50 protein-coding genes (1 of these 50 running past the window's edge) are annotated in these 57,671 nt (G+C 47.5%); 20 read left to right on the forward strand and 30 right to left on the reverse strand.

Annotated elements, in window-relative coordinates; translation table 11 throughout:
* Positions 1-257 precede the first annotated feature (257 nt).
* The 14 genes from M3629_RS21970 to M3629_RS22035 all read right to left on the reverse strand — a co-directional run bounded on the left by M3629_RS21970 (position 258) and on the right by M3629_RS22035 (position 12,536).
* A complete protein-coding gene (locus M3629_RS21970; protein WP_154984465.1) occupies positions 258-1,088 on the reverse strand; it encodes a uroporphyrinogen-III synthase in 831 nt (276 codons plus the stop codon).
* 130 nt (positions 1,089-1,218) lie between these two features.
* Positions 1,219-2,487 (reverse strand): GerAB/ArcD/ProY family transporter, encoded by a 1,269-nt coding sequence (locus tag M3629_RS21975; RefSeq protein ID WP_251510320.1) that lies wholly within the window; start codon positions 2,485-2,487, stop codon positions 1,219-1,221.
* 49 nt (positions 2,488-2,536) lie between these two features.
* Positions 2,537-2,758 (reverse strand): hypothetical protein, encoded by a 222-nt coding sequence (locus tag M3629_RS21980; protein ID WP_154984463.1) that lies wholly within the window; start codon positions 2,756-2,758, stop codon positions 2,537-2,539.
* Positions 2,751-3,950, reverse strand: a complete 1,200-nt coding sequence (locus M3629_RS21985; protein ID WP_186812327.1) for a Ger(x)C family spore germination protein — start codon at positions 3,948-3,950, stop codon at positions 2,751-2,753. The genes M3629_RS21980 and M3629_RS21985 overlap by 8 nt, the downstream gene beginning before the upstream one ends.
* Before the next feature lie 4 nt (positions 3,951-3,954).
* Positions 3,955-5,553, reverse strand: coding sequence for a spore germination protein (locus M3629_RS21990; protein WP_251510322.1), 1,599 nt, complete (start codon positions 5,551-5,553; stop codon positions 3,955-3,957).
* Between the two features lie 213 nt (positions 5,554-5,766).
* Complete coding sequence (locus M3629_RS21995) at positions 5,767-6,105, reverse strand: hypothetical protein (RefSeq protein WP_251510323.1); 339 nt, start codon at positions 6,103-6,105, stop codon at positions 5,767-5,769.
* A 46-nt stretch (positions 6,106-6,151) separates the two neighbouring features.
* Positions 6,152-6,853 carry a pirin family protein gene (locus M3629_RS22000; RefSeq protein WP_251510325.1) on the reverse strand — a complete coding sequence of 234 codons (702 nt, stop codon included), beginning with the start codon at positions 6,851-6,853 and terminating at the stop codon, positions 6,152-6,154.
* 320 nt (positions 6,854-7,173) lie between these two features.
* A complete protein-coding gene (locus tag M3629_RS22005) occupies positions 7,174-7,596 on the reverse strand; it encodes a DoxX family protein (protein WP_154890356.1) in 423 nt (140 codons plus the stop codon).
* 64 nt (positions 7,597-7,660) lie between these two features.
* Positions 7,661-8,521, reverse strand: a complete 861-nt coding sequence (locus tag M3629_RS22010; protein ID WP_251510327.1) for a M56 family metallopeptidase — start codon at positions 8,519-8,521, stop codon at positions 7,661-7,663.
* Between the two features lies 1 nt (position 8,522).
* A complete protein-coding gene (locus M3629_RS22015) occupies positions 8,523-8,939 on the reverse strand; it encodes a BlaI/MecI/CopY family transcriptional regulator (RefSeq protein WP_090924139.1) in 417 nt (138 codons plus the stop codon).
* 251 nt (positions 8,940-9,190) lie between these two features.
* On the reverse strand, positions 9,191-10,642 hold the full coding sequence (locus M3629_RS22020) for a catalase (RefSeq protein ID WP_251510329.1): 1,452 nt from the start codon (positions 10,640-10,642) through the stop codon (positions 9,191-9,193).
* Positions 10,643-10,990: 348 nt separating this feature from the next.
* On the reverse strand, positions 10,991-11,347 hold the full coding sequence (locus M3629_RS22025; protein ID WP_251510331.1) for a hypothetical protein: 357 nt from the start codon (positions 11,345-11,347) through the stop codon (positions 10,991-10,993).
* 5 nt (positions 11,348-11,352) lie between these two features.
* Entirely contained in the window at positions 11,353-12,165 is an 813-nt protein-coding gene (locus tag M3629_RS22030) for a winged helix-turn-helix transcriptional regulator (RefSeq protein ID WP_251510332.1), read from the reverse strand.
* The gene (locus M3629_RS22035) at positions 12,141-12,536 is read right to left on the reverse strand and encodes a Fur family transcriptional regulator (RefSeq protein ID WP_251510334.1); all 396 of its coding nucleotides are present in this window, start codon (positions 12,534-12,536) and stop codon (positions 12,141-12,143) included. The genes M3629_RS22030 and M3629_RS22035 overlap by 25 nt, the downstream gene beginning before the upstream one ends.
* Before the next feature lie 269 nt (positions 12,537-12,805).
* Here M3629_RS22035 and M3629_RS22040 point away from each other — a divergent pair, with 269 nt between their 5' ends.
* Entirely contained in the window at positions 12,806-13,930 is a 1,125-nt protein-coding gene (locus tag M3629_RS22040) for a GGDEF domain-containing protein (protein ID WP_251510335.1), read from the forward strand.
* 124 nt (positions 13,931-14,054) lie between these two features.
* Here M3629_RS22040 and M3629_RS22045 read toward each other — a convergent pair whose 3' ends face one another.
* Positions 14,055-14,993, reverse strand: coding sequence for an aldo/keto reductase family protein (locus M3629_RS22045; RefSeq protein ID WP_251510337.1), 939 nt, complete (start codon positions 14,991-14,993; stop codon positions 14,055-14,057).
* 175 nt (positions 14,994-15,168) lie between these two features.
* Positions 15,169-16,806: a hybrid sensor histidine kinase/response regulator gene (locus tag M3629_RS22050; RefSeq protein WP_251510339.1), complete on the reverse strand. Its 1,638-nt coding sequence runs from the start codon at positions 16,804-16,806 to the stop codon at positions 15,169-15,171.
* A 454-nt stretch (positions 16,807-17,260) separates the two neighbouring features.
* Here M3629_RS22050 and M3629_RS22055 point away from each other — a divergent pair, with 454 nt between their 5' ends.
* A complete protein-coding gene (locus M3629_RS22055) occupies positions 17,261-19,222 on the forward strand; it encodes an anaerobic ribonucleoside triphosphate reductase (protein WP_251510341.1) in 1,962 nt (653 codons plus the stop codon).
* On the forward strand, positions 19,219-19,728 hold the full coding sequence (gene nrdG, locus M3629_RS22060; RefSeq protein ID WP_251510342.1) for an anaerobic ribonucleoside-triphosphate reductase activating protein: 510 nt from the start codon (positions 19,219-19,221) through the stop codon (positions 19,726-19,728). The genes M3629_RS22055 and nrdG overlap by 4 nt, the downstream gene beginning before the upstream one ends.
* A gap of 18 nt (positions 19,729-19,746) precedes the next feature.
* Here the strand turns inward: nrdG and M3629_RS22065 are convergent, their stop codons facing one another.
* Both M3629_RS22065 and M3629_RS22070 read right to left on the reverse strand, forming a co-directional pair.
* Positions 19,747-21,495 (reverse strand): methyl-accepting chemotaxis protein, encoded by a 1,749-nt coding sequence (locus tag M3629_RS22065; RefSeq protein WP_251510344.1) that lies wholly within the window; start codon positions 21,493-21,495, stop codon positions 19,747-19,749.
* A gap of 277 nt (positions 21,496-21,772) precedes the next feature.
* The gene (locus tag M3629_RS22070) at positions 21,773-24,604 is read right to left on the reverse strand and encodes a glycoside hydrolase family 3 protein (protein ID WP_251510346.1); all 2,832 of its coding nucleotides are present in this window, start codon (positions 24,602-24,604) and stop codon (positions 21,773-21,775) included.
* Between the two features lie 371 nt (positions 24,605-24,975).
* On the opposite strand from M3629_RS22070, the gene M3629_RS22075 reads away from it, so the two are divergent.
* The 5 genes from M3629_RS22075 (at position 24,976) to M3629_RS22095 (ending at position 35,559) form a co-directional block, all read left to right on the forward strand.
* Positions 24,976-26,520 (forward strand): FAD-dependent oxidoreductase, encoded by a 1,545-nt coding sequence (locus M3629_RS22075; protein ID WP_251510347.1) that lies wholly within the window; start codon positions 24,976-24,978, stop codon positions 26,518-26,520.
* Positions 26,521-26,809: 289 nt separating this feature from the next.
* A complete protein-coding gene (locus M3629_RS22080; RefSeq protein WP_251510349.1) occupies positions 26,810-27,415 on the forward strand; it encodes a DUF1700 domain-containing protein in 606 nt (201 codons plus the stop codon).
* A complete protein-coding gene (locus M3629_RS22085; RefSeq protein WP_251510350.1) occupies positions 27,412-28,335 on the forward strand; it encodes a DUF4097 family beta strand repeat-containing protein in 924 nt (307 codons plus the stop codon). Before M3629_RS22080 ends, M3629_RS22085 begins: the two co-directional genes overlap by 4 nt.
* A gap of 83 nt (positions 28,336-28,418) precedes the next feature.
* Entirely contained in the window at positions 28,419-29,138 is a 720-nt protein-coding gene (locus M3629_RS22090; RefSeq protein ID WP_090924125.1) for a 3-ketoacyl-ACP reductase, read from the forward strand.
* Positions 29,139-29,553: 415 nt separating this feature from the next.
* Positions 29,554-35,559 carry an S-layer homology domain-containing protein gene (locus M3629_RS22095; RefSeq protein ID WP_251510352.1) on the forward strand — a complete coding sequence of 2,002 codons (6,006 nt, stop codon included), beginning with the start codon at positions 29,554-29,556 and terminating at the stop codon, positions 35,557-35,559.
* 204 nt (positions 35,560-35,763) lie between these two features.
* Here the strand turns inward: M3629_RS22095 and M3629_RS22100 are convergent, their stop codons facing one another.
* On the reverse strand, positions 35,764-36,312 hold the full coding sequence (locus M3629_RS22100; protein ID WP_251510353.1) for a helix-turn-helix domain-containing protein: 549 nt from the start codon (positions 36,310-36,312) through the stop codon (positions 35,764-35,766).
* 41 nt (positions 36,313-36,353) lie between these two features.
* On the reverse strand, positions 36,354-36,719 hold the full coding sequence (locus M3629_RS22105; RefSeq protein WP_435368259.1) for a glyoxalase superfamily protein: 366 nt from the start codon (positions 36,717-36,719) through the stop codon (positions 36,354-36,356).
* 295 nt (positions 36,720-37,014) lie between these two features.
* Between M3629_RS22105 and M3629_RS22110 the strand changes: the two genes are divergently transcribed.
* From M3629_RS22110 to M3629_RS22125, 4 genes are all read left to right on the forward strand, one after another.
* On the forward strand, positions 37,015-37,692 hold the full coding sequence (locus M3629_RS22110) for an alpha/beta hydrolase (RefSeq protein WP_251510355.1): 678 nt from the start codon (positions 37,015-37,017) through the stop codon (positions 37,690-37,692).
* Entirely contained in the window at positions 37,689-38,462 is a 774-nt protein-coding gene (locus M3629_RS22115; protein ID WP_251510356.1) for a DODA-type extradiol aromatic ring-opening family dioxygenase, read from the forward strand. Before M3629_RS22110 ends, M3629_RS22115 begins: the two co-directional genes overlap by 4 nt.
* Positions 38,463-38,755: 293 nt before the next feature.
* Positions 38,756-39,367 (forward strand): SMI1/KNR4 family protein, encoded by a 612-nt coding sequence (locus M3629_RS22120; RefSeq protein WP_251510357.1) that lies wholly within the window; start codon positions 38,756-38,758, stop codon positions 39,365-39,367.
* A gap of 181 nt (positions 39,368-39,548) precedes the next feature.
* Positions 39,549-40,553: a cation diffusion facilitator family transporter gene (locus M3629_RS22125; protein WP_251510358.1), complete on the forward strand. Its 1,005-nt coding sequence runs from the start codon at positions 39,549-39,551 to the stop codon at positions 40,551-40,553.
* A gap of 186 nt (positions 40,554-40,739) precedes the next feature.
* Here the strand turns inward: M3629_RS22125 and M3629_RS22130 are convergent, their stop codons facing one another.
* Positions 40,740-41,327, reverse strand: a complete 588-nt coding sequence (locus tag M3629_RS22130; protein WP_251510359.1) for an NAD(P)H-dependent oxidoreductase — start codon at positions 41,325-41,327, stop codon at positions 40,740-40,742.
* 135 nt (positions 41,328-41,462) lie between these two features.
* On the opposite strand from M3629_RS22130, the gene M3629_RS22135 reads away from it, so the two are divergent.
* Both M3629_RS22135 and M3629_RS22140 read left to right on the forward strand, forming a co-directional pair.
* Positions 41,463-42,497 (forward strand): AraC family transcriptional regulator, encoded by a 1,035-nt coding sequence (locus M3629_RS22135; RefSeq protein WP_251510360.1) that lies wholly within the window; start codon positions 41,463-41,465, stop codon positions 42,495-42,497.
* Between the two features lie 152 nt (positions 42,498-42,649).
* Complete coding sequence (locus M3629_RS22140; RefSeq protein ID WP_251510362.1) at positions 42,650-43,150, forward strand: hypothetical protein; 501 nt, start codon at positions 42,650-42,652, stop codon at positions 43,148-43,150.
* Positions 43,151-43,443: 293 nt separating this feature from the next.
* Here M3629_RS22140 and M3629_RS22145 read toward each other — a convergent pair whose 3' ends face one another.
* The 6 genes from M3629_RS22145 to M3629_RS22170 all read right to left on the reverse strand — a co-directional run bounded on the left by M3629_RS22145 (position 43,444) and on the right by M3629_RS22170 (position 48,280).
* On the reverse strand, positions 43,444-44,178 hold the full coding sequence (locus M3629_RS22145; protein ID WP_251510363.1) for a CPBP family intramembrane glutamic endopeptidase: 735 nt from the start codon (positions 44,176-44,178) through the stop codon (positions 43,444-43,446).
* Entirely contained in the window at positions 44,178-44,393 is a 216-nt protein-coding gene (locus M3629_RS22150; protein WP_251510364.1) for a hypothetical protein, read from the reverse strand. Before M3629_RS22150 ends, M3629_RS22145 begins: the two co-directional genes overlap by 1 nt.
* 100 nt (positions 44,394-44,493) lie before the next feature.
* A complete protein-coding gene (locus tag M3629_RS22155; protein ID WP_251510365.1) occupies positions 44,494-45,567 on the reverse strand; it encodes an ABC transporter substrate-binding protein in 1,074 nt (357 codons plus the stop codon).
* A complete protein-coding gene (locus M3629_RS22160; protein ID WP_110895773.1) occupies positions 45,564-46,373 on the reverse strand; it encodes an ABC transporter permease in 810 nt (269 codons plus the stop codon). The genes M3629_RS22155 and M3629_RS22160 overlap by 4 nt, the downstream gene beginning before the upstream one ends.
* The gene (locus M3629_RS22165) at positions 46,348-47,181 is read right to left on the reverse strand and encodes an ABC transporter permease (RefSeq protein ID WP_090924110.1); all 834 of its coding nucleotides are present in this window, start codon (positions 47,179-47,181) and stop codon (positions 46,348-46,350) included. The genes M3629_RS22160 and M3629_RS22165 overlap by 26 nt, the downstream gene beginning before the upstream one ends.
* Complete coding sequence (locus M3629_RS22170; RefSeq protein WP_090924109.1) at positions 47,171-48,280, reverse strand: ABC transporter ATP-binding protein; 1,110 nt, start codon at positions 48,278-48,280, stop codon at positions 47,171-47,173. The genes M3629_RS22165 and M3629_RS22170 overlap by 11 nt, the downstream gene beginning before the upstream one ends.
* Before the next feature lie 251 nt (positions 48,281-48,531).
* Here M3629_RS22170 and M3629_RS22175 point away from each other — a divergent pair, with 251 nt between their 5' ends.
* The 3 genes from M3629_RS22175 (at position 48,532) to M3629_RS22185 (ending at position 50,505) form a co-directional block, all read left to right on the forward strand.
* Complete coding sequence (locus M3629_RS22175; protein ID WP_251510366.1) at positions 48,532-48,783, forward strand: hypothetical protein; 252 nt, start codon at positions 48,532-48,534, stop codon at positions 48,781-48,783.
* An 85-nt stretch (positions 48,784-48,868) separates the two neighbouring features.
* On the forward strand, positions 48,869-49,063 hold the full coding sequence (locus tag M3629_RS22180; protein ID WP_251510367.1) for a hypothetical protein: 195 nt from the start codon (positions 48,869-48,871) through the stop codon (positions 49,061-49,063).
* A 176-nt stretch (positions 49,064-49,239) separates the two neighbouring features.
* On the forward strand, positions 49,240-50,505 hold the full coding sequence (locus tag M3629_RS22185; RefSeq protein ID WP_251510368.1) for an MFS transporter: 1,266 nt from the start codon (positions 49,240-49,242) through the stop codon (positions 50,503-50,505).
* 37 nt (positions 50,506-50,542) lie between these two features.
* Here M3629_RS22185 and M3629_RS22190 read toward each other — a convergent pair whose 3' ends face one another.
* The 3 genes from M3629_RS22190 to M3629_RS22200 form a co-directional block, all read right to left on the reverse strand.
* Positions 50,543-51,796 (reverse strand): nitric oxide synthase oxygenase, encoded by a 1,254-nt coding sequence (locus M3629_RS22190; protein WP_251510369.1) that lies wholly within the window; start codon positions 51,794-51,796, stop codon positions 50,543-50,545.
* 127 nt (positions 51,797-51,923) lie between these two features.
* Positions 51,924-52,403, reverse strand: coding sequence for a Dps family protein (locus M3629_RS22195; protein ID WP_251510371.1), 480 nt, complete (start codon positions 52,401-52,403; stop codon positions 51,924-51,926).
* Positions 52,404-52,801: 398 nt separating this feature from the next.
* On the reverse strand, positions 52,802-53,542 hold the full coding sequence (locus M3629_RS22200) for an HAD family hydrolase (protein WP_251510372.1): 741 nt from the start codon (positions 53,540-53,542) through the stop codon (positions 52,802-52,804).
* Positions 53,543-53,778: 236 nt separating this feature from the next.
* Here M3629_RS22200 and M3629_RS22205 point away from each other — a divergent pair, with 236 nt between their 5' ends.
* The 3 genes from M3629_RS22205 to M3629_RS22215 form a co-directional block, all read left to right on the forward strand.
* Positions 53,779-54,723, forward strand: coding sequence for a zinc ribbon domain-containing protein (locus M3629_RS22205; protein WP_251510373.1), 945 nt, complete (start codon positions 53,779-53,781; stop codon positions 54,721-54,723).
* A gap of 436 nt (positions 54,724-55,159) precedes the next feature.
* Entirely contained in the window at positions 55,160-55,906 is a 747-nt protein-coding gene (locus M3629_RS22210) for a DUF3105 domain-containing protein (protein ID WP_251510374.1), read from the forward strand.
* A gap of 313 nt (positions 55,907-56,219) precedes the next feature.
* Positions 56,220-57,671 carry the 5' portion of a methyl-accepting chemotaxis protein gene (locus tag M3629_RS22215; RefSeq protein WP_251510375.1) on the forward strand. The gene runs 270 nt beyond the window's last position, so only the first 1,452 of its 1,722 coding nucleotides appear in the window; it begins with the start codon at positions 56,220-56,222; the stop codon falls past the right edge of the window.

Here is a 57,671-nt window from a genome sequence, read left to right on the forward strand (position 1 = left end):
CTCTTGCAATGTAAAGTGTTTTTTTGACATTTGCTTGACCACCGCTCGTTTTTTATTCATTGTACACAAAAAAGACCCTACAAGATGACCTTTTTTAAGTGTCCATCTTATAGGGTACATTTTAATAACGGATCAGAACCTTTATATATCCATCCATATAACTGATGTGATTCCTTCTAAACTTAATACTCCTCTGTATACGAATTGCGTCTGCTATTCTTCATACAGCTACTCTTTCCCTGTGAATGCTCTCTTTATTAATCTTCCCGGACACCCACCGGATTCGCGGCAAAATAACGTCCCAGTTCAACGATGAGCGCTCCCATCTTCTCTTCGTCTGGTACAACCAGCGCTTCAATACCTTCCTCACGCATCGCATTCGCCGTAACTTTACCAACAGAGGCTGGGACTACCCCTTCTTTGAAGGCTGTCAGCATCTCCTCCAGCTTACCTTGAGATGTCGCATATTCCGTCAAAAACCGAACCTGCGGCCCACTTGTAAAGGCCACTGCATCTAACTTATGCTGAATTACTTCGTTCAGCAGTTGCTCCAGCTCTGTCTCTTCTGGCGGTACGTGACGATACGGCAATACCTGCCGCACAACAGCTTCTTGTTCTTCTAACCATCGAACCAGCTTGGGAGCCGTTTCCCCATGCAGCTGTAACATCACCTTTTTGCCTGTAAGATCATGCGAGCCAAATTCACGAATCAGTCCGTCTGTACTGCCGTCATCATCTCGTACCAGAGGTGTTAGCTTCAGCTTTTTTAACGCATTTACCGTTTTGTACCCTCGCGCTGCAATACACGATTCAGCCAAGACATTCCGAAGTTGTCCGGCTACATCCATGTCCTCAGCCATGTCGAACAAAGCATCCAGTCCCATACCCGTCGTAAACACTGCCCAATCCGGCGGATCAGAAATCCAGGAGACCAGTCCATCCCGAATGTTACGATCATCCAGAAACACCGTGCCTTGTGCTGGACGCACAAGCGGGATTCCGCCCATTTTCTCTACCAATAGAGACATCTCTTTGGACTTTCTCGGTCCGGTTAATGCCACACGTACCCCTGCCAAATGTTGAGCCATTCATGTTCCCCCCGTTATTAAGCCGAAAGTTCATCAATCTGACTACAGTATACAGGGTACTTCTGCGGAGGGAAACCATGCTTGCCTGCTTTCCAGGCTCTCAAGCTATAACAATTTTTTATGATTTTCATCAGGAAGGCTGCAGATTACCGCCGCCATGTGATGTTTTACCTTTCTTCTCTATGGACTTTTCCGCTGACTTATCACCAGACTTTTCTTCTGACTTCCCTTCAGTTTGATCTGATTCACCAGATGCCTGCTCCTGCTTCTGTTCACCTTCCTGCTGTTTGCCTCTCGAGGCCCTCTCTCCCGATTCAGAGTTCGGTGCATGCCCAGCCTCCTTTTTGCGCGGACGAAGAAATAGAAAGAATACGATTGGAAACAGCACCTCAAATACAATGGCAACCCATGTCCATTCCCGTGTAAATCGATTCAGTTGGATCGCATTGCGGAAAAACCAGAACGCACATACAAAACCCAGCAACGCAATGGGTCCGGTCAGTACTTTACCAGACACTTTGGGAATCATGCGTTTCAACCCCCAGCACACTAAATACAGGTCAAACGCAATCTTTGTAATAATACAAGGCAAAGTTGCTGCCGCAAGCGCCAGATCGAATCGATCTAGAAAGTCACTAATCTGCAGCTGTCTTGCCAGCTCATACGATGGATATACAAGTCTTGAAGCAATGGGTACACCGATGGAGGTGATCGTTTCTATTACAATAAGCATCATAAGCAGTCCCGTGACGATGTTGCCTGTAACGATGGACTTTACTCGAAAATCACTTCCCCTTACGATAAAGGGCAGAAAAATCATCTCTCCATAAAACGAAAAGAGATACCAGCTCCCCCTGCCCACACCCGCCAGGTCAACATCGAAATAGGGCTTCAGGTTATCCATATTGATCTGCTGAATTAGCATAAACGGCACAATGATGGAGTTTAACAAAAAAAGCGCTACATATAACTCCACCATGCCAATCAGGGAGCCTAGTCCTCCCCGCACGATAAATATAGCCATGACAAGCAGAGAGAGCACGATAATCGAGATCGGAGTTGTTTCCAGCAATGTGATACTCACATAATCCCCTGTTAGCCGAATATCTCTCGCGAATACAAAGAAAAAAAACGCGATGTACATCAATCCGGCCAATCTTCCCAGAAAGGGAAATCGTGTCACTAACGATTCAAATAGATCCTTGTCCGGAAAACGCCGCTGGACACGGCTGAGCATCCACATTGATGCAAACATAATCAGAACCACCGGTATGTAACAAAGATAGGCATGCTGTTCTGCATAATAAATGGCTTGTGCATGAGGTTGCAATAGTGTCCCCGTAATACTAAGCAGCATAAGCATCAAGACCATTTGCCTGTGCGTTACCTTCTGAATCATCCTGTACCTCCTTCCGTCTCTGTTTCTTACATATCAAGATGCCATATCATCAAGGCATGGGCAGTAGACGTTGAATAACATGACTCATCCATACCGATACAAATACGGTTTTGTTCAACGTTGTAACATAGAACCAGATGCCTATTCCAAGCGCTATCATTCCATAAGACAACCAGCGATTAATGGGTGCCGCTTGTTTCAGATGCCTGAAATCCATAATCAGCACCCCGATCACCATTGCCAGATAGGTGTACAGCAGCGGTTTAATCATGTATGATATCCTCCTCTACAACTCCAATCGGTTTATTGACAATACCGACATTCTCAATAATGACATGCGGTTCCACACTTACCTGAACATCCGGATAAAGTACCTCCCAGCGATCTTTAATCTTGTCCCACTCCTTGGGTAACTGCCTATGGATGGAACGGCCGATGCCGAGAATGTCTGCTTTGAATTTCTTCTGAACCAGCCTTACACCTTCCTCAATATCCTCTTTGATCTTCCGGTGCACGGCTTCATTCAGATTTAAAATTTCCTTCTCGCGCCTGTCACCATAATCCGATTCATTGTCCACAAGCACTCCTTTGGCATACATCTGAATGGTCACACTCACTTTGCCATTCACAATCTTGGGATGAAGGGAGGAATTGTTCTCGTTTAACTTGATAAACATATCTCCTTTGCCGCGCGGAGCTTTAATCATGACTTCGGGTTCATTAGCTTCACCCATGGCAAGAATTAATGCATCGGCCGGAGCCTTGTCCATCATGCCCACCAACTTGTCTTTTTTGAAAATAGCCAAGCCGTCCAGTTTGATATTGGTTATGGCGCCCTTCCAATCCTGTGGTACATTGTCTGAAACGGATGCGATAGGTAGAAAAGGGTCCACTCCTTCATCCAGAATCGAGTCTATGAATGTTTTAAGGGATCTTGGATTCCTCATGTTAAGAAAACATAATTCCCGAACCATCTCGGAAGGGAACTTCTCAATGGGTGCATCCGTGTCTATAACTTTATGTGCTTCGCCTCTGGTGACAACAGGCATTGCCGATAATCGGTTTAGCGGGAATCTAGTGAATAGGTCAAGCATCGGGGCAACCCCCTCCCGTGCCAGTTCTTCTCCAATAAGAATGGTGCGGCGATGAGCATAATAAATTCGGCGAGAGAGTGACTTCTGACCCTGAAGCGTTGTCCCACGTAAAGTTCGATCCGTGTTGGAGAGGATAAACCATGGCTTGTCACCGTTTGTGCCGCCCCCACCCCCTTCACTTCCCGAAGCTCCAGATTGTCCAGGAAGGGCAATCTGGAGACTGGAACGGTATTCATCACCTTCTTTATCCACAGCAATACCGATGACAAAGGCGACATCATTAATCTCTTCGCGATCCCAGCAACCTGCAAGCAGAGAAGTGCACAGGATCAATGAAATGACAGCCCTATATTTTATAAGAAACCGCATGGAATCACCATCCTTCCTCTGCTTCGGGTGAACCATTAATATCTCTGGTCATACGTTTACGATCCCGATGCACAGTTGAAGGGCGATTGATCATTTTCCACCAAGGTACCCGGACCAGAATATCTTTGGTATCCTTTTTGTTATATGGACTTACTCCGGATAGATACGGCACACCAAAAGACGTCATCTGTGTCAGATGTACGGAGATGAGCACCAGACCAATCACGATGCCGTATAATCCCAGCATGCCTGCCAGAAGCATGATCGGAAACCGTAACAGCCTTACGGTAATGGCAAAGTTGAAGCGCGGAATGGTGAAGGATGCAATCCCCGTCATCGATACGATAATAACCATTGGGGCAGACACAATACCTGCCTGTACCGCTGCTTGACCAATCACAAGGGCACCGAGAATACTGACCGCTTGCCCCACCGTTTTGGGTAACCTGACCCCTGCCTCCCGTAGCGCTTCAAAGGATAATTCCATAATGAGCGCTTCAATAAGTGCCGGGAAAGGGATGGCTTCACGGGCACCGGCAATGCTGAGAATCAGTGTGGTTGGAAGCATGTCCTGATGAAAGGTCGTAATCGCGATATACAATGCTGGCAGGAACAAAGCAATAAACACAAACAAAAAGCGGATCCAACGAATCAAATTGGTAATGAAGAACCGCTCATAATAATCCTCACTAGCCTGTAACATCTGCCACATCGTCACGGGAGCAATCAATGCAAACGGTGTGCCATCTACCATGATGGAGAACCGACCTTCCAGCAGATTCGCGGCAACTGTATCCGGGCGCTCCGAATAGTGCATCTGTGGAAACGGGGAATTCGGGTTATCCTCGATAAGTTCCTCGATATAACCGCTCTCCAGAATACCGTCGATTTCAATCTTCTCCAGACGTTTTTTGACATCCTGAATCAATTGAGGATCGGCGACTCCCTCCAGATAGACGAGAACAACATCGGTTTTGGTATCGGAGCCCAGTGTCATACTCACCATTTTGAGTGCAGGTGTCTTCAGCTTAAAACGAAGCAAAGCCGTGTTCATACGTAGCGTCTCGGTAAATCCTTCACGCGGCCCCCGGATGACGGACTCCGTCTGCGGCTCCTCTACACCTCTCCGCACTCCGCCTTTTACGTTGAATAACCATGCTTCGGCTTCTCCGTCCATAACCAGTAACGCCGATGAGGCAAGCACACCCTCGGTCGCAGCAGCCCAGGTCTGAACTCGCTTGACCTGTGTTAATTCAATTCGTGTATCATCTATCGGCACATCCGGCTCGTCAGTCCGTTGCTGGATCAGCCCTCGAATAAGCGGGCGTAGCATATGCTCCTGAATATCGGCCGAATTCACAATCCCTTCGACATACACGAGAAGCCCCTGAATCTCCGGTGTGATCATAACGTTGCGGAACACGACATCCGAAGAGTTCGAGAAGATTTCCTTTAACGCCTGAATTTGATTGGTATGAATGGCACTGATCGGTTGTTTCAGAATAGGTGGGGACGGCAGTCCCAAGGGTACATATTTGCTACTGTCAGTCGTTGATGCTGAAGTCTTGGACTTTTCGCTACCTTTTGATGATTTATCTGACATAAGCCGCCCCTCCATTCTTGTTTTTTATACAAGGTAGCTTGTGCCAGAAAGCCGAGAATTATGTGGTCTTTTTTACAAAAAAAAGCCTTCCGTGAAGGAAGACTTAACGATGATCGAAACGATCAACTTGAAAACTGAACCATACGTGTTAAATCAATAACTTACACCATGAACAGAATAACAAGCTTAGATCATACACTTATCTCTGTTCGGTTAGTCAGCAAAATAATCATCAGGTATATATTGAATTTCCGACTTGGCATAGATGGTGAGTGTATGCCGCTCGCTGTCATATTTTACGCGGTCGCCGTCAACATAATACCAGTGCTTTGTCAGAGGACGGTCTTTGCGCTGTACGAAACGGAATACGTTTAATTCCTGTCTCAGCTCAATAATCTTCAAGGCCGTCTGCTCATCAAGTCCCGTTACAGTGAACAGGTAACCTGTTCCTTCCTGCTGAAAGCGATAAGACAAGGCTGCATCCGTCTTGCTGTTCGCCAGCCCACGCCCGGTGACCCCATGTTTTACCATAAACCATTCCTGCTGTGCCATACGTAACGTTCCTCCTTTGATCTTGGAGTGGGAGTTCTTATTCTTATTAAGGCAGATCAATCAACATATAAAACGTATCCTCATGCCCTTCCAGCTTCATGGAAGAAGTCTGCTCCACGCGTGCGGTATCTCCTGTATGGAGCACATGTTCATTCTGCAGGCCAAGCTTGCCCTCAATGGAGAAAATGTACATGCGGCGACCTTCGTTCTGTTCAAAATCAAGCGTCTTGCCCTTGGATAACCGACCAAGGTAAATCGTCATGTCTTGATGAACCGTGGCAACCCGCGGCCCACCATCGGATGATGCTACAGGCACAAGAGCGCCTTCCAGAGCAGTTATATCATACGAAGTCGTTTCGTAGGATGGCTGTAACCCTTTCGTATGTGGCATAAACCACAGCTGGAGAAGTCTTACTTCCTCGGTATCTGAGGCATTATGCTCTGTATGAATGACGCCGCTTCCTGCTGACATGCGCTGAATGCTACCAAAGCCTGTTACGGCAACATTGCCCAAACTATCTTCATGTCTCAGCTTGCCATTCAGCACGATGGATACAATCTCCATATCACTGTGTGGATGTGCCCCAAAGCCGCGACCTGGTGCGATGACATCATCATTGGCTACCCGCATGGGTCCAAAAGCAGTGTTGTCCGGGTCCTGGTACTCCCCAAAGGAAAAGCTGTGACTGCCCCGCAACCAGCCACGGTCAAAGCTGGAACGTGCTTCGGATGGAATAACCTTAATCATATCGCTGAACCTCCTCATAGTGGTTAATATTCGTGTATAATCTCCTTATTTTTTCTTAGTAGCATACTTATTCTCATTATATCAAATGTTAAGGTAATACGTCCAAGCCAAAAAGTGACGCTCCTTCATTCAAACCAAAAAGCTCTTTACCTGTCAGCTCGATCCGGCAACCACCGTTACCTCGTCGGACTGGCAAGCAAAGAGCTTGGCCGCAGGCGTATTCCTGCGCTTTAACACTTTCCGTTACACTTTTCTATGAATCGTTATATTATGCTTTGATTATACTCATCCTGTTATGTCGCTTCCGTCCCTAATGCAGATCAGGCACTCACATTTTGGCTGTTCTGACGTGTAGCTCCTTGCCGGTTAAACAGATAATCCAGCGCCAAAAAGCGGCTGCCAGTCAGGAGAAGAGTCAATGATCCTGCCATCAGCATGTAATCGAACTCTGTTCCCATCAAAAACGGTTGCCCCGCCTTGGCTGTGAACAGTGCGCCGACCATAACCGCGATGAACAGCAAGGCAAATACACGTGTACCCAGACCCAGGATCATGGCCGCACCACCTGCCAGTTCAATGACAGCAACAACAGACGCCATAAAACCGGGAATCCCTATACTTTCAAAGAAACCAACCGTACCGCTTATTCCACCCTCGAATTTACTCCAGCCATGTAATAGAAAAATGAGACCAATCATAATCCTTGAGAAAAAAAGTCCAATTTCAATGGTTTTGTTATTCATCATACATCTCCCCATTTCATTCATAATTTTAGTCCGGATGGATTGCTTGGTTCATGGTCGTTTTCTATCCGATCGACCATACAAACAGAACAGTCAGCAGCAGAAACACCGTTACAGAGATTAGAATGGCATATCGCGGTAAGCGCAGTGTAACATCACGTTCAGGGTCGAGCAGACGGGAAATACGCACATTTACAGACGTATCGGCAAATGAGGACTGAATTGTCATCGCTCTTCCCTCCCCAGATGGTGTGCATGTCCGAAGCATTTTCAAGAGCGCACTGCCAATACCTGCGGCATTCCCCGTACGTTCAATCGCTTCGTTATCTGCTAAAATCTCTCTGACGATGCGATATTGCTGTGACGTATGCTTCAGCACAGGAATATACGGCATCATCGTAGCAAATACCGAGAGCAGCGTTGTTTTCAGTGGATCTCGGTGCCACAAATGGTGAACCTCATGATACACGACAGCCTTCTCTTCATCCGAATCCAGCATACGGAGCAGGCCAGTGGAAAGCACAATACAAGGTCGCCACAGTCCAATGGTAAACGCAACCGGAGAAGGTTTCCCCACAACAAGAAATCGGGGTTTCTTAAGATGTCTGTATCTTGCAGTCAATTCTTCCGACCAAGCGCGAATCTCCATGGAGCGGAGCTTGGTTACTGCGGCACGCGTCTGGATAATTCGTCTAATCATCATCCAGCTTGTACCAGCAAAAGTCAGCAAAACCAGAAGCAACAGGAACTGACCTACAGACATCCACCCCATACGACTCATCCAGTGATTGCATAGCCATAGCAGATTCAACCGGATGTCCCATCCAAATATTTTATACATCGCATACATGAACATCTGCATGAGCACGAGTACCGGAATACCCAACCCGACGGTGAACAAAATCTTGGAACGGGTCTTCCACATCTTAATCGTTATCCTTTTTCCATTGCTTAATCTTCATTTCGAGCCGTTCAATCAAGCCTTCATCGGCTTCATCTAACGCATCCAGCATGTGATTCACTGCCAGTGTCCCGAATTCGTCCACCAATTCCTGGGACAGTTCCTTGGATTGATCGTTCATAAAGTCCTCCCTGCTTTGTACCGGCCGGTACAGCGATGTGCGGCCCTTCTGTGTTTTGCCGAGTAATCCCTTATCCACCAACCGATTCATCACAGTCATAACCGTATTGAAATTTACGTCTTTGTCTTGTTCCAGTGCCGTCTGTACTTCACGGATGCTGCTGCCGGGACGAGCCCACAATACTTCCATAATCTTGGCCTCAAGTGGTCCAAAAAAACGATTCAGTCCTCGCTCGCCCACTTTAAAATTGAGTATTCTCATATTCTGACACCCCTCACACTACCCATTGTAGTGTCCAGAAATGAGAAGTCAACCTCTATGTCAGGTATTTTATGTAAATGATTTGTAAAAATGTTTTTCATTTGTGTATAAAAGTACATAAGAAAACCGGGCAATTCTGCAAAATTGCAGTCATACCCGGTTCGTATCATGACCTTTCCAAGCTGGCATAAAGACCAGCTATTCGCTTGTGCGAGATGCGGGAAGTTCCCGCGTCGACAGATAATCTCACTTTATTTTGGCATATGCCCAGAGATATCTACACCCAAGCCATGAGCCAGTCGTCCACCCAGCTGTCCGTCAGCCCGGAAGAAGTGGCATAATGCTCTCATCTGGATATCTGCCGGTACGGATTTGAGATCATTCGTCAAGTTATCCAGCAGATGTTTCTGTTCTTCAGGTGTGAAGGAACGGAACAGTTCCCCTGCCTGCGTGTAATCATCTGTTTTTTCAATCTTTTCTCGTGTGACATGCCCCTGTAATGGAACCTGAGTTTCCCGATAAGCCGGATCTTCCTGTGGACTGTTACCTGAGCTGCTAGGCTCATAGTTTACGGGAGATGGGTCTTGATTTACGTTCATGAGCCCATCACGCTGATGATTGCGGACAGGTGCATACGGGCAGTTCACTGGAATTTGGAGATAATTAGTTCCAAGACGGTGCCGCTGTGTATCCGGGTAAGAAAAGAGACGACCCTGCAACAATTTATCCTCAGAGGGCTCAATGCCTGGCACAACGGCACTTGGTGAAAATGCGGCCTGTTCCACTTCCGCGAAGAAATTCTGAGGATTACGATTCAATGTCATGGTCCCTACCGTCTGGAACGGCAGTACATCCTCAGGCCATGTTTTCGTTGGGTCGAGCGGATCAAAAGAGAAATCATCCATCTGCTCCGGCTTCAGCAACTGTACTTGCAGCTTCCACTGGGGAAAATCACCATTCTTGATATGCTCATGCAGATCACGTGTTGCATGGTTGAAATCCTGACCCTGAACTTCAGCAGCTTCCTGACGTGAGAAAGCACGAACCCCTTGAACCGATTCCCATTTGTATTTTACATAGTGAACTTTGCCTTGGGCATTAATCCATTTAAATGCGTGTACCCCGAAACCATCCATCTCCCGGTAACTCGCAGGCGTTCCCAGATCAGAGAACAGCCAAGTCATCATATGAGTTGATTCCGGAGAGAGGGTCATAAAATCCCAATATCGAGCCGGATCTTGAATGTTGGTATCTGGAGCCGGTTTGAGAGAATGCACCATATCCGGAAATTTAATGGCATCACGAATAAAGAAAACAGGCAGATGGTTACCCACAATGTCGTAGTTTCCTTCACGTGTATAAAATTTAACAGCGAACCCGCGAGGGTCACGCGCGGTCTCCGGAGAACCTGTACCATGAATAACGGTAGAAAACCGTACAAGCACATCGGTTTCTGTGCCTGGCTCTTGCAGGAAATCAGCTGCCGTATATGCCTTCATGCTCTGCTCCAGCTTGAACACCCCGTGTGCCCCTGCACCTCTTGCATGCACAACCCGTTCTGGGATACGCTCACGGTCAAAATGGGCAATTTTTTCGATCAGGTGGTAATCCTCCAACAAGGTTGGTCCTCTTCTACCTGCCGTGCGCGAATTCTGGTTATCTCCTACCGGTGCTCCCTGGTTTGTTGTCAAACGATCTGTCATCCTGTCGTCCTCCTTATAATAGGTCTCATGTCTGCTGTATCTATCTACTAATTCCAATCATATTCGTTGTTCGCTAAAATATACATTTAGACTTGATCTAACTTTTAAAATCATTCTAACATGTCCCATCTATCTACTGCATGAGGTTCGTATGAGGTTCAGATGAGGTTGTTACGCTAAAGATGAACCAATTATGAAGAGAGCGAAACAGGCTTCATATATCAACGAAACATAAAAAAGCGCAGACCGTTTATTCAACGATCCACGCCATATTTCATCTTAATTAGCATAATCAGCATCTCAGTGATGACCGCTCATCTAGCTCATTTTACTGAACTCATTATGTCTTTAGATCATCAGTCCTGTAAGATCCTCATACCCCATGCGGGATAATAAGCCATTACCATCTAACTCCTGAACGTTCTTCCCGCTCTTATTTAATTCCATCTCAAGTATGCACTGCAGAACTTCGGCGACAAACTTGGGCTGGTTCAAATTAACAGCGTATGTTACACCCTCTTTCTTCATCCGTAATCCTTCATTTAAAGGACTGCCGGAAATGGGTGTATCTCTGGTTACAAATTTAATGATATATTTTTTGTCTTTATTTTCCGTAATAATCGTCAGCTTGGATCTGCAGTAGATGTCTCTAGCCGTTCTGTAGCTCCACCAATAAGTGCTCCCATCGACCACTATTTTTCTCATATTATCTAATCCGCCAATCGATAGCCCACGCCTCTTACCGTAACGATATATTGCGGCGAAGAGGCATTATCGCCCAATTTTTTGCGCAAGCTTTTGATATGCACATCCACCACATTGCTTCCACCTGTAAAATCAGTCTCCCAGATATCACTAAGCATCTCTTCGCGCGAGATGACCGCACCTTTGGCATCAATCAGCTTGAGCAGCAGATCATACTCCGTCTTGGTCAAGTGAATGCGATCCTGATCACGTTGAACGCTCATGCGTTCCCGATCCAGCACCAAGTCTTTGAATCCGATTCGCTGTCCCTCTTCAGGTAAAAAAGCTCGCTTGGGCATCACAGGACTGCTGCCAATCATGCGTTGTACCCGGTATAGCGCCTCCTGCGGGCGTGCAGGCCATACAAGCAATTCCTCCTGAAGCATCGGTCCGCTTGCACTTCCAATCATCTTCTCGCCGACCAGGTAGAGACAAGGTGTCGTATGTTCGGCCTCGCGGTTCAACCGGCTGTGGATTCCCGTAAATGCATCAATCGTTCCGGCAACCGAGAGATCATAGATCAGTAGATCAAAAACAAGGCGTTCATGGAGATCCGGTTCCCAGCGGTGGAACACAAGTACGTCAAAACAGCTATCTGTGAGAGCCTTCACCAGTTCATGCACTTGACCCGGCATCGGGCTGATCAGAATGACACGTCTAGTTATCGGGCAGTTGTCCACGAGAGGCGCCGTCGCTGAATTTGCCAGCGCCGGTTTGACCCGAAGCGGCAAACGCCGGCCCGACCATTTCACTTTTACTTGACCCGTTTGGTTTTGCATTCCCCGCAGACACCTCCAAATACCACATGTGCATGATCTATTGTATAACCGGTTTCTGCCGCTACCTGCTTCATCCATTGTGGAGGAACTTCTGTCATCACCTCGTCCACTTTACCGCATACTTCACACATAATATGCTGGTGATCATCCATCCGGGCGTCATATCGGCTTGCTGTTTCGCCAAGTTTTAGCTCCCTGATGAGCTCTTTGTCTGTTAGATAGCGAAGAGAATTGTATACAGTGCCATAAGCCAGATTGTACCCCTGTTCTACAAGCCGATTCATTACATCGGCAGCCGTAGGGTGGTCTTCTGATTTACGTACGACATCATACACCGCTTGCCGTTGTATTGTCAGATTTAACGTTTTCACAACCAAGTCCCCTTTTTATACTGTTTCTCAAGTGTATATACATCTCGAACATATTTGTTCGCTTTAGCATTTTCATATCAAAAGAATTTTGATTTAGATTAAGTATAAATCTTAATGCATAGGGAAGTCAACATTGTCCCGTACGGCTACGTTTTAGAATTTTATAGCGCATTAAAACCAAACCCTTCAAACATTTGGGATTATATGGTTCGCCCCCACACCGATTTTCAGATAAAATAGAGGGATGTGCGTAAAAGGGGGGATGCTGGTTGTTAAGCACGTTTTTTGTCAATCTCTGTGTGATCATTTCCTTTCTGTACCTGTCAGGAATCATCGCCAAATACTACAGCATTCGTTTGCCTTTTCCCTCGCTTCGCGTTCAGCTAGTCGGTGGCTTTTTATTCGGTCTATACGGTACAGTGCTTATGAATTATTCTTTCCATATCAATGACACTACCATTGTGGATCTGCGGCATTTGGCTGTCGTAACTGCAGCCGTATATCTTGGCGGGCTCGCTTCTGTCATCACCGGAATCATCATTGCGATCCTTCGTATCGTTATGTTTGGTGTCACCTCAGCAGCCATTGATGCAGCATTTATTATGATCCTACTCGGGCTGGCTGGTGTGTATTTCGCCTATGCTTCGTGGTCGAGATTAACCAAGATTATTACCATGAACCTCTTAGGCATGACCATGATATTTATCGTACTACTGATGAACACGCCCAGCATGAATACATTGATGAAAGTATATCCCATACAGATGACTATAGCCTTTGCTGGTGGCCTTTTCATATATTTCATCGCGGAATTTATCAATAGATCCAACGAGATGTTATTTCTGCTGGAACGACGAGCCTCCACAGACCATCTGACGGATCTGAGCAATCGACGACAATTCGAACAGTCTCTCCAGTCTGAGCTTCAGCATGCTAGGCAGTATCACCAGAAGCTTTCCTTGCTGGTTATTGATATCGATCGATTCAAAAAGGTAAACGATACGTTTGGCCACTCTGCCGGAGATGCGGTATTGAAGCAGCTTGGGCAATTGCTTGTAGAACATGCGCGTTCCACGGATCTTGTATCCCGTAACGGTGGAGAAGAATTTGCAATTCTATTGCTCGATTGTGGATACCATCAATCCATGGCTATTGCAGAATCCGTGCGGAAAGCCGTGGCCCGATCTCTTTTCATCCTGCCAGACGGGCAGAACGTAAAGCTCACGATCTCCATTGGAGTAGCCGTTTACCCTGATCACTGTGACGACCATGATGACAACGATCTGTTTGACCAGGCTGACCGTGCGCTGTATGAAGCTAAAAATACGGGACGCAACAGGGTATGTTCTCTACCACCCCGTAACATCACGGTTGTGGATAACGATCCATTTTGACATGTCGCAAAATCTTAAAGACGAAACGAAAGGGATGTCCCACCTGCCTCAACCAAGGCAAGCGGGACATCCCTTTCCCATACATTAAACAAATCACATTCTTAAGGTTACTCTACACAACGAGTCAGGCCAGAATTTGTTCAATCTCTGCAATAACAGCAGCATCCAGCTTAACTCCAGAAGCTGCAGCATTTTCCTTAACCTGTTCCGGACGGCTCGCTCCGACCAGAGCGCTGGAAACATTATTTTGCCGCAAAATCCAGGCCAGTGCCAGTTGTCCCACCTTCAGGTTCAGCTTGTCTGCAACTTCAACTAATTGACGTACTTTGCCAATGCGATCTGCGTTAATTTTCCCTTCATCCCAGCCAAGCTTGGCTGCCCGGCTATTCTCCGGAATATCGGAGACAGATGTATATTTCCCTGTCAGCAAACCTTGTGCAAGTGGTGAATAAACAACCTGTCCGATACCTTTACGTTCACCCAAAGGAATGATCTCGCTCTCAATATACCGATCAAACATATTATATACCGGTTGATTCACGACAATACGATCCAGCAACAGGCGATCTGCTGTACCGAGCGCAGCTTCCATCTGAGCCGCTGTCCACTGGCTCACACCTACATACAGCACTTTACCATGACGAACCAGATCGTCCAGTGCACGAAGGGTCTCCTCTATCGGGGTCTCCTGATGATAACGATGACAATAGTAGATATCGACATAATCGGTGCCAAGGCGTCTCAAGCTGGCCTCGCACTGCTCCATAATATGTTTGCGGGACAAGCCGTGATCGTTAGGGCCATCACCCATTTTGTTAAACACCTTGGTTGCGAGAACATAAGAGCTTCGTGAGTACGCTTTCAATGTTTGACCCAGCAATACTTCTGCGGCTCCCCGCTCATAGGCGTTGGCTGTATCGAAAAAGTTGATCCCTTCATCAAATGCCGTTTCAATTGATTTCACCGCATTTTCACGTTCCACATATCCTCCGTACGTCAACCAGCTACCTAAGCTGATTTCGCTTACTTTCAGTCCGCTTCCACCTAACCTGCGATAATCCATGAATGCATGTCCTCCTCAGAATGTAGAAATGATGAAGTTAAGTTCCATATCCTATTGTAACCCAACCTGAACAAATGGAAAAACATATAAGTAGAAACTCAGGAAAAACAGCAAAAAAAGCACACCGCGAGTGATGTGCCTTCTGTAACCTTGGTAGAGAAATTCATCTTCTCTTTTATGGCAAAATAATACTCAGTGCATTTAAAAGCTCCGTCTGTCTAACTGGCTTTGTCAGCACGGCATCAAAAACCTCCGTCTGCTGAATATCCATATGCATCCCATATGGAACGAGCACAATGACAGGCAGGCCTTCAATCTGCTGTTTCAGCGCAATGACGAAATCGACTGTAATGCCCTCACGCAAGCCCAGATCTACAACAGCCACATCCGGCTTATAACCTTCCTTGATCCATTCATATGCAGAGGCTGAACCCGAAGTCATGCGCACATCCATCTCCCAATTCCGCATCAGGGAGGATACGCCCTGCAAAATATCAGGATCTTTGGCGAGTAGCACTTTTTTAGCCTTCAAACGTTGTTGCACACTTGTGATTTGCGGCAAGTCCCAATACCTGCGTAATGGCAATGAAATCCGGAACTCGGTTTCGTCACCTTGCAGACTGTTCACCTGAATACGACCATGCATCAGAATGGCCAGATTCTGGCTGACTGCCAGTCCCAGATTGCTACCAATCAGTTTTTCCGTACTGATCGCTTCCGGTTTGGCAGTCGAAACTCGCAAACGGTTGTCGGATAACATCTGTCCTGTGTATCTAACCCGTAGCAAAAGCAGGCTTGTATCCTCTACTTCATCTCCCCTCATCTCTGCTGTTACCAGTACAGCACCTTCCCGAGTGGAATCCATGGCGTATTGCATCACATGGCCCAACATCTGGCCAATCTTGATCTCATCACCAATGAATACCTGCGATACGTTCAGATTCAGGTTTAACCCCAGTTCTATCTTTTTGCTCGCAGCTGTTCCGGCATAGAGATAGACAGTGTTCTCAATGGTGCTGACCAAATCAAAGGGATCATCATGAATAACCGTTTTTCCTGCCTCATTGATATTAAAATTCATCATATTGTTGAGCAGTGAAAGCAGAATATTACCGCTCGTTTCAATCATGTTCACATACTCAGCTTGTTCCTCCGACATGTCGGGTGTCCGCATCAGATCCGTCAATCCCAAAATGCCGTTCAGCGGATTACGGATCTCATGACTCATCAGTTTGAGCATTTGTGTCTTGGTCATGGCCTCGGATTCGGCACGTTCCTTCTCTGCCTGTAATTTTTCTTGCAATTGTTCTGAATCGCTGAGTCTCTGCTCCTGAACGTGCAGCGCACTCTCCAGGTCAACAACGTATCCCAGAAAAACAGCCATAGCTTTCAGCGTCTTCATATCGGTTTCACTGATGTTATACCCTGGATCATCCATTATGCATATCGTTCCGAAGGCTTCACCTGTTCTACGTACAATAGGTACTCCCACGAAAAATCGATTACCCAATCCACCCGTGACATTCATTGATCGTGTTACAGAATGCTCGGTGGTATCCGAAATGGTAACGACACTGTTATTGTCTCTCAAGACCAGACTACAGTAAGATTCCGTAAAAGGAAGCGTAGTCCCTTTGACTATTAGTTCTTCCTTGCGGTTGAAGGCTTCCAGAATGACATTAGTCACTCCGTCATTCGTGGCTACGAAGATAGTATTCACTCTTAATATGCCACTTAATACGTCCACAATATGGGCCGCTGCTTCTTCAATATTTTCATAGAAGCCTTGGTTAACGCCTTCTACCGTCCCCATGATCCAACCCCTCTTTGTTTGTCTTGGCTGCTATATTAAGTTCACCGATCAGAATGTTGATTCACATGCAGGGGTCTGCCGGGGAATCCGAACGATTGTCACAAACTATACTTATATGTTTAACACCACAGAAGTACTAGAGAATCATCCTGGTGCCTGTAACCTCTTCTTTCATTGAACAGATCTGAAAAAATGCTTCGATCCATGGTATCTAACTTATAAGTTTATACTTGCAGGGTAAATAGAAATTATACGCTTCTGTTTGAATTTTGGGAACCTTAAACCCGCGCCAAATCCCGGAAGATGCTCTCCACCTCACAGGGGGTGTGATCATAATCACACCCAAAAACCCACATATAGTTTATAAATGGATAATACAAATCTACATGTAGTATATAACTCATATATTAATCAAATTATAATCTATTAAAAAATCATTTAGGAGGCACGTTACATGACTATGCTTGAGCATGCCGCACCACCGGCAACCGATCTGTTATCTGACCTGGGAAGACGTATTATTGGCGCAGAAGACGCTGATACGCTGAGGGAGAATGCAAATCTGAATGGAGATTCCTTCAGCGGCAAGATGAGCAGGCTCGGATCGGAGACAGCCAAATGGCATGCCATGCGTCATGTATTGCCAGAGGTGCTTGCCGATGCGGTGGAGAATGGCGATCTGTATGTGCACGATCTGGATCAGTATGCCCTTGGAACAACGAACTGCATTTTTATTCCATTCGATCGATTGCTTGCTTCTGGCTTCAATACAGGGAACGGATCGGTTCGGACACCACAGACCATCATGTCTGCGATGGCTCTGGTCGCGATCATCTTCCAGTCACAGCAAAACAGTCAGTACGGCGGCGTATCTGCCAACAAAATCGACTGGGATCTGGCGCCTTACGTACAACGCTCTTTCATCAAGCATTTCCGCAAAGGTCAACGGCTTTTTAATGAACAAGCCTTGATCACGGATGAGCAGCTTCATCTGAACAGTGCTGAAGCGAAGCAACAGTGCCCGCGGGCATTTGCTTTTGCAAGTGAGGAAACAGAACTGGAAACAGGACAAGCCGCCGAATCTCTTATACATAACCTCAATACGATGAGTAGCCGAGCGGGCGGACAGATTCCTTTTACATCGCTAAACTATGGTATGTGTACATCAGCGGAGGGTCGTCTGGTGTCCCGCTCCCTGCTCGAAGCAACGATTCGTGGCCTCGGACATGGGGAAACGCCTGTATTTCCACAGCATATTTTCCAGTGTAAGCAAGGGGTTAACCAAGCTCAGGGCGACCCGAACTATGACTTATTCCGCCTCGCGGTAACCTGTTCTTCACGGCGCATGTACCCTAACTTTGTCAACGTGGACGCATCATTTAATCTACCTTACTATCACCCGGAAGACCCGGATACGATCATTGCAACTATGGGATGCCGCACACGCACCCTTGCGGATCGGTTTGGACGAAATCGGCAAAGTGGTAAAGGTAATCTGTCCTTCAATACAGTCAATCTGGTGAAGCTGGGAATTCGGTTTGGCATCTGCCAGAACAGTCGGGCTGTTGCGGATCGGGAAGGATTCTATGTGGCCCTGGATAAAATCATGCACAATGCCGTGGAGGGTTTACTTCATCGGTATGCCATTCAGAAAAAACAGCCTGCCAAATCATCGGACTTCATGATGCGTGAAGGGGTATGGGAAGGCGGAGAGAAATTGGAACCGGATGAGCCGGTTGCCGATCTGTTGAAACACGGCACGTTGTCTCTTGGATTTATCGGGCTCGCCGAATGTATGACTGCTATGTATGGACGCCATCACGGACAAGATATGCATGTGTATCGCGAGGCGCTGAATGTCATCCGTACGATGAGAGAGTTCTGTGATCGGATGAGTGAGCTGCATAACCTGAACGTTACGCTCTTTGCTACACCTGCTGAAGGTTTATCCGGCAAATTCACCAAAATAGACCGAGCCTGTTACGGCCCGATCTCTGGTGTGAATGAACGTGAATACTATACGAATTCATTCCATATTCCGGTCTATCATAACCTTCCCGCCTACCGTAAGATTGAACTGGAAGCTCCATTCCATGCTCTATGTAATGCCGGAGCCATCTCTTATGTCGAACTTGACGGCAATGTGCGGGCAAATACATCAGCCTTTATGCGCATCGTACAGTACGCGCTGGCACAGGATATCGGTTACTTCTCGATTAACCATCCGATTGATCGTTGCCCTGAATGCGGGTATGAGGGGGTCATCGGTGATACCTGTCCGGGATGTGAAGTTCACGAAGATGAGGTTCACTTCCAGCGCTTGCGCCGTGTAACCGGTTATCTGACGGGAGATTACAAGGTACGCTTCAATGCTGCGAAGCAGGCCGAAGTGCGGGATCGGGTGAAACACCGGTGAATCTGTTTGGTTACATTCCCGAATCGGTCAATGAAGGAACCGGCCTTCGTGCTGTGCTGTTTATCAGCGGATGCCGCCACGCATGTCCTGGCTGCTTCAGCCCGGATTCGTGGAATTTTCGTGCAGGTGAACCCTTTACAGAAGAGCGGCAGCAACAGATTTTGCATGAGGTCACGAACCATCCGTTGCTGGATGGCGTGACGTTATGCGGGGGTGACCCCTTTTTCTCAGCAGCAGCATGCACTCGTTGGGTACGTCAGTTTCGAGATGCAAGGCCAGATATGACCGTGTGGGCCTACACCGGATTCGAATATGAGGAACTCATCACCGACCCGGAAAGAGCAGAGCTTGCACAGCTATGTGACGTGATTATCGACGGGCGTTACCTTGCAGCAGAGCGTGATGTGTCTCTGCCCTTCCGTGGAAGTCGTAATCAGCGCTTGATTGACGTGCGTGCAACACAAGCATCTGGAAACATCGTTACATTGCATCTTGGTGCAGTGTAACGATGTTTTTTTCTCCTTTTACACCTGAAACCTTTGGATGACCTGATTCAGTTCGTAAGCCAAACTTCTCAGCTCGTGAGAGAGACTCGATACTTCTTCCATCAGCGCCAGTTGTTCTTCCGAAGAAGCACGAGCCTTGTTCGCGTTACCGGATGAATCCGAAGCCACAACACCCAATTGCTCCAGAGAAGCAGCAATCTGATCACTGCTGGCTGACATTTGCTCAGAGGCGGCAGACACTTCATAGACTTGTCCCGATACCTTTTGAATAGATTCGACGATCTGGCGGAAGGTTTCTGCCGTTACAACGGATGTCTCTGCTCCTCGTTTAGCGACATCCACTGACTCTTCAATGGAAGTTACGGCCTTCTCCGTATGATTAAGGATACCTTGAAGAATCTGGTCGATCTGATCAGAAGACTCTTTGGAGCGATTCGAAAGCTTCTGAATCTCCTGTGCAACCACAGCAAAGCCTCTTCCTGTCTCCCCTGCTCTAGCTGCCTCAATGGAAGCATTCAGCGCAAGCAGGCTCGTCTGATCCGCAATATCCCGAATCATGGACATGATTCCACCGATGCTGCTGTTCAGTTGTTGAAGATCATGAAGAACTACAACCGTGCCTGACATGTTAAGTTCAATCTTCTGCATCTGATCGACCATCGTTGTAATATCTGTCTCACCTCGGCTAGCGAGATCCGTTGTATCCGAAGCCAGTTCAGCAACCACCTGAGATGAGTCAGCAATTCGTTTGATGCCAATGACCATCTCGCCGATGGACTCCTGGCATTCATTCGTGGATTGTCGTTGCTGCTCTGCCCCGGAGGACACCTGCAACATCGATTCGGTAATCTCTTGTGAAGCTTCAGTGGTACGTTCCGAACTCATCTGCAGATCCGCAGCTGAACGGGTCACACTCGCAGAAGTGGACTGAATGCCTGTAATCAGTTGCTGTAGCCCCCCAAGCATATGATTAAATGCGTTGGCCGTTTGGCCGATCTCATTGTTATTGCGTACATCCAGACTGACTGTCAGATTGCCGCCTGCTGCCTGCTTCGATACATCTGCGAGTTTCTGTAATGGTCGAAGTACAATTCGAGCCAGAATGACCATAACTATAATCATAATGACCGCAATGACAAATCCACTCCCCAGACTATACAAAAACATCCACATCTGATCCTGCTTCACTTGGGCTGCGTCCAAATCCAGACCAAAAATAGCAATCGTCTTACCCGTATCATCTTTGATCGTGCTTAGATAGGTCACCCATGTTCCTGCAGTATCCGTGTATGATTCTGTAAAAGCGGTTCCGTTCTGGAATACATGATCATATGTATCTTGAACTACTTCTGGAATTTCGTATTCGACACCGGGGACCATCTCCAGATCATAGAGTGCCTGATTGACTTGCACCCCCGTTAAGATCTGTTTCCCATCCCGTTCGATAATATCCGATTTGAATATATAAGCATTGGCAATAGAGGCAACACCAGTCATCGCATCAAGTTGTTCTTTCAATGACGTGAGTTCGGGAGATGTTGGCTTAGGTGAAGCCTCCAGTTGCTGATTCGCCTGTTCTACCCACTTATGGTTGAGCTGAAGCTGATTGGACAGCGCCTTACCTACCTGATTGATTTCTTCGTAGTAAGCCTGCTGACTTTGTTTGAAATTCAACACACTCATCAGGATGATCATTACAAACAAAATGATGGCAATCAGGACAGAACTGGTGAAAATTAAACTTCGATTGCGGAAGTAGCGTAACATTGCAGATTCCCCTTTTCCCTTACTTTTCTAGCTTACATATCCGTCCTGATAAAAAATGAGTTCGGATTCGACTCCTTTCTCCACCTTTGCCTTCAGCAAATGATATGACACTATATAATATATATCGTGATATAATTGCTTTTTTTGAATGGGGATCATGTAAAAATAAAAAAAGGCCAACCGTTAGAAACAGGTTGACCTCGCATAATAGAGAATAGGAAAAAGATGGTCAGCGATCTCTTCTATTCCGCTCTCTATCGTTTACATTTTCTATATGTTAACGCACCTCAAAATGACGAACACGGACGCCCGCAGGTAATATTAGATAGATATCCTGCACTCCTGATGCGCCTGTCAGTTCAACCTCTACCGTAGACCACTGCTGGGCACCGCTTTGTGCCAGCTCTACACGTCCTGCAAGGGCACCGTCCGGGGTACCCAATCTCACTTCCAGCAGACCCCCTTGCTGTTCTGCAGATAGGCGAGCTTCAAATGTGGTGGCCCCGTTGCCAAGGTCAGCATCCCTAAAGGCAATCCACCCTTGTTCTCCTATGACACGAACTGCTGTACCACCCTCTTTGCACTCATCCAGTTCCACACCCCGATAAGCATCATAATTCTCGGCACGTGTAGTCACGCTCAAGTCACGTGCAGGTATGATCTCTCCATCTATTTTTAGATCTGCGACCAACTGCACATCGGAGGAAGATTTGGCTGCCATAATCGAATAGATGCCATCCTCGACCACATAACGATCACGAGTAACATCCCAGATGGCCAATTCCGAAACAGGCAGATCAAAATGAACAGTCGCTGTCGCTCCAGCTTCAATATGCAGACGTCGGAAAGCTTTTAGCGTTTTGAGTGGACGTTTCACTCGTGACTTTCCTGCACGCACATACAACTGCACGACCTCATCGCTGGCGATTGAACTGGTATTCGTCACATCCACTCGAATGGTCACGCGGTCGTCTTTTCCTGCTTGCGCAGGGCTAATCTCCAGATTGCTGTATTTAAATGAAGCATAGGTCAGACCATGTCCGAACGGATATAACACATTTCCTTCAAAATATTGATACGTGCGGCCCGCTTGGATAATATCATAATCCCGGATATCAGGCAGTTGATCTTCCGATTGTACCCATGTCATGTTCAGACGGCCTGCAGGTGCATAGTCTCCGTACAATACGTCAGCGACTGCGTTCCCCAGCTCCTGTCCGGCGTGTGACGTATACAGGACCGCTGGAATATTCTCTTGAACCCAGTTGCAGGTAAATGGATAACTCCCTACAATCACCACTACGGTGTTCGGGTTAGCTTCATGCACAGCCTTTACCAGCTGAAGCTGTGATTCAGCCAGCTCCAGACTTGGACGGTCCACTTCTTCTTTACCGTTAACAAGCGGGTTGTTACCGACAAATACAATCGCTGTCTCGGCTGCTTGGGCTACAGCAACAGCCTCGTCGACCCCATTCGTTACGACATTTTGCTCGAATAGCTCTGCATCACCGAATGTTGTCAACTCTTCGGCCACCTTGAGTGCATCATGGCCATCATTCGATGTCGTCACGATTCTACCATTCCATGTGGTAAGCCCCACACGACCCTCCGCCTGTGGCAACAGATGAAACACTTCTTTGACAAACCAGCCATACACTTCATTAGCCGAGGCAGTGACCGACTCTTCATCTGTAGTCAGGTATTTGCGGTTACTCTCTGCCTCCAACGTGTAACTACCGAACCCCCAATCCGTCACTCGGAATGTCTCGGCTTCTTCTGAGGCTCTCACTGCCATCTCAGATGAGCCCTCCACTCTCACAAGGCCCAGCTTTTTGCCGCTTGCTGCGGATTTGAGTGTGATGCGATTATCACCGTCTTGGAATGTAACGTTATCACTGCCCACTTTGCCGCGAATCGCTTCCAGTGGCGTGATGCTGTAGGGTAGCGTACCAGCATACCAATCCCGATAGACCGTTCCGCCAAGCTGGCCAATCACAGCTACTTTGCCTGTTTTGGTTTTGTCCAACGGAAGGGTACCATTTTCGTTTTTGAGCAAAACCACCTGCTCTCTTGCCGCCCGGAGAGACAGCGCTTTGGCCTTCTCCGTCATCATGGATTCCTCACCAATTGCAGCGTAGGGATTGCCTTCTTCCGGATCAAATTCACCTAGACGGAATCGCACACGGAATGTATTAAACAAGGCTGTGTCGATATCTTTCATGGTCAGCAGCCCCTGCTCCAATCCTTCACGAAGCGCTTGCTTGGACAGTTCGGCATCGTCGGTGATACTGTCGATCCCCGCTTTGACCGATTCAACCGTACCCGGTGTGTGGGATTCATAATATTTATGATCATTCTTGATGCCCATCACGTCGCCCGCGTCACTGACGATGAATCCATCCATGCCCCATTCGCCTTTAACAATCTCGTTCACAAAAGGATGCAACAAAGCCGGCGTGCCATTAATCGAGTTGTACGCTGTCATCATCGACTGTGCACCGCCTTGCTTGAATGGCTTTTCGAACGCTTTCAAATAATATTCACGCATATTGCGTGGATCAATGCTGGATGAGCCGCTACCACGATCCACTTCGTTGTTGTTGCCGAGGAAGTGTTTGAGCGTTGCCACAGCTTTGTAATACTTGGGATGGTCTCCTTGAATACCTTTGACCAATGCGGTTGTCAACTCTGCGGTCAGTTCCGGGTCCTCGCCATACGCCTCTTCGTTTCGTCCCCAGCGCGGGTCACGTTCCATATCCACCGTTGGTGCCCACAGTGTAAGACCGTTGACGGCAGGATTCCGTTTGTAAAATACACGTGCTTCGTCTCCGATGACGGAGCCGATCTCTTTCATCAGTTCGGTATCCCACGTACATGCGAGTCCTACAGGCTGCGGGAATGATGTAGCTTCACCAAGCCAAGCCAGGCCGTGAGCGGCTTCCGTTCCATGTTTATAAGCAGCAACACCCAGGCGTTCTACGGCTGGCTGGTATTGCAGCATGGATTCAATTTTTTCATCGTCCGTCAAGCGGGACACAAGGTCCTTCACTCGATCGTTAAGTGCCATGGTTGTATCTTGAAACGGATATTTCGTTTGATGAGTTGTCATAGCTAATCTCCCTTTAATGTATAGTATAGATTGATTATGATAGCGAATACATTTTAATTCATGAAAACGGACTATATCTTTCGGATTACCTCTCTAAATTAGGAAAAATACCTTTATGAAACATGATTTATTTTTATTTCAGAGGATATTAATCAAAAACCTAAAACGATTTCGGTAATCTTACTATAAAACATTCTGATATAAAAAAACAGAGGGACGTTTCAAGAAAATGTTCCTCTTCCTTTCTTAAAAATATGTGGCTACTCGTTTTTTTCTGGCATACTCTGGCAATCCTGATTAGAAGTACAGGGACTTCTGCTTCTGAACGTCCCCTATTATGCTGGGATCATGATTAGGAGGAAACCAATCCAATGAATAACAATGAGCAGTTGAACACAAGTTTGCCACCGGTTCCCGAATCTTTGTGGCGTGCCGCGAATACATTCGAATCTTATCCGAAGTTAACAGAAGATACCACAGCGGATGTAGCGATTATCGGAGCCGGGATTGCAGGCATCACCACAGCCTATTTGCTTGCCCAGTCTGGACTGAGTGTCGTTCTGCTTGAAGCTGGAAAAGTACTGGACGGCACAACAGGCCATACAACCGCCAAAGTATCTGCACAGCATGGCGTCATTTTTGATGAAATTATGCATCACTTCGGACATGAGCAGGCACGGATGTACTATGAAGGAAATGCGAATGCAGCGAGCTGGATGCGCAATCTTGTCAAGGAAAAGCAGATCGATTGTCAGTGGGCTGATGAGGATGCCTATGTCTACATTCAGTCCGATGACCATATCAAAAAGCTGGAAATTGAGCTGACCGCTTATGGCAAACTCAACATTCCTGGTGAATGGGTAGACCCCCTTCCGATTCCTGTCCCCTCGAGAGCAGGCATTCGTATGTCTGGACAAGCACGCTTCGATCCCTTGGCTTACCTGCATTACCTGCTTGCTTCAGCTGTGAAACAAGGGGTACGTGTCTATGAACATACGACAGTAACGGACGTGGAGGAAGATGCCTCGCTGAAAATCAGAACCTATGGCGGTTCATTCGTCACGGCAGAGCATATCGTTGTCGCTTCCCATTTTCCCGTATATGATCCGGGATTTTACTTTACGCGACTTCATGCCGAACGCTCCTATGCGGTGATGGTTGAACCTGAAAGACCTTATGCAGGCGGCATGTACATCTCCGATGATGAACCGGCCCGTTCACTCCGTGCTGTCGTTCATAATGGTAAAGAGCATATTCTATTCGGCGGAGAAAATCATAAAACCGGACAAGGCATCTGTACCTTCGGTCACTACGAGCGCCTGGAGAAATATGCAGCCGAGACATTTGGGATTCGTAACATTCCGTTTCGCTGGTCAGCTCAGGATCTGATCTCCATCGATAAAGTGCCCTACATCGGGCCGATTACCGGAAGGCATGAACGGGTCTATGTCGCTACAGGCTTTGCCAAATGGGGCATGACTACTGGTACAATGGCTGGACATCTGCTGGCAGACCGAATTACCGGAAGAGATAACCCGCACGCAGAAGTATTTGATCCGGCAAGATTCAAGGCAGACCCGGGTTTCAAACACTTTATCGTAGAGAACGTCAATGTTGCGAAGGAGTTAATTGCAGGCAAAGTCGGCATCGTGCACAAAAATATAAACGAGCTTGGCAACGACGAAGGCGCAGTCGTGCGTCATAACGGTAAAAGGGCCGGAGCCTATAAGGACACCAGCGGTAAGTTGTTCCTGGTTGATACAACTTGCACCCACTTGGGGTGCGAAGTGGAATGGAATAATGGGGAACGTTCCTGGGACTGCCCGTGCCACGGCTCACGCTTTAATTATGAAGGACATGTCATTGAAGGGCCTGCGGTCGAAGACCTGCCCATCCTGGATGTGCAGGGGCAGTAAATACAATAGAAGTAAACTATATATCCATACAACGAATAACTCCTTCCCCACCAAATGTACAAAAGTTGTATTTCTGCACTCCATTTGTGAATATATGTGGAGTTCGCTGACATACATTTCATCTCATAGACCGGATCGGTATCCGTCTCCAGACGGAAGCAGCCGACCCGGTTTTTCTGTATGCTGGTATAGAAGGAAGTTATAATACGATCTGACATTACATAAATACGGAATGCATTGATGAATCCACTACCACTGCACTGAACATAGGGTGCGAAAGGAACACAAGATGAATAGACAACAATTTATGCAAGCTATGGAAGTCGTTTTACGTCCGATGGACCGGTTGGAACGTGCGGAACTCCTTGCAGATTATGCCCAAAAGTTCACACTAGGGCTACGTGAAGGCAAATCGGAGGAAGACATTACACGTGAGCTCGGCCACCCGGAGGAAATTGCACGTAAAGTACTCGGCGAACGGTATACCGCTAACGCATACTCTCACACATCCGATAGAGATCCCTTTGATGGGCCAACGTTCAGAGAGATGAAACCACCTGTTAATCACAATCGGGCTACGCGGAACTTTTTTGTCGGCATAGGCTTGATCTTCCTTAATCTTACACTCATGATTCCTATTGGTCTTAGCCTCTGGTCTGTATGGCTTACAATTGCAAGTCTGTCCTTGCTTGCGCTGGCTCCTGTCGCAGCTGCCTTCGACTATCTGTATCTGAATCACCTTGAAACAACAGAATTTTTCGTTGCTATTGGGCTGTTCGGTATTGGCATTTTGTTTGCCCTTGCCTCCAAATATATCTTTATCGCATTTAAAAATATGACATTTCACTATATTCGGTGGAATATCAACGTGATGAAAGGGGATGTTTCTGCATGAGCACGAAGAAATGGCTAGCACTGGCTCTCGTCTGCATTGGCATAGGTTTACTTGGAACATCGGTCTATGGTTTTCAGTTCAAGGATGATAGGGAAGCATACAGCAAGCGGTGGGAACTCAGCACCGGAGGACTGCAAGATGATCTGCAAAATATTCAGCTGGATGGCAATTTTAATGCGGATATCGAATTCATCGTTAGTCCAGACAACACCGCGTATATCGAAGTGGATGGAAAGTGGGAACCGGAGGTTATTCAAAGCTTCGAGGAGGCAAGTTTTACCGATGGCACATTCCAGCTGACGCTGCAAAAACACAACCGTCTGAAGTTGTTCTCTTTTAATTGGAACTGGGGGGAACCAGATTCAAGAATAACCGTGGCTTTGCCAGAAGGATATCCCTTGAATGATGTCACACTACACTCTAGCTCAGCGGATTGGGATATAACCGGGCTACATGCTGAATCTCTGGAGATGAAAAGCACCTCAGGCTCCATTGTGTTGCGTGATATTCAGGTTCCTCGCATGGAATTGTCTTTGACCTCAGGGGATATCACTGCTTCTGCTATTCAAGGGGATTTAGACGTAGAACAGACATCAGGAAGCTTCACCGCAAAACAAGTGGATGGAAAAGTAAATAGCGTGATTCAATCAGGAGATGTGGAAATTGCACAATTGAATGGTGAGGCTAATGTTGAGTTCACATCCGGCAGTATTGATATCCAGCAATCTCACGCAGCGCCTATTCAGGTATCAGGGACATCGGGGGATATATCCATTCAGGCTGCGCCTGATTTTGATGGAATTTATGAGGCCAAGGCCACTTCGGGCGACGTTAATATACCGGAGTCACCAGGCATAAGTCAGGATGTGATCCAGGCACGTACGACTTCTGGCAGCATTCGAATCACCCAACCGCGCTAACGTGTGATGAAGCATATTTCCGATCATTGGGTAAAGTATAGTATAATCAAGTGCTAACCCAAATGCTGAGGAGGAATATTCCTATGGAACTTAAAAATAAAACAGCCATCATTACTGGCGCCGGTAAAGGTATTGGCCGTGCCATCGCGGAAGCCCTTGCCAAAGAAGGCGTACATCTTGGACTGATCGCCCGCACCGCTTCCGATCTGCAAGCCCTTCAAGAGTCTTTAAGCCAGCAATATGGCGTGAAAGTAACAAGTGCTGCAGCAGACATCTCGGATCGCTCTCAAGCTGAAGCAGCGGTCGCGGCTATCGAGATGGAGCTTGGAGCGGTAGATATCCTCATTAACAATGCAGGGATCGGAAGCTTCGGTACACTGCTAGAGATGGACCCTGAAGAGTGGGAACGCATCCTGCATGTGAATGTCATGGGTACATACTATGTAACTCGCGCCATTCTTCCAAGCATGATCAAGGAAAGCAGCGGCAGCATCATTAATATCGCTTCAACGGCAGGTGAGCGCGGATTCGCTACAGGTTCAGCCTATTGTGCATCCAAATTCGCATTGCTGGGCATGACGGAATCCTTGATGCAGGAAGTTCGCAAATCGAACATTCGTGTAACCGCGCTGACACCAAGCACCGTAAATACGGAACTGGCTGTGAATGCCGGACTCAAGATCGGAGACGAGGATCGCATGATGCAAGCCGAAGATGTAGCCGAACTGGCGCTGGCTACCCTCAAGCTGTCTGACCGCGTATTCGTCAAAGCCGCAGGGATCTGGACAACCAATCCACAGTAAGATGTGACTCCACCAACCAGAATGCTGGTTGGTGGTTTTTGATGCCGAACACTTCTCTATCGTAATCATTAAGGAACCTTTTAAAAGTAAACCGGCATCCCCTGGAGTTTTGATTTTGTTTTTAAGAAAATGAATTGATGTTTTATCCCGGACTATTTATAGTTTTATGATTTGGACAGTGGTCTGCGTAGCTTTTGTTCGTTTACTCATTCGTAGATACGACTTTCCGGTATACGTTCTGGCCCGAGTCCGGGATTTTGTCGTAGCTTTGATACAATAGAAACAAGCAGAATGAAAGAGCCTTCGGAATTGATCGAGATTCCAAGGCTCTTTCATGTTTATTTCTTGTTTATTTTTTGTTTATTGTGTTTTTGTATAATAAACCTGATTTTTGTCGAAATGGGGGACGAGAGCTGTGAATCATCAAAGAAAAGCCAAACAATGGTTGAGGAAGTTGTATATATTGAGCATGGCGTTGATTATTGCATGTTCAAGCATATTAGAAATCCCGGTTTATGCAGCTGAGACTTGGAGTCAATTTGGCCGGATCGGGTCGGTCTCCAGTTCAAACCCCGGAGGTTTTGCCTCTCCCAAAGGAGTAACGGTAGACAGCAGCGGGAATGTGTATGTGGCCGATAGTAGCAACCATCGCATTCAGAAGCTGACCCTATCGACGAATACATGGAGCGAGTGGAAAAAGGTCGGTGGCGGCGCAGGAAGCGGTTTGGGCGAGTTTAACAGCCCATGCGCAGTGGCGGTAGACAGCAGCGGAAATGTATACGTGGCCGATTCTGGCAACCATCGCATACAGAAGCTGACACTATCGACGAATACATGGAGCGAGTGGAAAAAGGTCGGCGGCGGCAATGGACTCGGTTTGGGCGAGTTTTACAATCCAAGAGGAGTGGCGGTAGACAGCAGCGGGAATTTGTACGTGGCCGATAGTAGCAACCATCGCATACAGAAACTGACCCTATCGACGAATACATGGAGCGTGTGGAAAAAGCCCAGTACCGGCGCAGTCGCAGGAAACGGCTTGGGCGAGTTTAATTTTCCTAATGGAGTGGCGGTAGACAGCAGTGGGAACGTGTATGTGGGTGATAGTAACAACCATCGTATTCAGAAGCTGAACAAATCCACGAATACATGGAGCGAGTGGGTGAAGAGCGGCGGCGGCGCAGGAGCCGGTTTGGGTGAGTTTAATACTCCAAGAGCAGTGGCGGTAGACGGCAGCGGGAACATCTATGTGGCCGATACTGGCAACCATCGCATTCAGAAGCTGAACGCAGGAAGCGGTACATGGAGCGAGTGGGTGAAGAGCGGCGGTGGTTCAGGAAACGGCTCGGGCGAATTTATTAATCCAAATGGAGTGGCGGTAGACAACAGTGGGAATGTATATGTGGCCGATGACAGTAATCGTATTCAGAAGCTGAACGCAGCCAACAATACATGGAGCGAGTGGTCTGTATTAGGGCCTGTTAACGGGATTAGTCCGGGCGAGTTTACTTTTCCAAGAGCAGTGGCGGTAGACAGTAGCGGGAACATCTATGTGGCCGATTCTGGCAACCATCGCATACAGAAGCTGAACAAATCCACGAATACATGGAGCGAGTGGAAAAAGGTCGGCGGCGGCAATGGAAGCGGCTTGGGCGAGTTTTACAATCCATTGGGAGTGGCGGTAGACAGCAGCGGGAACGTGTATGTGGCCGATACCGGCAACCATCGCATTCAGAAGCTGACCCTATCGACGAATACATGGAGCGAGTGGAAAAAGGTCGGCGGCGGCACTGGAACCAGCTTGGGCGAGTTTAGCGTCCCAAGTGCAGTGGCGGTAGACCTTAACGGGAATGTGTATGTGGCCGATTCCGGCAACCATCGCATTCAGAAGCTGACCCTATCGACGAATACATGGAGCGAGTGGAAAAAGGTCGGCGGCGGCCCAGGAAGCAGTTTGGGAGAGTTTAGCGTTCCAGGTGCAGTGGCGGTAGACCTTAACGGGAATGTGTACGTGGCCGATTCTGGCAACCAGCGCATTCAGAAGTTGACCCTATCGACGAATACATGGAGCGAGTGGAAGAAGGTCGGCGGCGGCACTGGAACCAGCTTGGGCGAGTTTAACAATCCAAGAGCAGTGGCGGTAGACAGCAGCGGGAATGTGTATGTGGCCGATTCCGGCAACCATCGCATACAGAAGCTGACCCTATCGACGAATACATGGGGCGAGTGGAAAAAGGTCGGCGGTGGCACTGGAACCAGCTTGGGCGAGTTTAATACTCCTTATGGAGTGGCGGTAGACAGCAGCGGGAATGTGTACGTGGCCGATTCGGCCAACCATCGCATGCAGAAGCTGGATATACCTTCATCTGCGATCATTGACTTTGCAAGCACAGCGAAGACGAGCACAACGGCATCGTTCAGTTGGACTGCAGCCAGCGGAGCGACGGGACTCCTCATCGAGCAGTCGCCAGCCGGAGCGAATACATGGACAACGACCACGATTGGCGCGATTGCAACCAATTCGACGACTGCGACGGTAACAGGGCTCAGCGCGGCCACCGCATATGATTTCCGGTTAGTGGTCAGCGGCGGGGCGAACGCAGGCAACTCGAACACGGTGAGCGTCACGACCGATAATGTACCAACGTACACGATAGCAGAGATAGCGGATCAAACGGCAACGGAACTGACGGCAGGTTACAGTTCGGGCACTCAGGACACGAAAACGATCACGATTACGAAAACCGGTACCGGAGATTTGACAAACGTAGCGACGGCGTTAAGCGGAACCAATGCGACCGACTTTGTAATTACGCAGCCGGGAACGACGACACTAAACAGCGGAACGACGTCGACGACGTTTACGGTGAAAGCAAAGGACGGCCTGGCAGCAGGCACGTACACCGCAGCGGTGACGGTATATGCGGACAACATGACGAACGTGACATTTGCGGTTACACAGACGGTGAATCCGGCGCCCGTGGCACCGTCTATCACAAGTCAGCCGGGCAACAAGACAGTGACAGCGGGACAAATGGCAACGTTCAGTATAACCGCCAGCGGCGACGCGCCGCTTAGCTACCAGTGGAAGAAAGACGGCAATGCGCTGACAGACGGCGAAAACATCAGCGGAGCAACGGCGGCGACCCTAAGCATCAGTAACACGCAATCGGGCGATGCGGGCAGTTATACCGTCGTGGTCACCAATGCAGCGGGGAATGCGTCAAGCAACCCGGCAACTCTGACGGTGAGCGCTCTGACCAACGCGGCAACACCAAGCATTGATACGCAACCGACGGGTACCACGGTTAACGAAGGTGACAGCAGCCCGAACTTGAGCGTAGCGGCCAGTGTAAGTGACGGCGGAACGCTGTCCTACCAGTGGTACAGCAATTCGGTGAACAGCACGATCGGCGGTAATGCCATTGCGGGTGCAACCAGCGCAACCTATGCCGCGCCGACGACATCGACAGGCACGACCTACTATTATGTTGTCGTGACGAACACGAACAACAGCGTCAGCGGCACCAAGACCGCAACGGCAACGAGCAACATCGCTGCGGTCAACGTGAACGCTCTGACCAACGCGGCATCACCAAGCATTGATACCCAGCCGACGGGCGCCACGGTTAACGAAGGTGATAGTAGCCCGAACTTGAGCGTAGCAGCCAGCGTAAATGACGGCGGAACGCTGTCCTATCAGTGGTACAGCAATTCGGTGAACAGCACGATCGGCGGTAATGCCATTGCGGGTGCAACCAGTACAACCTATGCCGCGCCGACGACATCGACAGGCACGACCTACTACTATGCTGTCGTGACGAACACAAACAACGGTGTCAGCGGCACCAAGACCGCAACGGCAACGAGCAACATCGCTGTGGTCAACGTGAACGCTCTGACCAACGCGGCATCACCAAGCATTGATACCCAGCCGACAGGCGCCACGGTTAATGAAGGTGACAGCAGCCCGAACTTGAGCGTAGCGGCCAGTGTAAGTGACGGCGGAACGCTGTCCTACCAGTGGTACAGCAATTCGTTGAACAGCACGGTCGGCGGTAATGCAATTGCGGGTGCAACCAGTACAACCTATGCTGCGCCGACGACATCGACTGGTACGACCTACTACTATGTTGTCGTGACGAACACGAACAACAGCGTGAACGGCACCAAGACCGCAACGGCAACGAGTAGCATCGCTACGATCAACGTAAACATCGCGCCTACCCATACGATTGCTCCTATTGCGGATCAAACGTTAGCTGCACTTACTCAAGGTTATGCTCTGGGTACCCAAGAGACAAAAACTATCGATGTAACGAATACTGGCACGAGCGATTTGTCGAATCTGTCGGCAACGGTTAGCGGCATTCATGCTAGCGATTTTGTGATTACGCAACCAAGTGCAACGTTAGTGAACGGAGCGACCACGTCAGCCTTTACGGTGAAAGCGAAAGATGGCTTACCAGCGGGGACATATACCGCAACAATAACGTTATCAGCAACCCAAATGACGGATGTGACGTTTACAGTGATGCAAGTTGTGAACATGCCGAACGCACCGGAAAATCCGCAAAACCTTGTGGCTGTCGGTGGAAACGGTGAGGTCACCCTAAATTGGAGTACGGTAACGGGAGCGACGTATTACAACCTTTATATGGCGACTGATCCAAGTCAGCTTAGTACCGCTTCGGTTGTTATCATCAATTCCTCTACCTACAATGCACAAAACCTGCTAAACGGCACGACCTATTTCTTTACAGTAAGAGCAGGTAACTCGGGAGGCTTAAGTGGGGAATCGAATCAGGCAAACGCCACCCCTGCAACTGTACCGGCAGCCCCAACGAATGTTTTGGCAGTAGCTGGAAACGGAGAAGCCACCGTAACCTTTACAGCTCCAACCGAGAACGGTGGAAGCCCGATTACGGGGTATGCAGTAACCGATTCATCAGGGAATGCAGTCACAACAGGAGCGGCAAGTCCGATTGTAATTACAGGTTTAACGAATGGAACGAGCTATACATTTACGGTGAAAGCGATCAATGGTCTAGGAAAAAGTACAGCATCCGCTAATTCAAATGCGGTCATTCCGCAAAAGTCATCCGGCGGTAGCACGGTCCCGATCGATACGCCATCCGTGCCTAGTACTCCAACCATCCCGGAGAAAACGAATACGGGAATGGATATACTTGTGAATGGTAAAGCGGAAAATGCGGGGACCGTAGCGAGAACCCAACGAAACGGTCAAACCGTTACAACCGTGTTTGTGGATCAGAAAAAGTTAGAGGACAAGCTCGCTGCGGAAGGCCAAAATGCCGTGGTGGCGATACTTGTAAATGACAAATCCCATGTGACCGTCGGCTCATTGAACGGTCAGATGGTGAAAAACATGGAGGACAAGCAAGCTGTTCTTGAGATCAAAACCGATCGTGCAACCTATACGATTCCAGCGCAACAAATCAATATTAATACGATATCCGAGCAGGTCGGCAAGTCAGTAGCCTTGCAAGATATCCAGGTACAAATCGAAATCTCCGAACCAACAACAGATATGGTGAAAGTTGTTGAGAATGCGGCAGCCAAGGGAACGTTCACGCTTGTCGTACCGCCGTTAAACTTCACGGTGAAGGGTATCTACGGAGATAAGACTGTCGAAGTATCGAAGTTTAATGCCTATGTCAAACGAAATATTGTGATTCCGAATGGTGTTGATCCCGGTAAGATTACCACAGGAATTGTTGTTGAGACAGACGGAACCATACGTCATGTTCCGACCAAGATTGTCGTGATTGACGGCAAATATTACGCGCAAATCAATAGCTTGACGAATAGCACGTATTCTCTTGTCTACCATCCGCTCGAATTTGAAGATGTGGCCAAACATTGGGCAAAACAAGCAGTGAGCGACATGGGATCACGGATGATTATCGATGGTACGGACAATGGTATGTTCAGTCCCGACCGGGATATTACCCGTGCTGAGTTTGCAGCTATCATTGTTCGCGCATTGGGACTCAAGACGGAGAATGGAGCAACCTCATTCTCAGACATACAATCAACAGATTGGTACAGCAGTGCTGTCAATACTGCTTATGCCTACCACTTGATCGGCGGTTTTGAAGATGGTACCTTCCGTCCGATGGACACGATTACACGGGAACAGGCAATGGTGATCCTCTCCAAAGCAATGGCGATTACTAGTCTGAAAGGCAATCTTGCTGTTCAATCGACAGATGTAATACTTCGCCCTTATGGAGATACGGCAACTGTGTCTGCATGGGCGCTGAGCAGTGTAGCTGATACTGTAGAGGCTGGCATTGTATCAGGAAGAGGCGGCAATGAGCTTGCACCGAAGGATTACATCACTAGAGCTGAGGTTGCCAAAATTATTCAGGGACTATTGCAAAAATCCGGCTTGATTTAAGCAAGGGGATGACGGCAGCTGAATTGTGATTTGGCACAGCTAAGACTCGCAAAGAAGAACTAATTAACTAAAACAAGGTGAGGGACACGTGTCCCTCACCTGTTTATGCTTTTGTAATACACTTGAATCAGATCTTTACTAATAAAAGCAGACGGTACACATCATATTTTGAATCCGTCCCTTTCCTCACTCGCCTCACTTACCTTACTTGTTCAACAGATGATCCAGCTCCAATTCCTTGGACACCGCAATCAGCACAACGGCGAGTTCCTCGCCGATATTAGTCACTTCATGGGGTACAATCGCGTTCCATGTAAACGAATCTCCCGCTTCCAGCGTCTCCACATCTTCCCCCTGCTTCGCTTGGATGATACCTTGCAGCACCAGATGGCTTTCCTCCCCCGCATGTTTGCTGATCCCGGTCGAAGCTCCCGCTGGCAGTTCTACTATGGACATACGCATCGCACCTTTTGCCGTTAACTGCTGTACTTTAATCTGCCCGCTACCCGCTGTAGTCTCCTTGCGTTCATGCTTGCGAACCACATTCATACGCTGCTCTGATGTCAACAACAGGTAGGGTAGCGGGACGCCCAGATAGTCCGCAATGCTTTCCAATGTAGCGATGGACGGTGACGTTTTGTTATTTTCCACATTACTGATAAATCCTTTGGACAACCCTGTCCCCTCACAGAGTTGCATAATCGTAATCTGTTTCTGTTTGCGTATCGTTCGAATGGCCAAGCCAATATCCATGTGACCGCCCTCTCTTCTCTCTAACTACCGTTTCATTGAAATCAAGATTCAACCGTTGACTCTACAAAAACAAGGCGATTGCCGAATGGATCGGTAATGGTCATTTCCCGTGAATCCCAAGGCGTTTTTTGGATACCCGGTTTCGCATATTTATATTTTTGCAAAGAAATCCGCTCATGCAGCTCCTCCAGATGCTCCGTCTCAATGCGTAATGCCGCACCAGGAGTACAGTCTCCGTGATGTTCGGACAGATGAATGACAATCTCATCCTGCGACACCTGCATGTACAGCGGCATATCGGCCTCGAATCGATGCTCCCAGTCCACGTTGAACCCCAAGTAATCCATGTAAAATTCCTTTGCCTTCGCTTCATCAAAAATTCTAAGAATAGGTACGATATGTTTCATCATCTTCTTCACGTCCTCCTCTAAAGAGATAAAAGCACAACAACAATTCTTATTCCAAGTTCCCTTATACAAAACATATTTTCATCATACAAAAAAAGTGTTGACCCTACAATGAAAGCATGATAGATTTTGTTCATAAATAAGAATATTATTTTCACATAGGTGAACTTTTTATTTTTAGTTTAATCCCTGTCATTAATTCATTCCAACTCTTTTGCTTCATTGGTTTGATCTATGCATTCATTTTATACATTCGATTTATCACAACTCATATTTCACCTGGAGGTGTATTGGTTTGAATTCTACTTATATGCATGAGGTGAAGTTACCTCCACATTACGATAAAACCCAGCAATATCCTGTTATTTTTGCCTTGCACGGCATGGGATCAGATGAGCAGGACATGCTTCGCTTAATGGAGCCGCTGTCTACCGATTTCATTATTGTTGCCATTCGTGGGCCTATTGTACAGGGCGGTGGTTATGCTTATTTTCAGATCAAAAGTATAGGCAATCCCGTTCGCGAGTTATACGATGCCTCGGTTCAAGGACTGCAACAGCTCATCATCGAGCTGTCGGCTCAATATGCCATTGATCCTGCACGGCGTTATATCGCCGGATTCAGTCAGGGCGGCATCATGGCGATGACGCTTGCCTTGGTGATGGGTGATGCCATCAAAGGTATCGTAGCTATGAGCGGATACATTCCGCAGTTTGTGAAAGAGGAATATGCTTTGAAACCTTATTCCAACCTGTCCGCTTTTATCTCACACGGCGATCAGGACCACCTTTTCCCGTTACAGCTAGGCGAAGATAATGCTTCGTTTTTCCGGAATCATACGAATCAAGTTACGTATGTGCCGTACAGCGGGGGTCACCATGTAACCCCTGAGTTATATGCCAAACTCCAACACTTCCTTCGGACGGATGCTGGGGTATCTACAGAAGACAAGAAAGGAATGACTGAATCATGATGCCATCATTGTTTATCGCCCACGGCGCTCCTTCACTTGCACTGGAGGAGAATACGTACACTGAATTTTTGCAAAAACTTGGGCAGGATCTGCCCAAACCTAAAGCAATCGTCCTCTTCTCCGCTCACTGGGAATCGACGACACAGCTCGTATCTGCTGTAACCGGCTCATATGACACGATCTATGATTTCGGTGGTTTTCAACCCGAACTGTACCAGATCAAATATCCAGCGCAAGGACATGCCGAAACAACCGCTGAGATCGTCAAGTTGTTCACCGAAGCGGGTATTTCAGTGCAGACGGACGAGGTGCGCGGCCTGGACCATGGAGCGTGGGTCGTACTGCGCCTGCTCTACCCAGAAGCAGACATTCCTGTAATTGCTCTCTCTGTGAACCGTTATCTGACAGGTGAGCAGCAGTATCAGATCGGACAAGCACTCGCTTCTTTGCGTGAGCAAGACGTTCTTGTCATTGGCAGTGGCGGAACCGTGCATAACCTGCGCCGTCTGAACTGGGAAAGTCAAGGTGTAGATTCTTGGGCTATGGAATTCGATAGCTGGCTCCAAGATAAGCTGGAGCGCTGGGATACGGATTCCCTCTTCGCTTATGACAAGCTTGCTCCGTCTGCACAGACAGCGGTTCCTACGCCAGAGCATTTTGTGCCAATCCTCATCGCCATGGGTGCAGGAGATAAGAGAAAACAAGCCTCTCTCTTGTTCCGGGCATATCAGCTGGGTAACCTGAGTTTATCCTGCTGGAGATTTGAATAACAAAACATGAGATTGGTTTAAAACCAGTAGACCACATAGAGACCAAAGCGTGAGTCACAGGGTAACCCTGCTGCTCACGCTTTTTTTTGAGATATTGTTAGGTGGTTGAATGCAACTACATAGACCACAAGTGCACTTTTACACTTCCATATTCATTCGTTATGTAGGACTCCCGCTTGGGTCTATGGTTTCTTGTTCGAGTTTCCTGAGTAAATCTATACTAGTGGGAAACCATCTCATCAACAGATTTATTAGATGAGTATGACATGCGAACGCTCATAAGGAGGCGAAACATGATGGCAGAACCAAAGTCAGAACAACGGATCGATGAACTCATGCAAGAGTTGCTAGAACTGCTGGAAGAAAAGGTGCAGGATGAGGAAAACCAGGAGTTGCTGGAGGCCTACCGCGAACAGGAAGGAGCAACCGATGAGGAGCTTGACGCGTTTGAGCAATATTACAGTATACGTCTACCGGCAGATTTCCGGGCATTCTACAAGCGTAAAAACGGCAGCGGATATGCCTTTCACGTTCTTTTTCCAGGTGATGCCGCACAAAATGAAGATATGGTCTTCTACATGTTATCGCTGGAACAAATGAAGAGAGAACATGACGGTACTGTAGAGATTCGGATGAAGGACTACTTTTCCGAAGAAGAAATGCGTGAGCTGGACCCACGAATCAAGCCTTATTTGCATCAGAAATCATGGATTACCTTTGGCAAGCTGGGAGGTGGTTCGCTGTATTTGATGTTGGATTTCGATCCAACAGAGCAAGGAACATATGGACAGATTATTATATTCAAACATGATCCTGACTTTGTCTATTACGTGGCTGAAACCTTCACCGAATTACTGGAGCAATCCAATCGTAACTTGCGTGAGATCGATGTGATCGAATACTAAGTCAAATTGAATCACAAACAATTATATTAACAGCCGTTATCGTCTGGATAGTGATATGACCATTTTTTATAATGCTGGGAGTTGTAAAGGCGGTTATAATAACATTTAGTGGAAATGCACAAGCTACCGGAAGAAGGACTGTCTTTCTACATCAACTACATATCTGGGAGGAACTACCGAAGTGGCTGAACAACCGAAGTCAGAGAGCTTTATGTCTCTCGTCAAAAAAGGCAACACATCCTCTGCTGTAGCCATGGCGGGTAACGCCATACTTGCACTATGTAAAGGAGGAGCCTTTATATTCAGTGGCAGCGGCGCCATGTTCGCATCAGCGATGCATTCACTGGCCGATGCCATTAACCAAGGGTTTGTATTTGTCGGAAGTGTATTATCCGAGAAAAAACCTACACGCCGCTTCCCGACCGGATTCGGACGGGTCATCAACATTTTCTGTATGATTGCCGTAATTGTGGTGACGATTATGGCCTACGAAACCATTCACGAAGGCATTCACCTGCTCCAGCATCCTGCTGGTCACTCGGGCGGACTGTGGATCAACATTGGTGTGCTTTTGCTTAATATTGTGATTGATGGAGCCATCCTCATCAAAGCCATGAAGGAAATCTTGAAAGAAGCCCGCGCGCCCAAAGCGACAGGGTTCGCCCTGGTGCCTGCAGCAATCAAAAATGTTGGACGTGCCGCACCACCAACCCGCCTGGTATTCTACGAGGACGTTGTAGCCGTGCTTGGAGCGACGCTTGCGCTTATATCTGTTATCGTCATTGCACTGACAAACTTCGCTTTGCTTGACGGTATTGTCACCACTATTATCGGATGCCTGATGATCGCCGTAGCTTTCCGTGTCGGCTATGACAACATGATTGGTCTGATCGGTGTCGCCGCACCGCAGGATATCGAGGACAAGGTGTCCCAGACGATTCTGGCAGACAGCCATGTGGCTGATATCCAAATGATGCGTATCATTCAGGAAGGCCGTTATTACCATGTTGAGGGTCTGATTGAGCTGACTAAGGGACTCAGTCTAGCGGATGCGGATGATATCAAGTTCCGGATTCAGGAAAAACTGATGACAAACCCGGATATTGCTGACGCGGCGATCTCGATCATTGAAGACGACGGCGTGAACAGCTGGGGCAAGAAACATTCGGATGTGTTGAAAAAGTAGTGAAAAAGCAGGTTAACAACTGACTTATCGCTGCTTCATCTTCACAACAAAGAAACGAAGCAGGAAGTGCTCTGCCTCGTTTCTTTGTGTTCTTTGATCCTTTTCTTTGATCCTTTTCTTTGCTCTGTTCCTTTGTTCCTCACTCTTTATGAACGATTCTCATTTGATATTCCTATCCCTATTAGATCATCGTGCCTGCCTCATCCCCATTTCCATCACCTTACCCAGCCATTTCTGACGAAACGATTCCGTGGACTTGCGGATTGGACTAATCTCGGTTACACGTACAGGGGATACCCCACTGAATTGAAGGACGTTGGATTTCATGACCCGGTGACCTGCCCTTCTGTATACCAATGCATTGTAGAACCAAGGGGTGTCCATCGTCACAATAAGCTGTGCAGACTTACCTTTCAACAATTTGTCCCACAGCGGTGAGTTGTCCCGATACCTCATGGCGAACCCCGGCAGGAAAATCCGATCAATAAACCCTTTCAGCACGGCCGGCATCGTTCCCCACCACGTTGGATACACAAATACCAAATGATCTGCCCAGCGAATGAGTTCCTGTGCCTTCAGCAGATCAGGCTCGAGCTCTGTCCGCTGACGATAGCCGTATCGGAGATTCGGATTGAACTCGATATCACTTAGATCAATCATCTCTACAGCCCCCCCTGATTTTCGCACGCCCTCTGCGTAGGACTCTGACAGTGCCTTGCAATAACTCTGTGGATCGGGATGGCCGTTAATGATGAGAATTTTATTTGCATTCATACGTATATTCCTCCTGTATAATATGGTTCATGAAGACCGATGAAACGGACATATCATAAGCATAAAGTGAAGGACGGTATAAACAAATGATCAACCACGCCAAATCATTGCGGATTCGTGCAAATAGGAGGATTTATGAAACATCTTAACCAAAGTGTCCCGATATCCATGGTATATCCAATTTTGAAAACGCTGGTACACCAAGGTTTTGACACAGAATCCTTTTTCAAAGACATCGATGTGGATCCCTCCATCTTGGAGAACCCGGATGCTCGGATTCCCGTCACTGAATTGGAACGGATCATGCGGCGTGCTGCTGATTATGCAAACGATCCATACTTTGGATTAAACCAGGGTGGGCGGCTGGATTTTGCGGATTTAAGTCTGCCCGGATATGTCATGATGCACTCCAAAACGATTGGTGACGCACTTGGCGCATACCAGCGGTATAACGATATTCTGTATAGTGGATTTCAACTGGAGTGGAAGGTCGATGGCCCGGATGTAATCATTCAGTTGTCTGTTGAAAATGAAGAAATTCCTATGTCTCGCCATTGCGTAGAGGATATGACTGTTTCGATATTACATCTAATCAACAAGCTGGCGAATCACCGGGCCGTGGTAAGAGAAGTCCAATTCCGTCACGAAGCCCCTGACGGTGCAGGTGATCTGTCTGTTTACGTGAACTCCCTTGGGGTCACTCCCGAGTTTGGTGCTACCCAAACCCTGCTGCGTCTATCCAAAGAGGTCCTGACGTTGCCCGTTTTATATTCGGATGCCAGGATGTTGAAGGTTTTCGAGTCGATGGCGGAGGAGACCCGAGCAGACCTGTATGCCTCTCAGCCTTTCTCCAGCAAAGTAAGCCGATGGATCACGGAGAGTCTGCCTTCCTTCTTCCCCACATTACAACACACGGCCGCACATCTCGGCGTGAGCATTCGCACACTACAGAGCAGATTGCGTGAAGAAGGTACAACGTTTAACGAAATCTCTGTTCAGGTACGGAAGGAAATGGCGCAGCGTTACTTACAAAGAGGAAACTATGCTGTCGGCGATATCGCCTATGCCCTGCATTTTTCGGAACAAAGCGCCTTTCAGAATGCGTTCAAAAAGTGGACGGGACAGACCCCGGGTCAATACCGGGCTAATCTGGGGACTCGGCAGGGATAGGATCGTAACCCCATACCTAGACTTTAGTCTAGGATAAGTTTAACGCCAAAGACGGAGGTTCCACTTTTCCAGTTCGTGGTATGCTGTATATAACGAAAATGATGTTACATATTGCACGGATGAAAGATTCCATATTCAAAAGGAGAGAAATTATGGCTAAACGTACGATTCTTGCACCTGTCCTGATTTTGCTCGGTGTATACCTGATTCTGAATCAAGGCGGCACAATGGGCCCAGGCACAATCTTTGGTACTTTCTGGCCTACGTTATTTGTGATTCCGCTCGGACTGTTCTTCCACTGGTTATATTTCTCCATGATTGGCCGTGGCGTTGGATTGCTCGTTCCAGGCGGCTTGCTGCTGACCGTCGGTATTGTATGCCAGATCGCGATGCTGTTTGGTAACTGGGGTACGATGTGGCCAGGCTTCATTCTGGCGCCAGCGGTCGGTTTGTTTGAACTCTACTGGTTTGGCGGCAAAAATAAATGGTTGCTGATTCCGATTAATATTCTGACGGTTCTTTCCCTATTGTTCTTCACTGTCATGTCGATCGGTTCAGTACTGAGCAACATGAGCTATATTCAACCGTTTGTGGCCATTGTGCTGATTGTGGGCGGGGCGTATATCATCATGGGGCGCAAAAAGCCTATGTAGTGGCATGATATCCGATAAGTTCTTTGAGTTACACTGGAGCCACTCCGAGTGCAGAGTAATCTTCCGATCGCTGTTACCCCCGGATTTTTTGGAATCTCATATCCTATGAGAAAATCCGGTTGTAAAGGCGAGCGCTTCGCTTCTCCAGCTTATCTCTTCCCTCTCCGTTAACATGTAACTTGTTAATTATCTGATATCGCACTGCAAGGCTATTGCTATAAAGTAAGGAAAGGAGCCATCCCTGATCCAAAGGTGATCAGGGGTGGTTTTTGTTTTTTCAGGAGGGTTCTGATTCATATGTCGGAGTCTACTGACTGTCTATTGACTTGGCTTGGTTTCGATTGAATGGCGATATTGTATTTAATCCAGAAAAAAAGGATCAGAGGCAGGGCTGCGTTGGACGCGACAAAAAAAATCAGTGAAGGTATTCCGGCAAGTGGCATGTAGCTTATGCCTGTCACTTGAACGAACAATTGCTCGCCGTTTGGGCCGTCAGAGAACAGGATGGATGATGCCCCGTTCCAGCCTAGATGGCTTCCGACTGCAATAGCCATAGAACCGGATTTGGCATACGCATATGCCCAAACCAAACCCATGATAAAGGTCGTTGTAAATACAATAAGCATAACCGGGATGTTTCCGAACACACCGCCCGTGAACCAGTGATACATCCCAAACGCTATGGAAGAAAGTACGACTCCCCATCGGACTCCTAACCCGTGAATCATAAGTACAAGCAGTGCACCACGGAAAAGCAATTCCTCAAACCAGACCGACTTGAAGTTCCGCCAACTGGCTGTCAAAAAATCAGCCCAGGAATATTCGGGGTTTAGCTTCCAGTTTGACATGGTGACCAGAGATTCTGTCCAGTGAACTGCCGAGGAAACGAGGATACCCAAAAGTAAGGCTATCGCAAATTGCTGGAGACGTAGACCTGCCGGACGATACCCGAGCACAGACAACGGTTGCTTGATCGTGAAACGAAGCAAAAGCCAAGATAACAAAACAAGCACGATCATGCCTAACATCACGAACCTCCTTCCCACTTCATTTTAGTAAAACAATTGAATTCAAACATCACATCTACACCGTCAGAGTTTCCGTTCCGTTCTCTTTCATCCCGTTCCGTTCCCTCCATCCCGATATACTTTTCATATTCGGGGTTATGGGCTTTAGTACGCACGGGTGTAAATAAAGTTCCCGGCAATCCGAATTCTCGGAGCCCGCGCCGGAATAAATCCAACGTCAAATATCCCCTGAAGCCGCCAATATGCTCAGGGGTATTTGAGTTGCACTTGTTGTGTTCGTTGCAGTTCGCGCAGTTTGTGTAGACTGGAGGACAATTATTTACTATGCATCTTAAACTCCAGAAACAGGTCGTTATAATGCGATAGCATTTTTTTGCCCAGATTGTTGTAAACCTCCAGCTTGCTTGTCAGTGTCTCGTCTGGATAGAAGCGTTCATCCTGCGAGATATCTTCTGGCAACAGCTTAAGTGCCTCCGCATTCGGTGTCGAGTATCCCACGTACTCTGCGTTGCGTGCAGCATGATCCGGGTCCAGCATAAAGTTGATAAACTGGTGCGCGCCGTCTACGTTTTTAGCTGTTTTCGGGATGACCATGCTGTCGAACCAGAGATTTGAACCTTCCTCCGGTACCTTGTAATCCAGCTTGTCGTTCTGATCCATAATCTCTGATGCATCCCCAGACCATACGAGTCCAACTGCGGCTTCTTCGTTCGCAAGCAACATTTTGATCTCGTCTCCAACGATGGCTCTTACGTTAGGAGTCAGGGTAGACAGCTTTTTGAGTGCAGCCTGAAGATGATCTTCATTCGTATCATTAAGTGAGTACCCCAGGCTATTCAGCCCCATACCGATGACCTCACGAGCACCATCGAGCAACAGGATCTGATTTTTCAGACGCGGGTCCCATAGGTCATTCCAGCTGTCAAATGTCAGGCCACCCACCAAGTCGGGGTTATACACAATACCAACGGTTCCCCAGAAATACGGGATAGAGAATTGATTATCCGGATCGTAGTTCAAGTTCAGGAACCGGGGATCAATGTTTTTCAGGTTGGGTAGCTTGTTATGGTCAATCGGAACGAGCAGGTTTTCTTCTTTCATTTTGCTAATCGCATATTCGGAAGGAATCGCCACGTCGAACGTTGTGCCGCCCTGTTCAATCTTGGTCAACATCGCTTCATTGGAATCAAACGTCTGATAAATGACCTTCATTCCGGATTCTTCTTCGAATTCCTTCAAGAGATCCGGGTCGATATAATCGCCCCAGTTGTAGATCGTCAGCGTGTTTCCACCGGAATATCCCTGACTTTTGTTCAGATACGAAGCGAGAATCATCAGGGCAAATGCGGCCACAAATACAAGTGCGAATGTCCGTACCAGCTGTTTCATGGACGCAACCCCTTTCCTCCGGGTGGTATCCGTGTTGCGCGGCGGTTAATGAAGTAATATCCAACCACCAGCAACACCGTGAGCAGGAACAGCAAGGTAGACAGAGCGTTAATCGACAGTGATACGCCCTGCCTTGCTCTGGAGTAAATCTCCACTGAAAGCGTGGAGTATCCATTCCCTGTCACAAAGAAGGTTACGGCAAAGTCGTCGAGCGAGTACGTCAAAGCCATGAAAAATCCAGCAAAAATACCGGGTTTCACGTAAGGCAGTACCACACGCGTTAGAATTTGCCATGAGCCCGCGCCCAAATCGCGAGCCGCATCCATCAAGGTTGGACTCATCTCCTGCAGCTTCGGTAGCACCATGATGACCACAATCGGCACACTGAATGCGATATGAGACAGCAATACCGACGTAAAGCCGAGTTTGATGCCAATCATCGTAAACAGAATCAGGAATGATGCACCGATAATGACATCGGGGCTAACAATCAACACGTTGTTTAGAGATAACAGTGTGTTTTTGGTCCGTTTACGACGTACATGATAAATTGCCAGTGCCCCTGCCACACCCAGAATGGTTGAAATCGCTGAGGACAACAGCGCGATAATAAACGTATTCAAGACAATAATGAGCAGCCGGGTGTCCGCAAAAACTTCTCTGTACCATTCCAGTGTGAAGCCTTCGAACCCCCGCATATGGCCACCACTATTGAATGAATAGAAAATCAGATAGGCAATCGGCGCGTACAAAATGGCGAATACAACAGCCAGATAGACGTTAGACAGCTTTCCGTTTCTTCCCATTTCGCACCTCCTTCTTGCCTGATCCGGTCAGAAACATAATGACTGCCATCGCGATAATCAAAAAGACGGCAATCGTCGAACCCATGCCCCAGTCCTGGGTAACGAGAAAATGTTGCTCAATCGCTGTACCCAGCGTAATAACACGGTTCCCCGCAATGAGGCGGGTAATCATAAACAGGGACAGCGCCGGGATAAATACGGCCTGACAGCCTGATTTCACTCCGCTGATCGTCAGCGGGAAGATCACACGGCGGAACGTCAGCCACGATGAAGCGCCGAGATCCCGTGCAGCATAGATCAGGGACGGATTCATCTCTTCCAGCGCATTAAAGATCGGCAGAATCATAAAGGGAATGAAGATGTACACCGAAACAAAGATAAAGCTGAAATCAGTGAACAAAATCTGTTGTGTCCCAATGCCCACCACTTCCAGCAGAGAGTTGGTCAGACCGTATGTGCCGAAAAGGCCAATAAAGGCGTACGCTTTTAACAACAGATTGATCCAGCTTGGCAAAATGATCAGCAGTAACCACAGCTGCTTATGCTTCGTCCGGGTCAGCATATACGCCGTTGGATACGAGATAAGTAGCGAGAACGCCGTAATCAGAAATGCATACCAGAATGAACTGAGCGTCATCTGCATATACACTGGCGTAAAGAACCGCGCATAGTTGCCAAGTGTGAAGTTACCCTCCACATCAAAGAACGAATAATAGATGACCAGCAGCACCGGCGCTACAACGAACAACACCATCCATAACACATAGGGAATCAGATACGCATTGCGCGTGCTGGCTTTAGTCTGCATGAGCGGCCTCTTGGTAAGCTTCGAGTCGTCTGTCGAACTCTTCCTCAGTTTCGTTGAAACGCATAACATGAATGGCTTCCGGGTCAAAATAAAGCCCGATTCGCGATCCGACGGCCGCTTTCTTCGTCGAATGAATCAGCCATTCGTTGCCTGCGTCATCGTAGGTCGAGATTTCGTAATGCACGCCGCGGAACAGCTGCGAGTCCACCTTCACCTTAAGCTTGCCCTGCTCCTCGGTTGTGATCTCGAAGTCCTCTGGACGGATGACGATCTCAACAGGCTCGTCAGGCTGCAAACCCTGATCGACACATTCATACTGAGCACCTGCAAACTCAACCACAAAGTCCTGTTTCATCTTGCCAGCCACGATATTCGACTCCCCGATAAAGTCCGCGACAAAACGGTTAATCGGCTCATCATAAATATCATTCGGCGTACCGCTCTGCTGAATGACACCACCGTTCAGGACAAAAATTTCATCGGACATCGCGAGTGCTTCTTCCTGATCATGCGTGACAAAAATAAACGTAATGCCCAGCCGTTGCTGTAGCTCTCGCAACTCGTACTGCATCTCGGTACGAAGCTTCAGGTCGAGAGCTGACAAAGGCTCGTCCAGTAGCAGAATCTCAGGCTCGTTCACAATCGCGCGAGCAATCGCCACACGCTGGCGCTGTCCGCCGGACATCTCGCCAATCTCCCGATTCTCATAACCGGACAGATTGACAAACTTGAGAGCTTCGAGCACTTTGCTACGAATCTCGGATGTTTTCATTTTTTTAATCCGCAAGCCAAAGGCTACGTTCTCGAATACATTCAAATGTGGAAATAACGCATAGTCCTGAAATACCGTATTCACCTGACGCTGATGCGCAGGAACCTTGTTAATCAATGCGCCGTTAAAATAAATGCTGCCCTCCGTCGGCTCCGCAAAGCCGGCAATCAGCCTTAATATCGTTGTTTTACCGCAACCGGACGGGCCGAGAAGCGTATAAAATTTCCCACGTTCAATCTCAAAGCTGACAGCTTTCAATACAGCCTCATCCTGGTCATATTGCTGTGTCACCCGCTCGAACCGGATGATCGGTTGTTGTTCTGACATGCTTCACGTCGCCCCCTTATCCTTGGGTTTATCCTAAGAAACCTTACCTATTATACACGACTTTAATTAAGCCATATCTCGAATATGAATAATTTACCCCATTTTCTTTTGTTTTGAAAGATCAAGCGCGCACGTTACAGATATTAATAATATGGAAATAAATCTATTTTCTTATTAATTAGTCTTCTATACAAACGAATTAATAGATTCGGAATAGTATAACGTATATCCATCACAAGGAGGTATTCTTCATGGCTAACTACTTGTCCCCACACTCTCCAAAAAGTAAAGCTGCCAACAAAAGCAAACTGATATCCAAAAACCGCGCAAAAAACAAATCTAAAAACAACGCAGGTAACACAAGCAAGTCAGAGCATATTCAGGAAACTGTCGTTAACGTCATTCTGCCTGAATCTAAAGAGAAAGATACACATCACCACCACCATCATCCACACAATCATCATCACCATCACTGCAATCCCGGCTGCAATCCTTACTGGTAATCTATCTATTTCAATATTTTAGCCTGTCCATGTGAATTGATAGATTCAAAAAAATAAAACGTATATTAATGAAGGAGGCTTTACCATGACTAACTTCTTCTCACCGCTCTCTCCAAAAAGCAAAGCTACCAACAAAAGCAAACTCATCTCTAAAAATCGTGCAAAAAACAAATCTAAAAACAATGCAGAAAACACAAACCATGCAACACATATTCAAAAAACCGTTGTTAACGTAGTTATACCTGACCACGAAAATAAACACCCTCACCATCATCACTGATGGCAAACACTGTTCAGCATTGATGTAAATTTCGCGGCATAAGTCTCAGACGAAGACGTAGCAGTTACATCTGCTACGTTCCTTTTTGAGTTATTTTAATTTTTCGAAGTGATTCAAAAAGAATGAATGACGCCGGGACTCCATATCATGGAGTTGAGGTGAGGAAGACCATGGAGATGCGCCGTAATCTCCCCCTTTTAATGAGTGTCTGTTTTCTTAGCCAGATGGGGGGATTTATGATTCTGCCCCTCTTTCCGCTATATATCGACCAACTTGGCCTGTCTGGCTGGGAGATGGGTTTAATTTTCGGAATGTTCTATTTAGGTAAAGTAGCCGGCGGGTTACCTGCCTCAGCGCTCTATCGCCGGGCAGGGGTCAAAACGTCCCTGGCCCTTATGTTACTTATGCTTGCTATATGTACAGCCGGTTTTGCTATTGCCTCTACGCCCCTATTTCTTGGTGTGTTGCGACTATTGCAAGGAATGGCCTCAACCGGGCTGACCGTTATCGTACGCTCCATCATCAGTGACGGAGGAAATAGCGATAACCGGGGACTATACAACGGATACATCAGCAGTAGTGAGGGTGGGGGCATGATCCTGGGGCCGGTCATCAGCGGCTTGCTTACGCTCCACGTACCGCTGTCCGTTCCGTTCTGGCTGGTTGCATGCTGTTGTCTGATCGCTATGGTAGTTGTTATGGGTATGCAAAACAAAGCAACGCATGGATCATCTGGCTCAATACCCTTTCTAGAGTGGAAGGATAGTGAAGTTCTCTCTTCGGCTCCTGCAGATCAAACTTCACGTCAAGAAAAGCTTGCTCAGGAGTATGCCTCCAATAATACACAGTCTCGCCCAAGCAGTGGCACAGGTCCTATTCCTGTCCCGCTTACAGGATACATAACGGTGCATGTCTTGGAGATGAGTGCCTATGCCGTTTTCTTGACGTATTTTGCACTCTATGCAACTCAAATCATGCAGTGGGATACCTTCTCTGCCAGTCTGGCCTTTACCATAGCCGGAATTTCTACGCTTGCGGCTGCCCCTTTTGTAGGTTTTCTCTCCGACCGCTTGGGTGATCGGCTCCTGATGTGCATGCTGGGCATGTTCCTGATCGGGGTTGAAGTCATTGTTTTTCTAAGTACATCTGTCCACATCTGGGTGTACATTGGCATGTTCGTCGGTGGCATTGGCGGGGCTTGTTACATGGATTCCTTTTTTGCACATATTGGGGATCACACTCCTGAAGTGAATCGAAGCTCTGTCATTGGTAAAATTGTCTCGTCTGCCGAGATCGGCTCTATGCTATCTCCTCTACTCGCAGCACTTCTGATGGAGACCTTGTCTCTGTATGCTGTATTTGTCTTTAATCTTGTTCTGATCGCGGCAGCCATCGCCGTTCAAGCCATCATGCGAAGCAGGTATCGGATGAAAGAGAGCTGAGAGGACTGCTTCAAAAAATAAAACCCGCTCACACAACTTAATGTGCAAACGGGCATTTCATTGGTGTATTCCCTGCCTGTGACTGTTTGGCTTCATCGGACGCATGCTCTCGGTCGTTTTGATGATCCATGTTCTCATGGTGCTTATGGTGTTGCTCACTGATACCGACATCTGCGGCAACAGCCATCCCATCTTGAAACCTGTATGCAGGGTCCTGATGAAAAAAGTTCGGCTTCACAATCTCATTCCGATAGGAACTGTGAAAAATATGAGTCGTCGCTGGAGATACCGGTGGAATCAGCCATACCCAATCTCCAGTCAGCTCGCGTCCAGCCTTTTCTTCCCGCTGTTCAAACAGAGCAAACTGTGATGCAGCTGTATGGTGGTCCACGATACTCACGCCGGCCTTCTTAAATGAATGTAGCACAGCCACATTAAGCTCCACCAGAGCCCGATCTCTCCAAAGTGTCGTTTCACTCGACTTGTTTAACCCTAGTGCAGCAGCTACATCTGGTAACTTGTTATATCGGAATGGATCGGCAAAGTTTCGCGCTCCGATCTCCGTTTCCATATACCAACCGTTAAACGGCGCAGCCGGGTAGTTAATGCCTCCGATCTCGACCCGCATATCCGCAATCATCGGCACCCCGTACCAACGCAGGCCGAGTTCAGCAATCTCTACTCGCTCCGGGTGCTCAATCTGTACTTCGATGATCTCCTGCTCTGGTATTACATACCACTCTGGTGCCTTTCCTTGAGCTTGAATAATAATCGGCAACACATCATAATTGCACCCAGCTCCCTGCCAGCCGAGCGAAGTGGCCGCTCTGGTCAGTTCAATGGAAGCAGGATCACCCACAATGCCCTGCGCTGTCTCATATCCCGCATAACGGATCAACTGATGGTTCCAGATACGGATGGGGGCTCCACCTGGGCCTTCTGGCGGCAAAATGGTAATCGTAGGGATGATCTTTCCGCCATTGGAAGCTGTATGGATATGATCCAGTACGGCCTGCGCAGCCAATCCTGCGGTATCTGCATGACGGGCATCCACGATGCGCAGCTTGTCCCAAAACAACCGACCAATACAGCGGTTGCTGTTTCGCCAGGCCATTTTGCAGCCATGTTCCAGTTCCTCAGCAGTATGGGTATAGCTTCCCGTCTTCTCAATCTCGCGCAAAATGGCAATAAGCCGGGCCTCTGCGTCTTCACGCGTATGGCCCAGCTCTTCGTAACTTGTATATATAAACCGTTCAGCTTCTTCCTGTAATCGATCCAGGTCTGTCCGCATTTCTCATTCCACCATTCTGTACATCTTGGATGCCATTATTATACGGGAAGCACACCGGATTTGTAAGCGAACGGGACGTTTGTTCACGGACTCTACATATCGTTGTCAGGAAACAGGTTCACTTCAATTATTTGCCCAAAAATGCGTTTAACATCCAGATCTCTTTATCCAGCGCAGCAGTGAATCCGATCATCATATCTTCAGTCGCCTTGTCTTCAACTTCCCCAGCTTCATGAATGCCTTGGCGAATCACATTCAGCATCGCATTCAAATCGGCAACAACCTGTTCAACCATCTGCTCAGCAGACATCTGTCCTTGTGCCTCTCCAATTGGGGACAGGCGAAGTTGCTCTGCAATCGTTGCTACAGGACGACCTCCAATGGTCAGAAGGCGCTCAGCAACCTCGTCCATATTGGCTGTAGCCAGGTTGTACAGTTCTTCGAATTTGGCGTGAAGGGTGAAGAAGTGTGGTCCTTTAACGTACCAATGGAAGTTGTGTAGCTTCGTGTAAAGGACAGACCATCCTGCGATCTGACGGTTCAAGACCTCTTGAAGTTCAGCTGTGTTGGTTACAGAAGTGTTTGGGTTAGTTTGGATTGTACTCATGGAATTTATCCCCTTTCGAATATCTAGTTTAGTTTTGTTTAAAATATGATTTGTTTGGAATTGCTTCGTTATTCTTTTCTTTAATTTAGACTTAATCTAAATCTTGTTTTAATTATAACACTGACTATATACTTTGAAAAGAGCTTTGGCCTCTCTTCCAAATGAAGATTCCATGAAGCCGGGCTTCATGATGAACTTATGACTGCTTCCACTATGAACAAGGTTGCTCATGTAGTTATACCGCCAACCTTATCCACCTTCAGTGAACATTCTCACACACTCAAATGAGAATAAAAAACAGCCCTTCATCTGCAACCACAGATGACAGGACTGAATGCCTTGTTACAACATAATCATTATTCGATTCTGAGAAGCGCTTTGATTCTCCGAGCTCGTGCCTATGAACGAACCTGTTCAAACGTAAGAAAGTGACTGATTTCCTCGTAGTCCCGTGCCGTAAAATGTGGTTGATGATCCGATTCGGGCGATGCCTCCCGGTGATTAAACCAGATGATGTTCCAGCCTGCTTCCACCGCTCCGGCAACATCGTTGCGCCACGAATCTCCAATATAGTAGCTATGATCTGCTGTTGTTCCTGTCTGCTTGTTCACATGCTCAAACAGTCTGCCGTCCGGTTTCGCATAACCGACTTCACCAGAAATAAAGACCCGTTGCTCGTCCACCAGGCCGAACATATCCAACGCTTCTAACTTGCGCCGCTGATGCTGACCTTCTCCATTTGTAATCAGTCCCACCGTATGGCCCTCCGCTTGAAGTCTGCGAATCAGATCATAGGCTCCTTCGAAGGGAGTAATCTCAAACTGTCTGCTCAGATACCTACGCTGCAGTTCTTGTGCTTGTCCAGGTTGCAGTTCAACTCCAAAATCAGCCATTGTTAGCTCAAACCTGCGGCATCTCATACGCTCCACTGCATCCGGTTCCGGAACTGCCGACAGGTCTTCCTGTGCAGACAACCAGTCGCTGTAATACCGAAAACGATGATAGGCCAGCGCATAATCAAACGGTTCCGGTAATTCCAGCACCTCCTGCAATGCTCTCCGAAGGGGCTGCAAGTGATCATATAAGGTATCATCCACATCGAAAAATATGGCTTTAGTTGTATTATTGGTCTCCGTCATTGAAGCTTACCCTCCTGAATCTATTCCCAAATCCAAATTTGCATTTCCTCTACTATATATGCTTTTGAGAAGGCCGTCCAAGGGGAGGTGGTCTCCTTGTTATGGTGCCTCCTGTTTCATAAGGTTTATTTTGGGTATTAAATTCTGCGATCCATAGACAAAGTTCGTCATAGAACGTTAAAATGAGACACAATGTTAACTTGTTCCATAATTTAAGAAATTGGAGGCTTATGAACATGAAATGCCAAGTATGTAATCATGAAAATGGAGATGCCCAGTTTTGCGAGAAGTGCGGTTCTAACCTGACGGGAACCCATGCTTCTTCTGACCGTGTGGATTCCGTATCACGCACAGATTCACCTTCTGCTGACTCGGAATACACACATTGGTCCAGCAACAAGGAATCTGCTACTCAGCAACCAGAACCTACACGCTCTTCTTCGGCTTCACCTGTACCATCGCTTGTAAAAGAAACAGCAACGGTACATTCCAGTAACCATGAAGCTCCTGATCACGATACTAACCAAGGTAGCGCAGGAAATCAGTGGAACAACTTCGTTCAGAATGAAAAAGTACAGCAAGCCAAAGAAGTAAGCAAACAATACCTGACCTATTTCCTCAGCGTACTGGCTCGCCCGTTTCAATCGATGAAAACCGTCGGTGAACAGCATGCCCTGAATGGGTGGCTAACGATGGCATTGTTTGCTGTATTAACCTCTACATATGTTCTGATCACATTTGGCCGCCTCGGTGCGGAAGGCATATTTATTAGCGGATTTTTGCGCCCGCTCCTGTTTTCAGCTATTATTCTGGTTGCTGCTGTTGCGCTCATCTATGGTGTACTTAAGCTGGAACGGATTACGTTCCGTCCCAAAATTCTGGTTGCCCAGTTCGGAACCTTGCTGGTTCCTGCAATCGCTACGCTTCTGCTCGCTAACTTGATGATCGTGATCTCCTACTCGTTCGCGATTTCCCTACTGGTGCTGTCATATATTATGGTGTTTGTTGCAATGAATACGGTGCTGTTCCAGCATCCGCTCAATCGGACCAAAGCTGCCATTGACAGCACGTACAGCGTGTTGATTGTGAATGCTGTATTGTTTTACTTAATGTATCGTTTGTTATTTTCGACTATAGCTGGTTTATTTAGCCCGTTATTCTCGCCGTTTGGACGCTTGTAAATTCGTTTCTTCTACTTAAGATTGCTGAAATGGAGACTTCCCCCGATTGTGGAGGAAGTCTTTTTCATTTGCCAAAAGCAACATTGCGCAGAACATATTCCATACACTATAATGTGTAGTGTAAAATATGTTTGTATTTACTTATATGAGCCAGCATTTAAATGAAGTAACTTTGCTCTATTGAGGTAGGTATAGCGGACTTTAAAGTAAAGCAACTTGTTTATGGTCGTGAGTAAGAAAAAAAGTTTACTTACTTATATTTGCTTACTTATAAGCTTGCTTCGATTGCTACTTTCTCTACTGTTTTTTCTTTGTTTCTTGCTTAGTTTTTAATGTTATTAGCTTGTCTGTATGTTTTCTTTATTTTGCTTCACCTTTGACACTACAATATGTAGTGTAACTATTGATTATTTGTTGACGAAAGCGAGGAATTGGAATGGACATGACCCACATGGATCATATGCAAATGGAACAACAAACAGGCACCTCATATCTGGGGCTGATCATTGGAGCCGCTGTGCTACTACTTTCAATCGCCGCCTATATCTGGGCATCACGTACACGTGGCAAAATTGTTAGTCATATGAAAAAGAACGAACGAGCAGCCATTCAGAAGAAAAGCCGTTCGCTTCGGCTAACGGCTCATGCTCTGATCGCTGTGTCGCTCATCTCTTTTGGATTTTTCTTCCTTCAAGGTGCCGGAAAAACTTATGATGTAGCTGACCTCCCGAACAATGCAACCATCGATGTGACGGATGACAAATATTATGGAGCTACCCACACCGAGGAGCCGATCCAGTATGAAATGAAAATACCGACTTCAGGTCCACATAATCCGCATGATATCCAATTTGGCTTTTATACCGAATTCCCGGGGTATCCTTATCTGGTTCACAATATGGAGCATGGAGACATCATCATCTATTATCGTGAAAATGCCAGTGATGAACTGAAGGATCATCTCCAATATCTCGCAAAATTTCGCCAAGCCGGGTCAGGTATACTTGCCGTACCCAACAAAGATATTCCTGACGGCAGCGAGGTCGTTGTGACCGCCTGGACCAAAACGATGAAGCTGGGCAAGTTTGATGATGCCAAGGTAGGTACGTTTATCCATCGTTACATCAATCAGGGGCCTGAGAAGATTCCTCCGTCCATTCGCCAAGGCGGCGGAACCATGTAGCTTAGCATATTGAAATGTAACGATCTCCAGAAACCTTTTCTCCCGAAAAAGGATTGCCTAAGCTCAAAAAACAAACCTTTTTGCGCAAAATAAGGTCTCTTCGGAATCGTTACATTTTGAACTGTTCAAAAAGCAGCAATTAGCGCTTCTCAGGATTGTTAGACTCCACTATTGAACGCAGTAGGAACACCACGACATAAAACACTGACTTTAACCCCTCCCAATTCCTAATCCTTTTCCAATCATATGCCGATAAATTGAAGTAGAAATACATACATAACATATACGCTCACAAGGGGGAGCAATTGGAACGATGAATAGTTTGTTTATGCGAATTTTTTTGTTTTTTTCCTGTTTGATGCTGGCTGCTGGGGCCATTTTGGGCATCACGATGTATCAGGCATCTGCTCAATTGGTTGAACAATCCATGGGGATGCAGGCACAGGCTGTAGCTGAACGGGCAGCCGCTTTGATTGATACGACACTGTATGCTCCACTCAGCACGGGTCAGGACAAAACGGCGTATTACGATACGCTGCGCGCACAACTTAGCCAGTTGCGTGAAGCCAACGGACTCAAATATTTGTACACATTGGGCACACGCGAGGAAAGTGGAAAGGCTGCATATTATTACGTGGTAGACGGGGCCGCGCCGGATGTAGCCGAGGATGATTTTTCCCCATACGGTACAACGGAGGAGACCCTTTACGATGGCATGCTTCAAGCCTTTTCAGAAGACACATCCGTTCGTGGGGAACTTACTCGGGATGAAGATTACGGTGCTACAATTACCGCTTATGTACCGATTCATGGATCGGATGGCAAGATGTTAGGTATCGTAGGAGCAGATCTGGAGTCTACCGCTGTCTATGAACTCATGTCGAGCAACCGGATCACGATGGTCTGGACAGCCCTGGCGATTGTATTGCTCAGTGTGCTACTGGTATACATATTCGCACGTTATCTGACAAGACCACTGGTGAAGCTCAAACAGCTCATCACCGAAGTGGGAAAAGGAGACCTCACCGTCAACGTGGAGCTTGGACGCAAGGACGAAATTGGCCAGCTCGCTTCCGAGTTCAAACACCTGGTTACGGATACCCGGCAAGTCATGACGGGCATTCGCCAAAGCTCCGATTCCCTGCTTCACGCCGCAGAAGGTGTATCCCGGCATTCCCAGGCAACAGCCGAGGCCAGTCAGCGGATTGCAGAGCACACGAATCATACGGCACACGGGGCTACCGAACAGGTGGTCCGTGCTGGAGAAGTCACGGTTGCGATGGAAGAGATTACACGCAGCATGCAGCATATTGCTCATTCTTCTTCCCGAGTTGCCGACGTGTCGCAGCAGACAACGAACGATGCCATTCATGGACAGGCGAAGCTGGATACAGCCATCCGCAGCATGGACGAGATTCATCAGGCCAATGTACAGATGGCCACATCGACGACCCAGCTTACGGATTACTCCAGCCAGATTGAATCGGTTGCCCACTTGATGAAAAACATTGCTTCCCAGACGAATCTGCTTGCACTCAATGCCAGTATTGAAGCAGCCCGTGCAGGTGAACACGGTAACGGTTTCGCCGTAGTCGCTTCCGAGGTACGCAAGCTTGCAGGAGAATCCGAGCAATCTTCACAACATGTAGCCGAGTTGATTGCCGAGATGACTCGTCAGACCTCTTTGCTTGCAAAACATATGTCGGCAAGCACCCTAGCGGTAAAATCCGGTCTGACTGTCGTGCAAGAAGCAGGTCAATCGTTC

This window comes from Paenibacillus polysaccharolyticus, from assembly GCF_023714295.1.
Lineage (GTDB): Bacteria > Bacillota > Bacilli > Paenibacillales > Paenibacillaceae > Paenibacillus > Paenibacillus polysaccharolyticus_A.

Bases quoted from the DNA above. Each gene is read 5' to 3' on its own strand.
- M3629_RS21970 (WP_154984465.1), bottom strand. From the start codon at position 1,088: ATGGCTCAACATTTGGCAGGGGTACGTGTGGCATTAACCGGACCGAGA.
- M3629_RS21975 (WP_251510320.1), bottom strand. From the start codon at position 2,487: ATGATTCAGAAGGTAACGCACAGGCAAATGGTCTTGATGCTTATGCTG.
- M3629_RS21980 (WP_154984463.1), bottom strand. From the start codon at position 2,758: ATGATTAAACCGCTGCTGTACACCTATCTGGCAATGGTGATCGGGGTG.
- M3629_RS21985 (WP_186812327.1), bottom strand. From the start codon at position 3,950: ATGCGGTTTCTTATAAAATATAGGGCTGTCATTTCATTGATCCTGTGC.
- M3629_RS21990 (WP_251510322.1), bottom strand. From the start codon at position 5,553: ATGTCAGATAAATCATCAAAAGGTAGCGAAAAGTCCAAGACTTCAGCA.
- M3629_RS21995 (WP_251510323.1), bottom strand. From the start codon at position 6,105: ATGGCACAGCAGGAATGGTTTATGGTAAAACATGGGGTCACCGGGCGT.
- M3629_RS22000 (WP_251510325.1), bottom strand. From the start codon at position 6,853: ATGATTAAGGTTATTCCATCCGAAGCACGTTCCAGCTTTGACCGTGGC.
- M3629_RS22005 (WP_154890356.1), bottom strand. From the start codon at position 7,596: ATGAATAACAAAACCATTGAAATTGGACTTTTTTTCTCAAGGATTATG.
- M3629_RS22010 (WP_251510327.1), bottom strand. From the start codon at position 8,521: ATGTGGAAGACCCGTTCCAAGATTTTGTTCACCGTCGGGTTGGGTATT.
- M3629_RS22015 (WP_090924139.1), bottom strand. From the start codon at position 8,939: ATGAGAATACTCAATTTTAAAGTGGGCGAGCGAGGACTGAATCGTTTT.
- M3629_RS22020 (WP_251510329.1), bottom strand. From the start codon at position 10,642: ATGACAGATCGTTTGACAACAAACCAGGGAGCACCGGTAGGAGATAAC.
- M3629_RS22025 (WP_251510331.1), bottom strand. From the start codon at position 11,347: ATGAGAAAAATAGTGGTCGATGGGAGCACTTATTGGTGGAGCTACAGA.
- M3629_RS22030 (WP_251510332.1), bottom strand. From the start codon at position 12,165: ATGCAAAACCAAACGGGTCAAGTAAAAGTGAAATGGTCGGGCCGGCGT.
- M3629_RS22045 (WP_251510337.1), bottom strand. From the start codon at position 14,993: ATGGATTATCGCAGGTTAGGTGGAAGCGGACTGAAAGTAAGCGAAATC.
- M3629_RS22050 (WP_251510339.1), bottom strand. From the start codon at position 16,806: ATGGGGACGGTAGAAGGCGTTAACCAAGGCTTCTATGAAAATATTGAA.
- M3629_RS22055 (WP_251510341.1), top strand. From the start codon at position 17,261: ATGACTATGCTTGAGCATGCCGCACCACCGGCAACCGATCTGTTATCT.
- M3629_RS22065 (WP_251510344.1), bottom strand. From the start codon at position 21,495: ATGTTACGCTACTTCCGCAATCGAAGTTTAATTTTCACCAGTTCTGTC.
- M3629_RS22070 (WP_251510346.1), bottom strand. From the start codon at position 24,604: ATGACAACTCATCAAACGAAATATCCGTTTCAAGATACAACCATGGCA.
- M3629_RS22075 (WP_251510347.1), top strand. From the start codon at position 24,976: ATGAATAACAATGAGCAGTTGAACACAAGTTTGCCACCGGTTCCCGAA.
- M3629_RS22080 (WP_251510349.1), top strand. From the start codon at position 26,810: ATGAATAGACAACAATTTATGCAAGCTATGGAAGTCGTTTTACGTCCG.
- M3629_RS22085 (WP_251510350.1), top strand. From the start codon at position 27,412: ATGAGCACGAAGAAATGGCTAGCACTGGCTCTCGTCTGCATTGGCATA.
- M3629_RS22090 (WP_090924125.1), top strand. From the start codon at position 28,419: ATGGAACTTAAAAATAAAACAGCCATCATTACTGGCGCCGGTAAAGGT.
- M3629_RS22100 (WP_251510353.1), bottom strand. From the start codon at position 36,312: ATGGATATTGGCTTGGCCATTCGAACGATACGCAAACAGAAACAGATT.
- M3629_RS22105 (WP_435368259.1), bottom strand. From the start codon at position 36,719: ATGAAACATATCGTACCTATTCTTAGAATTTTTGATGAAGCGAAGGCA.
- M3629_RS22115 (WP_251510356.1), top strand. From the start codon at position 37,689: ATGATGCCATCATTGTTTATCGCCCACGGCGCTCCTTCACTTGCACTG.
- M3629_RS22120 (WP_251510357.1), top strand. From the start codon at position 38,756: ATGATGGCAGAACCAAAGTCAGAACAACGGATCGATGAACTCATGCAA.
- M3629_RS22130 (WP_251510359.1), bottom strand. From the start codon at position 41,327: ATGAATGCAAATAAAATTCTCATCATTAACGGCCATCCCGATCCACAG.
- M3629_RS22135 (WP_251510360.1), top strand. From the start codon at position 41,463: ATGAAACATCTTAACCAAAGTGTCCCGATATCCATGGTATATCCAATT.
- M3629_RS22140 (WP_251510362.1), top strand. From the start codon at position 42,650: ATGGCTAAACGTACGATTCTTGCACCTGTCCTGATTTTGCTCGGTGTA.
- M3629_RS22145 (WP_251510363.1), bottom strand. From the start codon at position 44,178: ATGTTAGGCATGATCGTGCTTGTTTTGTTATCTTGGCTTTTGCTTCGT.
- M3629_RS22155 (WP_251510365.1), bottom strand. From the start codon at position 45,567: ATGAAACAGCTGGTACGGACATTCGCACTTGTATTTGTGGCCGCATTT.
- M3629_RS22160 (WP_110895773.1), bottom strand. From the start codon at position 46,373: ATGGGAAGAAACGGAAAGCTGTCTAACGTCTATCTGGCTGTTGTATTC.
- M3629_RS22165 (WP_090924110.1), bottom strand. From the start codon at position 47,181: ATGCAGACTAAAGCCAGCACGCGCAATGCGTATCTGATTCCCTATGTG.
- M3629_RS22170 (WP_090924109.1), bottom strand. From the start codon at position 48,280: ATGTCAGAACAACAACCGATCATCCGGTTCGAGCGGGTGACACAGCAA.
- M3629_RS22175 (WP_251510366.1), top strand. From the start codon at position 48,532: ATGGCTAACTACTTGTCCCCACACTCTCCAAAAAGTAAAGCTGCCAAC.
- M3629_RS22180 (WP_251510367.1), top strand. From the start codon at position 48,869: ATGACTAACTTCTTCTCACCGCTCTCTCCAAAAAGCAAAGCTACCAAC.
- M3629_RS22185 (WP_251510368.1), top strand. From the start codon at position 49,240: ATGCGCCGTAATCTCCCCCTTTTAATGAGTGTCTGTTTTCTTAGCCAG.
- M3629_RS22190 (WP_251510369.1), bottom strand. From the start codon at position 51,796: ATGCGGACAGACCTGGATCGATTACAGGAAGAAGCTGAACGGTTTATA.
- M3629_RS22195 (WP_251510371.1), bottom strand. From the start codon at position 52,403: ATGAGTACAATCCAAACTAACCCAAACACTTCTGTAACCAACACAGCT.
- M3629_RS22200 (WP_251510372.1), bottom strand. From the start codon at position 53,542: ATGACGGAGACCAATAATACAACTAAAGCCATATTTTTCGATGTGGAT.
- M3629_RS22205 (WP_251510373.1), top strand. From the start codon at position 53,779: ATGAAATGCCAAGTATGTAATCATGAAAATGGAGATGCCCAGTTTTGC.
- M3629_RS22210 (WP_251510374.1), top strand. From the start codon at position 55,160: ATGGACATGACCCACATGGATCATATGCAAATGGAACAACAAACAGGC.